The following is a 52,824-nucleotide window of genomic DNA, read 5'->3' as shown; positions in this document are numbered from 1 at the left end:
CCCATCAATTTGATGGGGCTATTGTCGTACGATCCTTTTACCTGTCAACCGATCGATTGCTTATCTGATCGGTGTTATGCAGTTGCAGGCTTTTTAGGTTTGAGTATATCGATGTCACTCAGGATAGAAGGTTACGCAAACGCTTTTTAAGCGCCTTTTTTATCAGCGATATAACGGTCTACCATATCTTCAACAACAAATAGCGGAAGAGGGCCGTTTTTCAGATAAACGTCATGGAATTCACGAATGTCGAATTTTTCACCCAACTCGTTTTTCGCCTTGCCGCGTAGTTCTAATATTTTAAGCATACCGATTTTATAGGCCGTTGCCTGAGAAGGCATGACCGCATGACGCTCAACCATTTTCACCGCGTCAGATTTTGCATTTGGGGTATTGGTTACGTAATACTCGATGCCCTGTTCACGGGTCCATTTATTTACGTGCATACCTGTGTCGACAACCAGACGACAAGCTCGCCATAGTTCCATGGCCAGACGACCGAAGTCGGAATACGGGTCTTCATACAAGCCAATCTCTTTTGGCAGTAACTCGGTATATAGACCCCAGCCTTCAGAATAAGCCGTAAATCCAGAGAATTTACGGAATTTAGGTAAACCTTCCAACTCTTGAGAGATAGCTAATTGCATGTGATGACCTGGAATACCTTCATGATACGCGAGTGCTTCCATCTGATAGATAGGCATGGCTTTCATATCGTAAAGGTTGGCATAGTACATACCCGGACGCGAGCCATCTGGAGCTGGGCTAGAGTAGAATGCTTTACCGGCAGATTTTTCACGGAATGCTTCAACACGCTTAACCACAAGGTCGGCTTTTGGCTTAACAATAAATAGCTCATCCAGACGCGACTTCATGTTGTCGATATAGGCTGTCGCTTCATCTAAATAGCGTTGTTTACCTTCTTCGGTATCCGGATAGTAAAACTGATCATCTTCACGCATAAATTGCATAAAGGCCTGTAAATCGCCTTCAAAACCAACCTTGTCTTTAATGACTCGCATTTCATCGTGAATTCGGGCAACTTCATCCAAGCCTATTTGGTGGATCTCTTCTGCCGTCAGGTTGGTGGTGGTAGTATTTTTCAATGCAACATTGTAATACTCAAGACCGTTCGGGAACTTCCACGCACCAGCGTCAGGCGATGCTTTAGGTTCCAGATTGATAAGATAGTCAATGAGATCCTGATAAGCGGGTTGAACACTCGTAACTAACGCGTTTGACGCATCGTTGATTAGCGCGGTTTTCTCTTCGTCAGAAATTTCCAAAGCATCAACTTTCTTACGAAAATCGGCAAGCAGGGTAGAGTCTTCGCCTTCAGAGAAAGGCGCACCAACCAGAATGTTCTGCGAATCGCGGATTACATGTGGAAATACGAACGATGGCGCAATAATGCCTTTTTCTTCACGGATCTTAAGGCCGGTGATTAGCTGCTCGATCACAGTGTCAACACCATTCAAACGACTCACATAGGCAGTGGCGTCCTCGACGCTTTTTACACCGTGCTGGTTAATCAGGAATGAAGGAATGTTTGAGTGCATGCCAAACATCTGGTTAACCGGGTAGTTATGATAACGCCACTTGTGGTTATCGATGCTCTTTTGCATTTGTTGTTCAGCCAGTTTGTAGCTGATTTTGGTTTGATCGTCTAACGCGTCGTAATCGAATGCCTTTAACGCCGCCAGATTTTTCTTGGTGATTTCCAGCTCTTCGGCTGTTGCTTGCTCGGAATTATCGTCCCACTTACCGTAGTCTTTTTTAATACCCAGATAGGTTTGAAATTGCGGGCTGCGCATTACCGAATCCATAAACACTTGTTCAAAATAGGCATTCAGTTTTTCAGATTCTGTCTGTACGCTGGCCTGAGCCGCGGCTTCTTCGGCTTTTGGCGTGGCAGTCTGGTTTTGGCCAGTTTGGTTACAGCCAGCTAACAAGCTAGCTGAAACGGTTAAGGCGATAAGTGATTTTTTCATATACGCTACAACTCTTTGTCTTAGGGTGAACATAATCCGTCTGAGCTTAGCTCAGTCGGGCAACACCCGGGTTATTATAAAATGTGTTTTCAGGCGCTAAAAAAAGTAGCCCTGACTTCTCGCTGGTAACGGTTGGATCCGTTTCGGCGTTTGTTCTGCTGTTACAATGGGCTGGCTCACATGAGACAACACCTTGATGATGTCGGTCATTTGTGCAAAATCCAGTGTGGAAATTTCATCACTGACCTGATGGTAATCCTGATCATTGGAGATTTGGGTGCTGGATATACTGTGTGCAGGAACCCCTAATCTGGCAAGGGATGCATTATCAGAGCGATAAAAAAGCTGATAATCCGGATAAGGATCCGCCTCGATTCGATAATCACTCTGTTTTAACGGCTCTGACAGGTTGCGGTTCAGTAGCTCGCCGAGGTTGGAGCGTTCCATCCCTGTCATCCACATTTTGCCTGGACCAAACTGAGATGCTTTACCGATCATCTCAATATTAAACATAGCAATCATTTCATCGGCGTTGATGGTTTTACCAAAATATTCAGAACCCAGTAAGCCCATTTCTTCTGCAGTGAAAGTAATAAATAAAATACTGCGTTCACGATTTTCCATTGCCCGATAGAACCGGGCTAAATTTATTACCGCGGAAACGCCAGATGCATCGTCATTAGCGCCATTGTATATGGTATCTGTGCCACTATCAGTTTCCCCCTGGAAACCGATATGATCGTGGTGTGCTGAGAAAACCACATATTCATTAGGACGAGTCTTGCCCTTGAGTACACCGGCAACGTTGTTCAGTGTGACTTGCTGTTGTGTAAAGCCACCTTTTACGCTTAGTTGAGAGATCTCCTGAGTATCGGTTAACACCAATACCAGGGCATTACCATTTCTTTTGGTCAGGGACTTGGTCCCGGATTTCAGATAATTCGCAAATCCGTTAAATAGCTGTTGATGGACGCTGTCGACCAATACCAGGGAATTTTCGCCACGGCTGTTAAGGCCTGTGACAATCGCGCGAAAATCGTCATCTTTTTCAATTCGGGTAATGGTTACGTTGTCTTGATCCCAGTCAACGTTATCGGCACTGCCGACCGCAAAGAACTGCTCAGGGCTAATCGCAGTGTCATTAATGGCAACGCTGAAAGGATCTGCCTGATAATGAAACAAGTTAAAACCTTGCAGGTAACTCTGACCGAAAAAGGGTTGTAAACCCGCGGCTTTAAATTCTTCACTGATGTATTGTTCGGCAATCTTAATGCCGTCGCCGTCGGCGGCTCTGCCAAGCGTATTATCGCTGGCAAGAGCGACAACATCGGCCAAAACCTGTTCAACCGTGATTTCAGCTGCGGATACTGGCGTTAGCGATTGAGCGAAAAATAGCGCCAGAGCGCTTAACGTTGTTTGACCGGATTTTCTCATCGTAATCATAAATCTTTTTATAGTAAGTGCAGAAACATAGCGAATTTATTAGATCAGAACAATAGCTACGGAGAGTTATGAATTATCTTGTAACAAATTTGCCGCACATTGGCCTCCATTAAACGTAAATTGTCGTGTTTTTTAAACCTTTTCGACGATTAATGAGGGTAGTTGATTTACAACATAGAAACCGCGCGCTCATATGATACTAACCGACCAATTCAGTGCTATCGATTGCTATCGACGTTGCTATCAATGATCTGCAATAACGTACATGCTGTTATCCCATCTCATTTTACGGGGATAACAGCATTAAATGCACTAAGTCACATTAACTGCCCGTCTGCAGGGCGACGATATCCACCTCAATGGCGGCATTTTCATCACTCACCCAAATTTGCGAACCATCGATGGTAAACTGCAGTTCCATCGTACGTTGCAATAACGGGGTTAGGGCATTGCTTTGTTCTTCATTTACCTGCCAGACCGTTAGGTTGGAAAACTGAGACGCCTTATGCTGAATTTTCTGCCACCAGATATCGCTGGCACTGCCATAGCAATAAACGGCCACTTGTTGCGCTCGGTTGCTAGCCTTTTTCAATCGTTTTTCATCTAACTGGCCTAATTCAACCCAAAGTTCAATGTCTTCGTGGAGGTTTTTTATCCAGATATCGGGCTCATCGTCGGAAGATATCCCTTTACAAAGCTCCAGTTGTTCATGGTACTGGTGGGCAAATGCCAATAACCTGAGCATAAAACGACGTTCAGTTTCTGACGGGTGACGAGCAATGGTCAGTTGAAAACTTGGATAGAGATCGCGATTTAAATCGGTTACCTGCATCGAGGCTTTATAGATGGTGGATTTTTGTGCCACGGGGATTCCTGAGTGGTTTTCGATATTCGGCACGGATAATAACGTGTTATTGAAAAGAAAGCGACGTTTGAACCGGTGATGCGATGACGAACGCTTGCTGTCAGGCAAACTGCAACATAGCGTTCTTGGCTTGACTCGTCTGGCTAGATGCCTACTTGCCGCTTATTGTCTGAAAACCTGGTTAATCTTCTTTGGCCTGAATCAACTCTATGGCATAGCCATCAGGGTCTTTAACGAAGGCTATTTCTGTGGTGCCGCCTTTAACGGGGCCAGGTTCGCGAGATATGACTCCCCCTAAGGACTTAATCTTTTCACAGGCGAGATACACATTATCCACTTCAATGGCGATATGACCGAATGCACCACCTAAATCATAACTGTTCACCCCCCAGTTATAGGTTAATTCCAGCACCGTCGAATGGGCCATGTCGTCATAACCCATAAAAGCCAAGGTGTATTGATACTGCTCGTTATCAGAGCGGCGCAGCAAGCGCATACCTAAGACGTCCTGATAAAAGCTGATAGAGCGATCCAGGTCACCGACCCGTAACATTGTATGCAGAATTCTCATGTTTAATTCCTTGTTGGTCCTAAAGGGATCCTAATGTACTTATTCGTTGGATCTTAATCGGATGTTTTGTCTATAAATTCACAAACGTTTTCAGTGATACCGCCTGTCCATTGGGGCGTCGTTAATTCGGTGTTTTACCGATAGTGCCCCCCGGGCAGTGAATAACATCATTCTTGAATGCTTTTCGGACAACGTTAATTGTTTTTTGTTCCACTATACGGACAATTTTTCCTATCGCAACTTGGTTTTTCGATGTTGTCAGAGGAGGGCATTGGCAAATGTAGGCAAGAAATTGAGTCGTGTTTTGATTGCATAAAATGTCATCAGCGCCATCTTTGGTTCACTCGCATGCCATGGGACAGCTAGGGTGATGTAAAAATCCTTATGCAATCAATTAAGGCTGGTTTTCTATCCACCATTTTGAATGCATATCAATATGAAACCAATTTTACAACGTAGAACCGAATTTACATTGTCCATTGAATGGTGAATTAAGGTTGCCGTTTATGACTCAATTGTGCCTCAGCATCGACGATCAGTTATTGAGTATTTGTGAATAAAGCCAGGCCGCTACCGCTAGGTAACTGCCTGGCTTTATGTTACTTGCACCTGGCTAATATCTGGCTAACACCTGCCTGGTGCACGAGTTAGCGTCTGCTTATTGTTTGACGACACATTAACATAATCGCTATCAACAAAATTGATAACGGTGACTGAGTACCACCACTGGAACCTTTTTCAGGTTTAGGTGGTTCGATAACTGGAGCTGCGACAATGGTAATGTCAAAATTGGCGGTAACGATATCAGAACCATCGTCTGCGCTTAGCTCGATAGTGTAGGTACCAGGCTTGCTAAATGACCCCGATAACACCCCAAGGTTGATGGCTAAGTTGTCTGCGCCACTTACCGTTAATGTAAGCGGATCCTGGTCTGGGTCGATAAAGACATTACTTACATCAATTTCAATAGATACCTGATTATTACTATCTAGCTGGTAGGATTGATTAGCAGGTGGCTGATTGATTTCAGGTGGGGAATTGACAAACTCAACCGGCGCTTTACCTGTCACTTTCAACAAGGTAGAACCGATATTACGTTTTTGCGATGCGGTCGTCCCTAGCTCTAACAGGCCATAATAATTTTGCCCTTCTTCAAGCGGCATTAACTCGCCATTTTCCATCGCCCCATTAATGGTCAGGGAAATATCAAACTTTTCGTCTTGACCAACCTGTGAAGGCATATCGATATCAAAGCTTTCGCCCGAGGCATACTCGATGATCGCATATTCAAGCGAGATGTCATCTTCCTCTCCCGGTACGCTACCTGCAAAGTTATGTGCGAAAAGCCAGTAATTACCTGATGTTGGGTTTTCAATCACACACCGCTCTTTTGAGTCGACGTTGCCGCTGATGCATTTCAACGAATAGTATATTTCAATGGCATTGGGTAAGCCGTTGCCATCTTCGTCGATACCGACATAGAGATCGAGGTCTGGTGCAAGGGTTTCACCAATTTCAACAATTAGGCGCTTGGTATAAGGCTTAATGACGATAGGATGTGAAAATACCGTGTGTAAGTTCGTACCCGGACTATTTCGCTCAGAGGCTGAATCGGCAGCTTCAGCCGTGCCAGTTACCGTGGTTGTTTTTACCAAACCAAAAGCTTTACGCTGTAACTCTAGTGATCCTGACGTGTACACATCCTCAATAACAATCGTATTATCGACATTATTTAAGGCTGCGCTTATTTCTTTGACCACTTCTCCAGCCTGGAAATGAACCACCGCCTGAAAATGGGTATCGCTTTTGTCGCTCGCGCTATTCGCTAAATTGACATAGCCGTGAACCCACTCGTCCACTAAGTTTTCATTCGCGGTTGCCGTAAACGTTAATGTCTGGCTTTCTCCGGCTTTTAACGAAAAGCTGGCTGGTGATACAACAATGTCAAACCCAGGATTTAGGTATTCATAACTGGCAATCCAACTGCCATCAGCCGTTGCCGTAACGTCACGAGTCCATGAACAGCTAGAAATACAACTTGTCATTACCACTGATGTGGTATTGAGATCGTTGGGATTACCACCTTCGGCTGGATCTGCAGCCAAATAATCCTGTTCGCTGACATCAAGCAACAAACCGGCATTAATGGCTTTATGAACGCGAATGCTACCTGCTCCCTGATCAAAGAAATCAGAGCGTTCTGGGTTACCACTGTAGTTGTCATCTTTATACGTTTGTTGTACTGCTGTGGACATAATAGCGGATTGCAGTTGCGCCGGCGTCCACTCAGGACGAATCGCATGAATTAGCGCCATTGCACCAGCCACATGTGGACTTGCCATTGACGTGCCGGATAATGACGCGTAAGCGATTTGATTACTATTTTCAGTAAACGGTTTATCTTCAGCATAGGCGGCGTAAATATCAACACCAGGAGCAGCTATATCGGGTGCTAATATTTCTGGGAATGGCAAGTTAGGGCCGCGGGATGTAAACACGCCGGCGATATCGCCAAGTTCTGGATCGCGAATTAAAGTTGATTCACCGATAGTGGCCATATGATCACTACCTTGTGCTAACCAGTCCAATAGCGTTTCGCCATCAGCATGAGAAAGTTGAATGGCTGGGATAACATGCAGATCCGCATGTAAGCTATCAATGTCAGTATCAACATTAATCAATATTAAGCCACCAGCGCCGCCGGCGCGGACATTTATTCCTTTTGTCACACGTGGTATATCACCACGCTCACAAACGACAATCTCGCCATTAAAAGTTCCCTGGTCAAAAGGCTCCAGGCAGGCTTTATCTGTTTCAGGGACAATGACTTGACCGGTATAATTGGGCGTCGCTCCTTTGCCTGCCATGTTTGCCGGCACAATAGTGCCGCCGCTAAAGCCAGATAAGGTTTTATCAGAAAAACTCTGATCATGGGTATAAGCGGCAACGGTTGTTACCCAAGGCGCATTGCCCGGTGCGCCGACGGTCTCGGCGGTTGGACCAGCGTTACCGGCAGCGACAGCAACGTGCAAACCCGCTGTTCTGGCATTCAAAAACGCTTCCGTGGCAACAGAATTCCACGGACTATTTGCGCCACCACCAACCGAGTAGTTGATTACACTGACACCATTTTCAATCGCATGTTCTAATGCGCGAATGGTCAGTTCGCTGTAACAGCTACCGTTGTGATCGCACACTTGGTAAGAAACAATGTTGGCATGTGGTGCAACACCGCTGATGCTGTCAAAATTAAATGCACTTTCTTCAGAAATGTTATCGTCACCTTGCTCGATAACCAGACGATAATTGACGTTATTAACGACGTTACCCGCAGCCGTTGCTGCTACGTGTGTTCCATGGCCGTTAAAGTCGTAACCGATTCTGACTTTATCATCGATGTTATCGAGATCGGTGTTTTTGATATCCGGATAGGCATCAATAATTTCAGGGTAACTAACGATACCGATTAATTTATCATTGCAGAATGTTGGAAACTGTTGGCAATCACCAAGGTAATTACCTTTGCCTAACGGATTCTCATGTTCATATCCGTCATCACCCACGGCGGCAAATGCCGGGTGCGTTGCATTGATGCCGGTATCGATAATACCAATAATGACACCTTCGCCTTTAGTACCAACGTATTCACTCGTTTCCTGCCATACGTTTTTAGCACCAATGAATTCAGGCCCTGTTGCCGTTTGAATATAATGTAAATCGGCTTTTTCAATGCGTTCTACACTGTCGGAGCGTTTTAGAAACGCTACTTGCTGTTCGGATAGCTCGACGGTAACGGCATTTAAGATAATCTGGTAATCATGACCAATCTTAACGTTGCTGGCAAAAGCATCGTTCAATGTACTGATAATATGTTGTTGTTTTTGCTTTAATGTCTGGCGATAGGCTCTTGCCTGAGTTGAGTGTAACTCGATTGCGGGTGCTCCGTTAGCCATTGAATCAGAGCTGAAAATGGCGCTATCCTGATGTGTTTTGTAATTGGCAAGTGGTTCGTCTTTTAATACCACGAAATAGGTATTGTCCTGTCGCGTTTTTAATGCCTGAATATTCGCGATTTTTTCTTTATTGGGAATGATTTTATTCAGAGACTGTGCGTTGCCGTCATCAGCCATGGAAAGTTTACTGCTGCATAACAGCAAAATAAGGGGGAGCTTTAACTTCATAATGTATTAGCGCGAAAAGCTATCCTAAGATAGCTTTTCGCTATCCTAGGTTAGTTATATTTTCTGCGTGCCAGAGTTGCGAAGCCGGTTAGCAACAGGAATAGGAACCCGATACCACCACCACTATTGTTACCAATAACTTCAATTGATAACGCATAGTCAGTTTCATAAACGCCGTCTGAAGCGGTAATGTTTATGGTGTGCTGACCACCTGTCTTGGTTTCGCCGATGATCATGCCATCAATATAAGATAGGTTATCAATGGAGTCTGAGAACACCGAATAGGTTAAAGCCTGGCCTTCAATCTCTTCAAACAAGTCGCTGATATCAATGGCAATTGAAGCTGCGCCACCCATCTTTTCGATCACTATGCCCTGTAGCATCGATGCTGCTTGCTGGGAAACGATTGGTGCAACATCATTTACATCGGTTAAATTGATTTTAACCTGAGCTGTGCGACCAATGTTATTTGATTGACGGGAAACAACATCGAGAATAATTTGTGATGTTATTTCAAAGTCTAGCGCGGCTGAATTGGCAACCACTATTTCATGGTTATCGTTGATAGAGAATGGCGTACCAGGGATAGCGCCGACGATATCAATGGAATAGCTCGCATATTCTGTCTCCGGATAGGCAAAGAAGCCTTGTGTATCAAGTTCAAGAGTACCGACGACGGTTCCGTTTTCAGCATTTTCATTCAGACTAAACTGTTGCCCTTGCTTCACATCTGGAATGATGGTGCCATCTTCATCCAAGTGTCCGGTATAGCCGAGCACACTTAAGTCATCATTGGCACTCAATACCAGAAATTTAGGGTTCGTTGAATCGGCTAATGATCTTGCACCAATACCGAACCCACCAGCAGAAGATTTGGCTGCAGCGATGGTGACTTCTTCACCGGGTTGCGCCGTATAGCTGGCTGCCCACGAAGCCGTATTGACATCATCGGTAGCTGAAGCGAATCGAATCACAGTCGACGTGTCGGTTACTTGCTCATTACACCAGCCCCAGTCGTCGCATATGGTTTCGGTTTTTACAAAGCCACCTTTAACCGGATTGAACTGGGTGATCGGCTCACCCTTATTACGGCCAGAATCTCGGTCGGTTTCAACATGAATCCCTAAATTTTGATCAAAGTCTTCGATACCGTCAATGTCGTGATGATATAAATCTTCTAAACAAAACTGCGATACTACATTACGACCATCACTGGTAAATAATGTCGGTAAACTTGATTTAGTATATCGGCCGTTAGGATCCGTATGATCATACGCTTTGTTGTAATCGATAAAGTAGCTTTGTGGCTGACCAGCTTCGTTAATCGCAACATATGGCTGATTGAATATCTGTGCTTCATCCCAAAGGTAACCGTTAGTGAAACTTTCGTTCCAGTTATTTTCTTCTACGACACTTTCATGAAACAGGTCGAAGAAAAATAGTCGTTCACCGATTTTATCAATGTGATTTGCCATCGTGACATTGGCCGGCATCGCTAAATTAACCGCTAAAGCGAATTTTTTACCCGATACACTGCACTGAGCAGCATCGTAAACACCTGCTCCAACGTATTGAATTACATGGCCATTTAGTGTCAACAAGTCCTCTGAAACATAGCCTTTATCCATAATTACCGGGTAGGCATTAAAGGTAGTTGGTGTGGCTGAGTCGTTAACAAATGTTGTTTTGTAAGCGGTATATTGCAGGTTTCCCCATTCATTGTCAGGGTAAGTCTCCCGTGCCCAGTCTAGATGGTTGTAGCGAGACTGGTAGGTATCCGGATCATAGCCTAAGTACTCAGGAAATTCGGTAGTGATGACGTTCTTTGCTACCACCGTTGCAGGACGGGCGCGCAACATCCATCCCAGATTGAGATCCGGCTGATTTTCTGCACTGAAGGTAATGTAACCATTTAGCTCAGTTTTCTTTAAGTTTTCGTCGGTAAAATCAACCGTATTCATCAATGGCCATGCGGGTAATTCGCTGGCGTCAATATCGATAGTGACTGAGAAGGTTACGCTGCGACCGGCAGGGATATTGACCTGCTCAGGTAAGGTCACGTTTATACCTGATAAGCGTTGCGCATCGCCAAAATTATTGTAACTTAAGGTGTAGGTTTGCGCTTTATCCGATAAATTGCGAACAAAAACATCTTTAGTAATGCGTTTGCTCGAATGTACTTCATGAGTACCGAATTGCAAATAAGGCTGGTTGTTTGCGGCATCCCAGGTAAATACTGGCGTAGCGATGGCAGCTTCAATATTCTCCATACCATGGCCGACAGAATACAATTCAGCACTTTGATCACCGCCGGTTTCTTTGATACCCGGATTTGTGGCCGTATTGGCTAACAAGGCTTTGATTTCGGCGGGACCCACTGCACGATTGTTAGCCTTAATAACGGCGGCTGCAGCTGCAATTCGTGCCGCGGCAAACACGCCACCGGTTGCATTGGTAAACCTTGTATCGGTTGATGAGCCACCACCATCAGCAAGTGATTTGGTGATTTCAGCAACAGGTTGATTTTCGCCAAAGCTGACCAATTCTGGTTTTAACGCTTTGCTACCACGTACCGGACCTTTGGGTGAAAAGGACGATACACTATAGCTTTCGTCGTTCTGAACAATCGACCCAACAGATATTGAGCTTGTTGATGCGGCACTAGGTGCTAGCCAATAACGATGTTTTTCCGTTGCATCGTCGTATAATCCATATTCCGCCAGGTCTCCGGAGTCAGCTACGATGGTTAAACCCAAGCCCGAGGCTTTCTCGATAAGATATTGCGACAATGTAAAACTGCTTGTACCGCTTCCAGCATAAAATGCGGCAGCGCCGTCAGCATCTAATAATGCGACATCTAAGTGATCTGAAGTGTCACCATCCTGGTTAGGGTCGAGAGCGTGCTCAATGGCCTGAACGATACGATCTAAACTCGCACCTGTTGCGAATGTTTCGTTGACATTCATTACCTTATACGCATGAATTTTTGCACCAGGCGCTAACTGGTGAACAATACTCGCAAGCTTAGTACCCAAACCTGTTGGGTATTGCCAGCCATTCCAGCTCTCATAGTGGTAGTATTGGTCAATCGGGTTGGCATCATTACCATAATTTTCACTCGCAAAATCCCAGCCACCGGCGATGACTGGCGTTGGAAATCCTGCATACTCGATGGCACCATGTTCAAGTGCTTCTAAATAGCTACCTGCTGCTGGTGGAGTTTCTGGATCATTGTCATCGCCGAGCTCACCGCTACCTCCGAAAAATTTTAAGGTGTAGTCAACGCCGGTTGAAATGATCGCGACACTGGCGCCGGAGCCAGCATTTACATCGTTATTATATGGCGTCAACGCGATAACCGGATCCGACGTTGCGGTATTGGCTATAGCGCTGTGGAGCCTGTCTGCACTTTGGGGCTTAACCAGTGTGCGTTCCGCGGCGTATGTGTGTACCGAAGCAACATTGCTGTGCTCGGCCAGTGCTTCTGCCAGGTTTAATCTGGATTCAAACGTCACAAGGTTGCCAAGTAGTTTGGTCTGGTAATTGACTTTAACTAGTGGGTCAAGCGTTTTCACATAGCTGATCAGTAGTGCTTGCTGTTCGGCTATTTGAGCGGAATTGACCTTATGAGTTGGCTGTTGCTCAAATGAGCTTTTCAGCACAACGGTGTAGTGATTTGGCGTGTTAATTTCTGACTGAACCGTTTCGGTTCGACTATTTGCTTCTTCATTTTGCATTGAAGCAACACTGACTCCGGCACATAAAGAACCGATAATTAGCGCGATTGCTTTTTTTTGAAACGTCATCTTTTCTCCCTTAGGTATTATCAACGTTATGTAATGAGAGCTGTAATTGAGAGCTTTAACTACTCTTTCTTTTGGCTATCACACACGTATTTACGTAACAGAAAAATCCAATGCAACCGTGAATACATCCAATTTTTATCGAATCGAAAAATTGCCAAAGGTTGCCGCATCAATGAATGCTCTAATAGTTATCTAAAACCTTAAATAACAATGGTTTGTGATGGATGGTCGAGAGCTGTAGAGCGAAGGCAAGGTCTGAGGTTATCGAAGAAAACTTATAGAGACTAAGGTTTAGACAAGGGTGTCACGGATGAATAACGCACAGTAGGAGCAGGCGATTCACGGTATCAATGATGCAATGACGCTGCTGAAAAATCGATAATACCAATCCCATTAAATTATTGCTCACTCAGTGAGAATTTAAAGGCTTTTAGACAAGGCTTTGATTGCAGAGATTGGTCGCTCCATTATCTCAAAATCAGTAACGCAGGATAAACACCTTTAAAACTCACCCGTAGGGAGTTAGTGAGCGGCCCATTTACGACCCTATATTTCTTTAATATAGAATGACTATATCAATGAAATCTATGTTGCAACTGAACCTCTGCCCTAACTCTGAGTTGTGCACAAACTAAATGTGATTGGTATAAGTGAACCTCTGCCCTAACTCTGAATGGTGCACAAACTAAATGTGATTGGTATAACCCCACAGACTTCGAAAGTGCAGCGAGTTATGGGGGATAAAATCTGCACAGCAGGCTAAGGTGTTGCCCAATGTTTAGCTCTGGGGTGTAGCACTGTGATTATCAACAAATCGGGTTTATTTGCTGATGTACTGATAAATCTCAGCTTCATTGGCAAGTTTCATCGTGGCGATAAAACTATTGTCACTGGCTTTGGCAATACCGAAAAATTTTCGAACTGAGTTTGGCGGTAAGTTTAACATGACATCCTCCTGCTCAGCCGCCAGTTTAATGATCTGATCATTTTCTTTGGTTCGCTTGAGAAAATAGATGGCACCATGTTGATAAAAGAACGCGCCAAAATCTGACTTAGACAGCGATGTTGTAAGTAATGTAAATGTTCCGGATAATTTATTAAACCGCCATAGACCATTTTGATTTCGGCGAGAAACGATTAATGTATTACCGTCCAATTCAACCATATATGCTTCATCTGATTGACTTAACTGGGTGATCTTAGAACTATCAAGGTGGTATTCGTATAATCCAAAGGCATCATTACTTGCGGCTGTAAAATACAGAAGATCACCAGAATCAGACCAGGAATAGCCATTGGGTTCGAGTTCACCAAGATCCAGTTGTCTTGGTTCGCCATCATTCAAAATGTAAATAAAATTTTGACCATTTGGAGTACGGATTCTGGTCGCGATCTGGCCACTAGGTTGATGGACTCTTGGCACGCTGGCTTCACCCAGGTTAGCGGTAAGATTGACGCTTTTTTGTGGCGTCTTTAACCATACCCCCCAGGATTTATCCCGGTTTGACAGGAATGCTATGCCGTCAAGCGCAGGCACATATTCACCGTATAAATCTCGGGATCCAGAAGATATTTTTTGCAATGTTTTACCCGTTTCAAACTCTAGGTGGCTAATATATTCCAGAGAAATATGCTCGGCGGTGAAAACGCTCTGCAGTGCTTTTGAATAGCTGATGCTACTCATCAATTTGCCAACAGAGAATTCCGTCAATACATTGCCGTCAAAGTCCATTGCCTGTAAACGATGCAAACTATCATCGACATAGTTGACGTAAATCGTATGGCTATCGCCGTCAATATCGAAATCGACAATGCCTAAAACATCATGTATCAAGCGGGTTGCTTCGCCGTTAGCATTGAGCCTGTTCAATTCAACATTCGAAGCTTTTTGAGTTTCGCGAATAAAATACAGTTGGTTGTTCACATACCTTGGTGCATAGTCTACTTCACCGGGATCTGGAAAGGTCAGTTGTGTTTCGCTAGATTGATTGAAATCAATGCTAAACAGGGCTACGCGGTCTTTGAGTTGTTTGGCATAGATTAACGTATTTTTTTGTTCCTTAGGCCAGGTAACAATGCGGCGATAGGGAATGTAGTAACAGTCACTGCCGATTATCCGATCATTGTTGAGAAGCAGATCTTTAATATGCAGACGACAACTGCCGTTATCTTTTATATTGGCATAAGCAATGGCATTATTACCCGGGCCCCAGGTCGGTGATACTTCGCGTCCGCCATTACCAGAGAGTAAATTTAGCGGCGCGTTATCGTCATTTAAATTTTTAATATATATCTGGCTGTGTTCTTTGTCTCGGATCCAGGTAAACGCCATGTATTGGCCGTCATCAGAAATTGCGACATGTTCTTCCACGCCTTCATAATTGGTAACTTTAACCGCATCCACGCCGTCAACAAATAGGGCTTCAGGTTTGTGGAACAACAGGTATAAGCTGGCCAGCGCCAGAAGTAAAATCGCTGTGAATATTGCGATACGTTTTTTCGGGGAAAAGTTTTTCGCGGTCTGAGTTGACTGAACAGGTAAGGTTAGCCGGTAACCGACTTTCGGAATTGATTCAAAAATATCATCACTGACACCAATATCTTTGAACTGTTTGCGCAACATCCAGATAGAATTGGTGACACCTTTTTTACCAACATCCTCATTGTCGAGCCAGACCCGGCTTATGGCGGTTTCAAAATCAACAACGTGATCGGCTGAAACCAAAAATAAAATCAACAACTCAGCAACTTTTACGGTCAATTTAGCTTGTTGACCATTATGCTCAAGCGATAGCTGATTAACTTTGAAGGAGGCATCTCCTATCAAAAATTCGAAATTAGCATATTCGCTTATTAGCTTCATATCGGACCGTATTATTATTAAAGATGAAAAATACCGCTAGAGAGTAACTGAAAACTGCGTAAATAACTAGCGACGCCGGTATTGATATATCACTCATTTCCTGAACCGGGGAGGGCGTACTAAATACGCTGCAACAGATGCATTTCTATCGTTTAAATGGGTAACTGAGTATGCAGTTTAATTGCATGATTATGCTTTTAAAAAGGGCTTTTACAATTATGCAATGTTTTTTGCGGGCAGGGCGGGTGTAATCGAAGGTTGGGTTTAATTCTTCAATTAACGGCTTTGCGTAACGACCTTGAAAAGAGAAAGTGACAAAATTGGCCGTCGATGAATTCACATCAGAGTGCCTCAATATGTATTTGCCATCAACAATATTAACGGCTAATTGACAAACTTAAACCCTCTACTTGATGCGCAACCCGAGTGTTTATTTTTCAATTCTGTAATGAGATTGGATTGAGAAGTAAATGCGAAAAACTCAATCGATACTTCATTAGCTGACTGGATGTCAACGAACTTGTAACTGTCATTCAATTCGCCATAGCTTTGAATAATTTCAATGGGCAAAGCATTCCAAACATTTTCCGATGCCTTCAATAAAAGATCGATATTTTCAGCGTGCATTTCATCTTCGGGTACAATTACGTGAAAACTAAATGATTCTCCATAATTAGTTATAAATAAACGACACTCAGAATAAGGTGTGCCACAAATTAATATTTGCCTATAGTTATGTGAAATGTCCTGTGTAAAACCCAGCTTGAAATTGTCATTCAACTTTTCCTGATTCCAAGCAATTATGTCATCGATTTTTAAATTTTCATCGCAGCCCCAGACAAATACCTTCTCGAAATTCAAACCGTGTACAAACATCGCATCATAAAATTCTTTTACTAACGTTTCGGTCAGGTTTTTCCTTAATATTTCAAATTCAATAGTCGCATATGCTGGCACTTAACAATCTCCTGCGCGCTTAACAAGTTAATAATAAGAAATGCGTATTTTCTACCGCAGTATCTCGTACTTTCATGTTTATAATACTTGTATCAAACTTGGTATGTCATTGCTATGTATAAAAATATTAGTAAGTGGTTTTATGAAGGCTTTGTTGAGTTTATATCCTAAATTAAAATGGGAGGACTACCTACCGTGTGTTGTTTACTATGAATTTTACCCGTAGAATATAATCCGATATTTATGTATTTATCCAGGAAGTTAGATGTACTTTATAACAAGAATATGCCTATGTGTTATAGCACTTTCCTTTAGTGGTGAACTCATCGCGGCAACTTCTAATAGTTGCCCAGAGGAATCTGGGTACTTTTTTACTAATGATCGAAAAACTAACCCCAGACAAGGAGGCTTTGTATCAAATGGCGCCTTTGTCTCTGAAGATGCTTTTATCGCACCAACCGCAGCGGTGTGTGACTCAGCTACCATAGAGCATAACGTAAGGGTAATGGGAAAATCGGTAGTTAAAGATGAAGCCTATGTTTCAGGCTATGTAAGGATTATGGGAAATGCAATTGTTGGTGGCAATGCTGAAATTAGTGGTGAACGCTCAAAGCCTACTATTATAAAAGGTTATGCAAGAATATTAAGTGGCACCATAACTAGTGGTCGTCATGGCTCATCAACCCCTCCAGCTGAAGTTACGATCATACCTAAAATAGATAAACTCAATAAGCTGTTGAGCCGCGGGTTAAGCTATAAGAATTCTGCTAAGTTTTATACTTCGTCACGAGAAGTAACCTTCGAGGTAGATCAAAATTGTAGCCTTGCTTTTAACCTATATTATTTAAAAAATGTTAGAAGTGGACACTATAAGCCGACATTCGTAAATAAAAGCGAAGATTGGAAAAATCAGATAGATTTAAAAAAAGCTAATTGGATTTCGATGGGATTGTCTGAAATTACAGGAGACTTTATGATTGAAACTCCTCAAGGTGATCATAATCAGTCAATTAAAATAAACAAATCCTATGATCAAAACCGTAATTTAATAAATGAAAAGGTAAGAAAGGGGAATATATTTGGGTTGTATTTTTCAACCGGCGGAGAGGATGCTCTAACCGCCTCAGAATTCAGAACAGCCTCTTCATTAATGCAAGATGTTGCAGAATATTGCGGGTTTACCTTACGAATAATTGAATAAGTCATTCATGTTAGACGTAAACCTATTCATATGTCTATTGATGTCGCATTATTGATAGATTGTGCAGGATACTTAAAAAAGGAAATTGAGTCTGATTATCCGCATCACTTAAGATACAGTAGCATCATACTGCAAAGTTGAAAACGGATACGATTTATAAAGTATAATTAACTATCTACATTCGTAAAACGAGGCTGACTGAGTGTTTAGTTGATCAGGATGAACAAATGTTAGCCTCTGCAGAATTCTTCAATTTCGTCAATTGAAAAAACCAATTAACAATAACTCTGTTTAATCTTTAAATTCTCATTAATCTTCGATAATACAAGAACCACACTTAGGCTTCGGGCAACGCAGGTATAAGGACCATATAGGATTAGCCTGCGGTGTACATCGTTTTTAATTTCATTAGGCTCCACTGTTTAAACACCGATATAGGCTTAGACTTAATATTCACAAGCTTTTAATCAAATGATGGTCTTTAAATGGTTTTAATATAGAGCAGAATGGATAGGCTAACTGGAAGCATCTAAACTGATACTGTTATACCAATCCCACTAAGTTTGTGCACAACTCAGAGTTAGGGCCGAGGTTCAGTTACAACACAGATTTTATTGATATAGTCATTCTATATTAATGAAATATAGGGCAGGAAATGGACCTTAAGATAAACTCCCTACGGGGGAGTTTTAAAGGCGTTTGGACTACGTTACTGATTTTGGCTGATTTTGGCTGTTTTTGAGAGCGGAATAACCATTCTCTGCAATCAAAGCCTTGTCTAAAAGCCTTTAAATTCTCACTGAGTGAGCGATAATTTAATGGGATTGGTATTATGGAAGACCAGTACAGACTGAAACAGCTTCATTGTAAAACACAAATGGAACCTATACTCTGGAAAAATTCTTGTTAAGCTTAATTCAATATGCCCCTGTTTAGTAAACAACGAAGAGCTTTTTTACTGACCAATAAAATGGGTAAATACCTAGTATATGCATTGGGTGAAACTATCATTATTGTTGTGGGCATTATGTTCGCAGTGGCAATTAACAATTGGAATGAGGACAGGTTAAATAGCCAGAAAGAGATTGTCTTACTTACGAAACTAAAAAGTGAGTTTGAATCCAATCAACTGAGTTTGAAGGGTTCAGTCAATGACTTGGAACAAGTCCGAAACAAACTAGCGACGTTTTTGGATTTAATGGGGCCAAAACCTGATAAAGTCGAAGATTCTGTAATCCATGATACGGTTGCCAACTATTATTGGAATCCGAGTTACTCTCCAAACAAAGTAATATTTGATATGTCTCAATCAAATGGAGACTTCAATTTAATCACTAACATACAGCTCCAAGAAAAGTTGCGTAAATGGGCTAATGTGATAAGTCATATAAAATTTATGCAACAAGCTATCTCTAAGCATCAAGAAACTGCTGCTGAGGTTTGGCTGGATCTCCATTCTTGGAAAAGTTCAATTGCTTCAACAGGAGAGCTTGAAGGCGTTGGGCCGAGTAACTTTCCTTTCGACCAAGTCAAACTTTTATCAACTCCAGCAATTGAACATGCCGTTTCTATGAAACTTACTTTGACTCATATGCATATTAATCAATTGATCAAAACAATAAAGCTTCAGCAAGAATTAATTGATATTCTAAATTTTGAAATTAAACATGCCAAATAAATACGGTACCATAAGTGGCAAATGAACTAAGGTTTACTATTTATTCAACCTTATCCTTGTACTCACACAAATCTTCGATAATACAAGAACCACACTTAGGCTTGCGGGCAACGCAGGTATAACGACCATGTAGGATTAACCAGTGGTGGACATCGACTTTGAATTCCGCTGGGACGACCTTAAGAAGTTTCTTTTCAACTTCAACCACATTTTTTCCCATGGCAAACTTGGTGCGATTTGATACGCGATCGATGTGTGTATCAACGGCAATGGTCGGCCAGCCAAATGCAGTGTTTAAAACTACGTTTGCGGTTTTTCGGCCAACACCAGGCAAGGCTTCGAGCGCTTCACGATCTTCCGGGACTTCACCACCATGCAAATCAACCAGCATCTGGCAGGTTTTCATGGTGTTTTCGGCTTTGGTATTAAACAGCCCTATGGTTTTTATATAGTTTTTTAGCTTATCAAGACCGAGATCCAGTATTGCCTGCGGGGTGTTTGCCACAGCAAAAAGCGGACCGGTCGCCTTGTTTACGCCAACATCCGTTGCCTGGGCGGAGAGTAAAACCGCGATGAGCAATTCAAACGGATTGGAAAAGTTTAACTCTGTGGTTGGGTTGGGATTGTCATCCCGCAGGCGAGTTAGTATCTGTAATCGTTTTTCTTTATTCATGGCGATGTCTTGTTTGCGTTTTGGTTATTGCTGTTAAAATAGAATTATTAACCTTCAAAGTTCACACGAACCCGTTCGATTTCTTTTGGCTTCTTGTCTTTTGCCAGTTTTTCCGCCTGACGATTATCAATAAAGTTTTTCGCAGCAATCAAAAAACCCATCGCAATAAAAGCACCAGGAGGCAGAATTGCCAGTAAAAACTTCGAGTCAAAATTAAAAACTTCAATCTTTAATACCGTGGCCCAATCGCCGAGTAACAGGTGGGCACCATCAAATAACGTGCCTTGTCCGAGAATTTCACGAATCGTCCCTAACGCCAATAGGACCAGAGCAAAGCCGACGCCCATCATTAAACCGTCAAAACTGGCTTGTCTCACCGGGTTTTTCGATGCGTAGGCTTCGGCTCGGCCGATGATCGCACAGTTGGTAACAATCAGCGGTAGGAATATTCCTAAAGACTGATATATACCGTAAGCATAGGCATTCATCAGTAATTGCACGCAGGTTACAAAGGCGGCAATGATCAGAACAAAAATCGGAATTCGAACTTCCTTAGGTACCCATTGACGAATTGCTGATACGGTGGCGTTAGAACAGATAAGTACCAACAAGGTTGCAAGGCCTAGCCCTAGTGCATTGGTAAAGGTCGTAGTGACGGCCAATAATGGACATAAACCCAATAACTGAACAAGTCCTGGATTATTCTTCCATAGCCCCTGCCAGACCAATTCGCGATATTCGCCCGGATTTCTATCGGTAATATCTGGCGTATCGGCGCTACTGTTGCCAGATTCAACATCCGGGTTAACGTTTGGCGTATCAATTGATTGTTCAGCCATTTTCACCTCGACAGGATGTGGTGTTGCTTAATAGTTCCGTTTGGTTCTTGTCAAAAAATAGCATGGTGTTTTTCACGGCATTAACGATCGCTCTGGGGGTGATTGTCGCCCCAGTAAACTGATCAAACATACCACCATCTTTTTTCACTGCCCAACGACTGTCTTTTTCGCTGGTCATTTTTTTGTTTTCAAATCGATAAATCCATTCAGATTTTCGTGTTTCGATTTTATCGCCAAGGCCCGGGGTTTCCTGATGTTCAAGAACCCGTACGCCACTAAGGCTACCATCTTTATTAATCGCTACCAGTAATTCGATATTACCGTTGTAGCCATCAGGAGCTACGCTGGTGATGGCTACGGCGACCGGCAAATTGTCCTGGCGTGCGGTATATACCGTTTGTGGCTTGTCACTGCCCAGCAAATCTCGATCCTGAACATGTTGACATGCCATATAGATATCATTGTTAAACCGCGCCGGATTTATCACCTGATACAAGGTATTTAACAGCTGCTGCTCAGCCTGTCGCGCCCGGGTGTCTGCGGTCAATAAATCCACCAATGCCACCATTAACGTACAAATCAAGGCGAAGCCACCAAGGATCATGGCATTGGATTTTATCGCTTGCTTCATGACTCACCTCGTTGATTGTGGCCATAGGTTCTCGGACGAGTATATTGGTCAATCAAAGGCACTGCCATATTAGCTAATAGCACTGCAAACGCGATGGCATCCGGGTAGCCACCAAAATTGCGAATGATAACCACTAAAAAAGCGATTAGCAGGGCAAAAATAATTCGCCCTTTTGGCGTGGTTGAGCCACTCACCGGGTCGGTAATAATAAAAAATGCACCAAGCATAGTGCCGCCGCTAAGCCAATGAAACATGGTCGATGCGGAGCTGTCAGGGCTTACGACGTAGCCGATAAAGGTAAATATCAGCATCCCGGCTAAAAAGCTGACTGGTAAACGCCAGTCGATCGCTTTTTTTGCAATCAGGTAGATACCGCCAATAAGAAATCCCAGATTGATCCACTCCCAGCCATGACTGAAAAATTGCCCAAATACGGGGTTGGCATAGCTTTCTTCAACGGTAAGGCCGCGGCTAATATCGGTTTTTAAGGTATCTAATGGTGTTGCCATAGTAACACCATCAATATTCATGCGGATCTGTTCAACCGAAAAACCATCCCAGGTAAAACCGGTAAAGATCAGCCAAAGGGTATTGAGGAAGTCAACGGGCTGGGCAATCAAATCATGCACCGGCGCCCAGGAAGTCATCTGTACCGGGAAAGAAACGAGCAACAACACGTATGCGGCCATCGCCGGATTGAAAATATTGTAACCCAGACCACCGTAGAGTTGTTTTACCACGCCTATCGCAAAGATGCTGCCAATGGCGGTTATCCACCAAGGGGCAAAAGAGGGTATGGAGATGCCGATCAATACACCGGTTAATACTGCTGAGTAATCAGAAATCTGTGCCTTTATATTTTTATCGCGGATCGCCAGGAAGGTAATTTCTGCCAGCACGCTGAATAAAACCGCCAAGCCAATCTGAATGAGATTTCCCCAGCCAAAGAAATACCATTGCGCAAGGACTCCTGGCACGGTTGCCAAAATGACCAATCGCATCAATGCTGGGGTTTTGGCCTGAATATGATTATGGGGTGAACTTGCTATCCAAAATGCCATGTTTAGCTATCTGCCTTTTGTTGTTTCTTTGCATCCGCCTGGGTTCTGGCTTTATCAATAGCCTTGGCGATTTTTGCTTTTTTCTCATCATCACTCACGGCTTTTGTTTTCGCCGCTGATGTTGTACTGGCTTGACGATCAGCACCGTCAGCATCACCGAATAAGTCGGCCTGCTTAGTTTTAGCCACGGTTTTTCGGGTTGTCGTGGCTTTTTTAGTCGTCGCCTTAACCTTTGACTCGTCGGTCTTCGTTGTACGTTTTCGAGTCACGGCTTGTTTCGCACTCTTGTTTTGGCTATCACTGGTTTTGCCGTCACTGCTATCCGCTGTTGCGGTTTTACGAGTCGCAGTAGTGGGTTTCGCTGCCGATTTGGTTTTTGTGGCGGTTGATTTTGTTGTAGTCGTTTTTGCAGCCTTGAGCTCTGTGGTAGCACTGCTTGATTTTGCCGCCGCACTTGCTGTTTTGGCTGTTGCAGATGTCTTTGTGGATTTGCTTGCTGCTTTTTTGGTTACGGCTTTTTCTGCGGTTTTTGTCGCAGCTTTGCGAGTTGCAGGTTTTGCCTTTGCAGTACTGGCTTTTTCGGTGGTTGCACTAGCGGTTTTAGCCGTACTGCTCACTTTAGTCGATTTTGCAGCCGCTTTTGCAGTTGCAGGCTTCTTGGTTGCCACCTCTTTTTTCGTTGTTGCTGCGGTGGTCTTTTTACTTGCAGCTGCCGTTTTCTTTTCTGAAACTTTCTTTGCTGGCGCTTTTTTAACTGCAGCTTTCTTAACTGGCGCTTTCTTTTCCGCAGTTTTTGAGGCTACGGCCTTTTTGGTTGCCGCCGCTTTCGTTTCTGCTTTTTCTGCAGACGCTTCAGCTTTGCCTGTTGTTTTTCTTGTGGCGGGCGTGCGAGTGGTTTTCGGCTTTTCTGACGCTTCAGAGGCCATTGCCTTTTCGCCTTCAGGTTTTGCTTGAGCTACAACTTCTTTAGCTGACGTTGCAATCGCTTCAGGAACAGCTTTTACGGAAAGCCCTGGTTTAACTTCGGCGGTTTCAGGTTTTGCAGTTGCCGCCTTCTTAGCTTTAATTCGCGCAATGGCGGCGGCTTTGGCGTCAATTTTCTTGTCCGCTTCTGAGGATTCTGCCGTTTCGTTCGTCAATAAATGGTCTGGCTTTTCAGCCTTCGCTTCAGCCGCCTTCTTGGCTTTAATTCGCGCAATTGCTGCGGCTTTGGCGTCAATTTTCTTGTCCGCTTCTGAGGATTCTGCCGTTTCGTTCGTCAATAAATGGTCTGGCTTTTCAGCCTTCGCTTCAGCCGCCTTCTTGGCTTTAATTCGCGCAATTGCTGCGGCTTTAGCGTCAACTTTCGTGTCTTCGTTATCAGAGTTTTTTGATGTCTTGGTAATTTTTTCTTGAGCGTTGTCTACCTTGGCTTTAGCTGCCTTCTTGGCTTTAATTCGCGCAATGGCAGCGGCTTTAGCGTCAACTTTCGTGTCTTCGTTATCAGAATTTTTTGACGTCTCGGTTATTTTCTCTTGAGCGTTATCTACGCTCGCTTCAGCCGCTTTCTTAGCTTTAATACGGGCGATGGCCGCGGCTTTTGAGTCGGCTTTTTCACTCACCGCTGGGCTGGCACTGGCCGAATCGTTATCGGTGCCTGCCAAAGTGTTCTCGGGTGACTGTTGCAAAGATTCGCTTGTGCCGTCATTCGGGCGCTGAAAACGAGCATGCTCAGCGTCAATTTCCACTTTTTTCTGTGCCGCAAGGCGTTTGGCTTTTGCTCGGGCAATTGCTGCCGCGGCCGCACTTTTCACTGAACTCGAGTTGATTTCTTGCTCATTATTATCTGGGCTGGTAGTAGCGTCGGATGGTTTTGTATCCTGCTGAGCTTTTTTCGCTTTAACCCTGGCAAGGGCTGCAGCCACAGCACCGGAAGGGCCAGATGCGCCGGTATTTTTCGCTTTGCTTTTTCTGGCTTCTGCAGCCAGGCGTTGTTTCTCTTCGCGAGCGAGTTTTTCTTTTTCCAAACGCTTTTTGCGAGCTTCAAAACGTAGCTTCGCTTTTTCAGATTTTGCTTCCTGGATTTTCTTGGCTTTAATTTCCGCTTTCGCAACTCGATAGTATTGCACCAGAGGTATATGACTCGGACACACGTATGCACAAGCACCGCAATCAATGCAGTCAGACAGGTTCAAAGCTTCAAGTTGATCATAGTCTTTGGCTTTAGCGCTCCACTGTAATTCCTGTGGCAACAGGTTACTTGGACAGACCTCAGCACATTGGCCACAGCGAATGCATTCTATTTCCTGACTCGCCGGCGCAATTTCTTTATTGGTGGGGGCTAAAATACAGTTGGTAATTTTAACCACGGGCACTTGCAGGGAAGGCAGGGTAAAGCCCATCATCGGCCCGCCCATAATGATGCGTTGCTGATCCTGATGCTGGTAACCACATTGATTCAGTAAGTGTTGGATCTCGGTACCCAAAAGAGCCCAGACATTTTGTGGCTTTTTCAATGCTGTCCCGGTGACGGTAACGACACGACGGATCAAGGGGATGTCATGGATAATGGCTTCGGCGATCGCAAATACCGTGGCAACATTTTGCATGATAATCCCAAGATCGATTGGCAGAGAGCCACTGGGAACTTCTTTGCCCACCAGAGCCTTTATCAACTGTTTTTCGCCGCCAGTCGGGTATTTGGTTGGCAATACGCAAACCCGCACTTTATCCAGGTGTTTAGTGACGGTTTTGAGTGCCTGTATCGCTTGTGGTTTATTGTCTTCAATGCCAATTAATATGTACTCAGGTTCGAGCATGTAATCGAGAATTTCAATACCATCAGCAATTGTGGCCGCCTGCTCGCGCATTAATAAATCGTCAGCAGTGATATAAGGCTCACACTCTGCGGCGTTAATAATTAAATATTTTACCCCCGCCTGACTATTAACTTTTATGTTCGTTGGGAAACCCGCGCCCCCCATACCTGCGATACCTGCCTGTGCGATTTTAGCGACTAAATCGGCTTTTGGCAGTTGATGATAATCGGTATTAATGGTTCTTGGTTGCCACTTATCGTCACCGTCAGGCTCTATGATGATGCACAGCTCTGCCATTGCCGATGGATGGGCAATGCTAGCCTTACGGATATCCTGTACCGTACCGGATGTCGGGGCATGAACCGGCACGGTCATCGGTGTTGCAATACCTGTGAGCGGTTGCCCCTTAAGGACTTTATCGCCGGGTTTTACCAGGATATCGGCAACATTACCTATGTGTTGCTGCACCGGCAGCACTAAGCGTTTGGGTAATGCCAACGGGCGAATCGGTTTGTCGTTACTGAGAAATTTTTGCTCCGGTGGGTGTATGCCCCCGTTAAATGAGAAAAACTTATTTTTATCAATACGTTCAATGACAGATTCCATAACTTCCTCTTAATCTATCTGAACGACTTCAATGGCATCTAAATCCCATTGCCAGTTCTGAAGTGTTTGTTTAACCGGTACCATCTCAATACAATCTACCGGACAAGGATCGACACACAGATCACAACCGGTACATTCATCGACCAATACGGTATGCATTTGCTTGGCGGCACCGGTAATCGCATCAACCGGACACGCCTGAATACACTTGGTACAGCCAATACAATCTTCTTCAATGATAAACGCAACTTTCGGGGTATTGTCCTGTTCGTGGCTTTCATCCATAGGGATGGCATCTACCCCCATTAAGTCGGCGATACGCTTGATCGTATCGTCGCCGCCAGGCGCACATTTATTGATTGAATCACCGTTAGCCACCGCTTCGGCGTATGGTTTGCAGCCCGGGTATCCACATTGGCCACACTGGGTTTGCGGGAGCAGGGCATCGATTTGCTCAACTAATGGATCACCTTCAACTTTGAATCGTACCGAGGCAAATCCCAACAGGGCGCCAAAGATGACCGCAATCACCCCAAAAATACCTAATGCGATAAGAATACTCATGCCTACTTCACCAACCCTGAGAAACCCATAAAGGCAAGAGACATGAGTCCTGCGGTGATCATTGCAATGGCAGCACCCTGGAAAGGCTTTGGAACATCAGCATTGGCAAGACGTTCGCGCATGGCAGAAAACAGAATTAACACCAAAGAGAAACCGACCGCAGCACCGAAACCATACACGATTGACTGAAAAAAGTTGTGTTGCTCATACAGATTGAGCAATGCCACACCCAAAACGGCGCAGTTGGTGGTAATTAATGGCAGGAATATGCCCAACAGACGATACAGGCTGGCACTGGTTTTATGGACAACCATTTCTGTAAATTGCACAACCACGGCGATCACCAGAATAAAACCCATAGTCGTCAGGTATTCCAGGCCGAATGGCTTGAGCAGATACGTTGAAAACAAATAACTGAGCAAAGAGGCGAGGGTTAACACAAATGTCGTTGCAAGCGACATGCCGATAGCGGTCTCAGTCTTAGACGATACCCCCATAAAAGGGCACAAGCCGAGAAACTTTACCAGAACAAAATTGTTAACTAAAACTGTGCCAACTAAAAGTAATAGATAATCAGTCATTTATCATAAATACATCGAAAAATTACCTTTATTATCCTTGTTTATCTGCGATTTAACAACTTGTAGTTTGTAGGGATATTTCAGTTGCTGAATTTATAATCAGAATGAACTGAGCCAACATGGCTTCGCTTTATTCAGGAGCAACTTTCTGTGAGCAATTTATCGACTATGATAGCGTGCAAGTTCGATAGAAGGGCGTTTTTTCGTTTAGTTTAACTCTAATTAAACCGGCGTGGCGCCGGCTTAACACTAGCAATCAAAAATAGTCGCAGACGGCGACGCTGATCTCAATGAGTCAAGCGCTTAAGCCATGTGGTAACTATTTTTGAGCGATTTTTACTCGGATCCTATTCTTAGCAAGCCGAGTTTCATGCAGGGCAGCAATAGCCGATTTTGCTTCACTTTCATCAGGCATTTCAACAAACGCAAAGCCTTTTGATTTACCCGTCAATTGGTCCAATACCAGGCTACATTCAGTAACCTTGCCGTGGGCAGAAAATAAAATACGGATTTCTTGTTCAGTGGTTGAACGGGATAAGTTACGAACTAAAAGTTTCATAATGAGCCATGTGAGGGGTTATATAGGTAGATTGTCTCATATATCTCAAATAGACCAAGTTATTTCGTCTTTATTAATGGAAAAAGCTTATACCAATCACATTAAATTGAGGGAGCATTGCTAACGCATACTTTGATTGGAGTTTGGTAACGATTAACGTGCCGCTAACGCGACATGCCTGACTAATGGGTCAAGCAAGACTGGAATCTGCTATTGTGGGTTTGCAAGTCAAGATTGGATTTTATTTGTGCATAGGGTGACAACCGTTGCCACCCCGGGGCTTTATGGCGTTGTCGTTTTGGCTAGATCCCTTCCGGCTTACCTATGTAGTAACCTTGACAACCATCCACCAGAATTTCATCAAAGGTGTGTTTTTCTTCCTGGGTTTCAACACCTTCGGCCAGTACTTTGATACTCATACGATGAGCAAGATCTATCATCAGACGCAGGAAGTATTGATTATTCTTATCATTTTCGATGTCTCGGGAATAGCTACCATCCATTTTGATGAAGTCTGGCGATAATTCCCGGAAGAATTTAAAGGAGGTAATTCCCACACCAAAATGTTCTACACAGACTTTTGCGCCAATCCGATGAACCATATTGATAAAATAAATGCTGTCTTTAACATTTTGTTGCAGTCCATATTCACTGACTTCAAAAATTAACCGCGCAGCGATGTCTTTATCTTTTAGTAAACGGCGCTCCAACCAAATAATAAAATGTTCGTCGTGTATGGAACGAGAACTTAAATTGATACCAAAAGATTGTTCAGTCAGGTTCTTATTGCGAATTTCTGACAATACCTTTTCGATAACTAAGCGATCGATCAGAATAATCTTGTCTAGTTTTTCTGCCATCGCAATAAATGAAGCCGTCGGCATTTGTTCACCCGAGGTATTGGTAAAGCGCGCCAATACTTCATGATAAATTTTATTGTTGCGGGCGTTGGGCTGAATTAACTGGGTTAATAAAGACACGTTCTGATGTTCAATCACATAATCGATTTCTTTGCCCCAGCTCTGGCCACCATAACCAATGGCACCGTTGTCTTCCATATCTTCATAAGATTGAACATACCAGGAGTTTTTGTGTTTGGTCTCGGCAATACTAATGGCCGTATCAGCCAGGGCCAGCAATTCACCTAAAGGCCGGTTAATTTCAAAATTAACGATACCGGTATACGCAACGGAGTCAATATCTGCCAATACCTGGTATTCGTTAAACAAACCGGTAAGTTCATCGGCATAACTTTGTGACGCCTTGATGGTGACGTTCGGAATAAAGGTGGCAAAGTCAGACCCGTTCAGGCGAAACAGTGATGCACCTTCAACGTTCTTTATCTGTCTTTGTAAAATATTCGCAACCTGACACAGGTACCGATCACCTTCCTGATAGCCATGAACTTTGTTGATGATTTGTAATTCGGTACAGCGGGTAATAAACAGCACACCAAAACTACTGCCGCGGGTATGTTTTGCGTAGGCGGTAAAAAATTCCGCAAAACTATTACGATTCGACAGACCCGTTAACGGGTCTACATAGGCGGTTTGTTTTAACTCTTCGGTTTTCGATAGCTTGGTAGTGATAAACTCTTTGAGTTGCTGGATCATCGTGTTGACTTGATCAAACGCCCCAGGTAACTGAAATTGCTCAATGTCTTCTTTATTATCAATAGCTTGTTTGATTTCGTCGGCAATGGCCTTGGAAATTTTTTCCGACGCCTTGCGATTTGCGCGAGCGGTTAGCTGACTGGTTAACAAGGTGCCCACTACCACCATAAAGATGGTAAATACTAGGATAAAAATGCTCAGCGTATTAAACCAGCCAATCAATTTGTCCTGGCTAAGTTGATAGGTGACTTTTGCCGCTATCGGCTTAGCGGTGACTCGATGCGGTTTGTCTGCCTGAACCCAGGATGCAAGGGTCGGGTGGGAAATTTCCCGTTTACTGTACGAACCCACATCCTGATTTTGCTGATCGACAACGGCTAGGATGTCATAGTCGTATGTGCTGTGCAGTAGCTTTGAAAATAACTCAAGTTTCTGTCCTTGAAATGACAGTGCATGAGATTGTATTTGCACCCTATGTTGCTGGTGCTGGTGATCCACAAAGCTTTTTAATCCGGATAAGCTAAGGGTGAAAAAACCTAAGAGAAAGATGATGGCAAAAACGATGTTTTTTGCCAAAATTTTTGCAACCGTCGACATGCGAGAATTTCCCCAGTTATTATTAGTTCTCAGCCTTTTACGAATAGTCAGCACTGACTTTTCGAATAATGTTTATACGATATGATTAATGACTGAACAATGCAATATGATTTTCGTTATGGTTATTGTCTAACGCCCTAAATATTATGGACTTAAAACCATTGTTTGCTGCTACTTTGCGACAAATAGGCCGCAATTTTAACGGTAACAGCATGGTTAACGTCAACAAAATTTTCGGTTTTGCTTATCAATATATCGAATCTCTTATGCGGTTATATGATGATACAAATTTCAAAAAGGCTAGCCTATCAAGGTTACACGAAAGTTTGCAGGCTTCGCTAGTGATGGTTTTGATAGGATTTATTACGCTTTTACCTTTCGGGTGTTTATCTAAACTATTATTTTATCTACAATTAACTATTCATAGTGACTTGTCAGGTAATCCAAAGGATGACGATACCCAACGAGCCGGGTGGCAAACCAAACGGAAAGGGCATGACCCGTATTTACCGCGCGTTTTTTTGTTCGATGCAAGGTTTTCGTGATGTCTTTAAATACGAAGCGGCTTTTCGACAGGAACTCGTGCTGACTATCGTACTGCTGCCATTTAGCTTTGTTCTGGCAACATCGATAGAGAATTGGTTAGCACTAATTTTTAGTCTGGTGTTTATCTTATTTGCAGAATTAATCAATTCCGCACTTGAAGCTCTGGCTGACAAAGTGTGCATTGAACATGATCCGTTAATTGGTCGCTGTAAAGATATCGGATCGGCATTAGTGTTCGTTGCTTTTAGCTGGCTGGTGCTATTATGGGGAGTGAACCTGTATCAATTTTTCGTGTCTTAATTTTATCTCAATCGTTTTGAGGAACATATCGTGATGAATACCGGTCTGGATATTATCGTCGCTATGGGAATTAAAATTAACGGCGTAAATTTTGGAGAAAATTCCTTGTACTTTAACGGATTAACGGCTGCTTTATAATGACCTTATTAATTGTCTATCTGTGTATCGCTATTGGCGTTTCATTTCTTTGTTCCATTCTTGAAGCGGTACTGTTATCGATTACCCCAAGTTATGTTGCCGAAATTGAACAAAACAAGTCTCGCGGTTATCAGCAACTGACTCAGGCAAAACAAAACCTGGATCAGTCCATTTCCAGTATATTAATTTTAAACACCTTTGCTCATACCATGGGGGCTGCAGGCGTCGGTTCACAGGCGTTGCAGGTGTTTGGTGAAAAGTGGGAAACCTTAGTTGCATTCTTGCTGACGCTGGCAATTTTATATTTCTCTGAAATCATTCCCAAAACCATTGGCGCTCACTACTGGCGAACCTTGGCGATACCTTCTGCATTTATGATTAACTTTTTGGTTAAGCTGGTCTATCCGCTGGTTTGGATATCGGGGTTTTTAACCCGTATTTTCAGTGGCGCAGAGCAACCGTCGATATCTCGTGAAGAACTTTTGGCAATAACCACGTTAGGCCAAAAAGGTGGGGCGATTGCCAACCAGGAAAGTCTTTTGGTGCAAAATATCTTAAAACTTCGTGAAGCCAAAACCGAAGATATTTTGACCCCGCGCAGCGTGGTTCACGCCCTAAGTGAGGAAAGCACGGTAGCAGAGGCATTGGCCGCAGAGCAAACCGTGTACTTTACCCGAATACCGATATACGACGGCAGCGTCGATAATATCACCGGTTTGATCATTAAAAACCACCTGTATGAGTCGGAACGCCAGGGTAAAGCTGATGTGCCACTCAAAGATCTTGCTTTACCCATTCATCGGATTTCGGAAAGCTTTCCTGTGCTTAACTTGCTAGATGTTTTTATTAAACGCAAAGAGCATTTATTTTTGGTCGAAGATCACTTCGGGCAAACCGCCGGTATTGTCACCTTGGAAGACACCATTGAAACTATTCTCGGCCGTGAAATTGTAGATGAGAGTGATTCGGTAGAAGATCTTCAACTGTATGCCAAAGCTAACTATCGGACGCGACTAAAAGCTAAATTTAACAAGGTTAATGAGTCAGGCACTGACAAAAAAGATTGACGGTAACGGGGCTCGGCACATTAGCGCACTAACCCTTTATCGCATTAGCCCCTTTACTTAAATGACGCAGGTGCATTAGAGTTGAATATTAGCGAACAGGATCAGCCAAGAGAATCCACCTTGCCAGCCAGCGTCCCGAATAAAAATCTCCAGCATTTTTATATTGCCGAAGAGCAGTCGATATATTTACTCAGCCATAAAGATGCTGAGAAGCTCAAGCAATGGATTGAGCTGTGTAAAACCCAGCTAAGGCAATTGGGTTATCATGATATCCAATTGCTTGGCAAAGGCGCATACGGCTTTGTGTTTAGTGGTGAGAATGGCGGCGGCGACTCGCAAGTATTTAAATTTTCCCGTATCACCTTGCCGCAACACGTCCAGGACCGACTTGCCGATGAAGCCCTGATGCAATCAACTATCACGCATCCGAATATCCCCAAGCTGGTTGAATACCGAAAAATTAAACGCCAGTCGATTTTGCAAATGAGCCGGGCACCGGGCGTGGATATGGAAATATATTCGCATCAGCATGGGCCATTAGCACCAGAGCTTGTGGTTAAACTGACCATTCAATTGATAAAAATCCTTAACTACCTGAAAAACCCAGCTTTGCACCAACAGCGCAAACCTATTGTCCATGGCGACATAAAACCGTCCAATTTGGTGTTCGATGAAATCAGCGGTGACATTCAGCTTATTGATTGGGGATCATCGGTTTGGGCGCAGATTGACAATAATGATCAGTCTACCGCATCCAACGTGATGGATTTAATGAGTGGCGATCTACAACATACCAATGCCCGTATGGGTGATGTCTATTTTATTGGTGAAGAACAACTAAATGGCGGCTTGTCTTCTCCAAGGTTTGACGAGCAGGGTATGGCAGCAACGCTTTACGCATTGGCTTCCGGACAATCCTGTCGTTATGGCTATAAAGTCATAACTGCCACTTCGCTTGGCTTACCTAAAGTGTTAGGTAAGTCTCTTGATGCCATGCTCGGCGATGATCCTAAATTAAGGCGACAGGCCGGCGATTATCTGTTTTCGCAACTGCCGTTGCTGGAAAAGCTGGTATTAAATCCCAAGCCTAAAATGAATCTGATCAAATCCGTTATCCCGGTTTGGATCAAACCTAAACTTGCGCAGATGGATACCGTGGTTTACGGCTCGCGTAAATCGTTTTTGCGGGAATCCTCAGAAAGGGACAAGCTGGTTGATATTGATGATGTGCAACTGGAAAAATACTATAAAAACTTTTTGGTTGGCATGGGGGCTACAGAGAAAGCCTTTATCGCGGCAGTAAGCCGCCTTGCGCGTTACCCGGTGGTCGGCGGTCTTGCGATTCGCTGGGAAAAAGACGGGGTTTATGTCGATTCAAATTTGACCTTGTTTGATCAGAGTTTGGAAACTGCCTTTAAATCTGCGGTCAATAATATGGTGACCCTGGCGCAGGGCATTTTCAGGATTGGTATCTTTAAATCGTGCCTGTTCGATGCTCGTAACACCTTGCATATTGAGCGCAGCGACAGTTCCGTTCCGTTTACCGCGGCGACAGGGCAAGTTATTCCATTTGAGGTCAGTAACCTTGATGAAGTGGATAAACCTTCAAGGCTCCATTCCTATTTTGAAGACGGCAAAGACCCGGATGAATATCTGCGCTTACCCGGCAAAATCATGGCCGTTTTGGCGCGCTTGAATAAAATTCATCATACTGGCTGTATCATTTTTGAAGTGTTAGAAAATCATTTGAAAATTCACAGCTACCTGATGTTGTTAAATCATGCCAAACGCGATGAGTTTGAACAGTGTCTGGCTGAAATTATTGAATTACTGCCGACCATTAACGGCGTAGGAATTTCCGGATTTATGAAACTGCCTTATAAAGATACGCGCTTTTTCGAACACATTAATCAGTTACCGGATAAGTTTTATCCCAAAAACCCCAAACAACAAAATCTAAACAACAAACCTTAAACAAGAAAAGCTAAACAACAAAGCATCGACGTGAATCAGTCACAGACATAGAGGACACATCATGAACAACAATATTACAGAAATGGCCTGGTTGGATTTAACGGTTGAAAATGCCGGGGAAGTAAAAGATTTTTATCAGGACGTTGTCGGCTGGGAAGTCGAAGCCTGCTCCATGGGAGACTATGATGATTATGCCATGAACAATCCGGCCAATGACTCTCCTCAGGCGGGGATTTGCCATGCACGGGGGGTTAATGAAAACTTACCTCCGGTATGGATGCCTTATTTTCTGGTTGCCGATATCGATGCGTCTATTGCCGCCGTTACCTCAAAAGGCGGAGCATTGCTAACGGAAGTTAAATCCATGGGCGCAGATGACAAATACGTAGTTATCAAGGATCCCGCTGGCGCGGTTTGCGCGCTTTATTTTAAAAAAGCGTAGCGGGTACTTAGACACTGTTTGGGGCTGGTAGACTAGAAAGGAGAGGGCAGGTTTTAGTTTCCGCTTCATATCTTGGGTTTAAGGTTTAGAAAAAGCAATAAACCGGGTGTTATGTGATGTTTCGACTCCAAGCCCCTGCCAAACAGGCGTGCCGTCAACGAGGCAGGCAGTGGTAAGTTGGTGCTTTTAGACTGCTAGGTGCAATTACTTATTGCAGGCACAAGCCTTTTGTCCATTTTTTTGAAGCCATTCTTGATAATTTCCATCTGAACAGCTGCGTTTAATATTCGGGCAACTTGCAGCATTGTGACTTATATCCGTATTGGTCGCTCCTTCAAAAACTGAACTCAGAATGGCATTCGCGATTTGATGGCTAATCGGTTGAGATGAACAGCCTGATATCAGGATAATAGTGAGTAACGACAAATACTTCATGCGATCTCCATTTGCGTATTATGCCCGCAATAGGGGTTAAAAATCAGTTGGTTATACTTTAGCGGAGTGCGAGGGTAAAACCAACTGTTTTAGTACATTTGAGAGGCTTATCGATTGGGAAATTCTTTTTATCGGAACTGACCCTATGCATTTTTTATATCTCCAACGTTAATGTAACATTAACGAATCTATAACGCCTTAAAAAGGGCCTACCGGTCAGGCAGTTCCTATGCCAAAGTTTTTATGCATAGCGCCGTCTAACGTAAGTTTGGTCTACCAAGCTAAGGGCTTTACCCGGTCTATATCCTGTTTCTCGATAAAATCATCCAGACTTTCTGCTAACTGCTCGGTAGCCGCAAGAACCGTTTGCCAGTATTTAATCCGCTCGGTTGGCGGCAAATCAGTGAAATCTTTTCTATCCGGGATTTTTTGATAAGGCAGGCTCGCCACGAATTTTTCGGACGGTACCAGCAGTACCACATTGTCATAATGTTTCTTATCGACAAAGCGATTTAAGGATTTATCAAACCAACCGGCCTTTGGTACGGAGGTAAAATGCGGGTATAAATTCAACCCAGACTGATTCTCAATTTCTAAATCGAAATGGTAGTCAATAATCCCGCCATCGCGATACATTCCTTTGGGCGAGTCAGCAACATCTTTAATGCCACGCATGACCATAGGAATCGAACCACTCGCCAATAAGGCGTCAAGGGTATTGTCCCGGGTTAATGGTAAATAGGAGGTATCAAACTGATAGGGGTCGTTTATTGTTAGCTTACTGTCAGGATGATGATAGATAACTCGTTGATATTGATGCTTGAGCAGACGCCTGTCGATGCGATTAAGACCATAACTTGTCACTAAGCCGAGCATCTGTAGCGCTTTATTTTCAAAGTGGGTTAAACCATGACAGCGACAGACCACAAAATGCGCTTTAATGGTGGGGTTGGTGATTATCTGTTCAATGCCATGTTCACCAAATACGGCGCTCATTAACTCATAAGCTTTTCCGGTAATTTCCGTCGCACCGGCGTTTTCGGAGTATACGGTTTGCGAATAATTTTCCGCTAAACGGGTAATTGCGGCGACGGGATCCTTTTGAGCCAGTGCGGCAAAGCGAAAAGCCCCGGCGGAAGAACCGATTAAATTTAATTCAGATGTCCGGTCTTTAAATAATTCGCCAAAGATATATTTATCTAAACCATAAAGAGAAAACCACTTAGGACCACCACTGGCACCAATCATGGTGGTAAATAAGGATTGAGAAAAACCTTGTTGTTTGAGCGTCGAAAGGGCGTTGTTGCCGGCGTATATATCTAACACGGAATTTTAGCTTCCTGGCGAAATTTTATAGCATATTTTACGGGGAACAATGATGCGTGCCAAGAGGAATGCATAATGAGCACCGCAATATCATAACGTTATTGTCTAACAATTCACTGCGTTAAACAGACTCGCTTAATGCTGCAAGCGCGCGAATTGCCTTTGTTGCTTTATCTTCCGGTACAAAAATATGATCATGGAAGTACGCGGCAACGACATTGGCGCTGATCCCTTCCTTTGCAAGGGCAGCGGAGATTGCCGCCGTTAAGCCGACGGCTTCCAGGCTGGAATGGACAGTTAGCGTAATTTGCTTAAATACACCCTGGTATTCGATGCTAGCACTATCCGCCTGATGCTTATCCAGTATTAATGTTAACCCTTCAGTTTCGACAAAACTTGCCAATGGGTTTAGCGCCAGGTAATCACCAACTTCACCTACAACGGTAGTAAAGATAAACTCTTTTTCGTTGAGTTCAGGTTTTATACTGGTAATGAGTTGATTTAAGTCGGTAATGGCGCTCAAGGTAACTCCCTAATTTCAGGTAAATGAAAGCTTACTTCCACCTCCAACTTCCACCTTAAAAGGAATAGGAGAGAGGTTAAATATAATCGTTAAACACAATGCTTTTCATTGACACCACTGGCATTGGCGATAAACAAGTTGTTGTAGACTCTAGTCGCGAACTCATCGGTCATGCCACTTAAGTAATCGGCAATTACGCGATTTGGATTTAGCCCGTCATCGACCGCTTTTTGCCAACGTCGGCGGGTTGAATCTGGCAATAATCGCTGCGGATCACTGGCAAACGCCTCAAACAATTCCATGACGATTTGCTGACCTTTATATTCTAAGCGTTGAATATCCGTTTGTTTGATCACAAAGCGATATACGAAATCTTTTAACAAGCCAAGCACCTTTGCCGGCGCAGGTGAAAGTCGGGCGTTATAGCGCAGCAAATCTTCGTCAAATTCTATTCCCTCGTGCGCGTTTAAATCCACTAACGCAATTGAGGTGATCAGATAATTGACCAATGAACCTATGGCATCTTTTTGTAAGTGATGTTGCTGACTAAACAGATTTTCAGTAATACTTGCATAATTTTCCTGCACCCAGACATCATCAATTTCCGCCATGGGTTTTGCCACATATTCGACAAATAAATGCTCAGAAACCACGCCGGTGACAATCGCATCTTCCAGGTCATGAACACCATAAGCAATATCATCAGCTAATTCCATGATGGAGCAATCTAAGGACTTAAATCTGGTTTTGCGGTGATTATTGTCTCGTGCCAGACTACGTTGGAAAAGTTCCTTGTCATGAGATGACAATGGTTCCAATACCCAATGCAACATATCCAGGTCGTCGTCATAAACCCCTTTAGGCGGATGCCAGTCGCTGGCTTTTAACTGTCGATAATTACTGGGTAACTTACCCGGATAGGAAGTTTGCAAATGCGCGATGGTTTGTGGGTATTTTAAAAAGCCCAGTAAGGTGCGACGGGTAAGATCCATCCCATATTGCTCGGTATAGGGCTCAAGTTTACTGACAATACGAAATGTCTGGCCATTGCCTTCAAATCCGCCATGTTTGTGCATCATAAAATTAAGCGCGACTTCGCCACCGTGGCCAAACGGTGGATGGCCAATATCGTGTGCCAGACAAATGGCTTCAATTAACGCGTCGTCATCGGGGAAAAGCTTGTCCGCCAGTTCACTGTGTTTATTTCTCAGCTGGGCACTAATACCTGAACCAATTTGCGCGGCTTCTAATGAATGGGTTAAACGGGTTCGGTAAAAATCACTGACACCAACGCCCATGACCTGCGTTTTTGCCTGCAGACGACGAAAGGCCGCAGAATGCAAAATACGAGCTCGGTCCCGCTGAAACGGAGAACGGTGATCCTGGATCCGAGTTGAATTCGGGGAAAATTTACGTTGTAACCAATTTTCATTCATAAACTGCTAGCTTAACTAAGATGCCTGATTGTTTATCATTACCATAATTGACACGCCAAGCAAAGCTATCAGTCATCATGGGAACCGTAATATCCATCCTGGTTTAGTTGAAGTAAATCGTTGAAAGACTTATCGATACCTATCCATTGGTCATCTAGCCAATTCAACATAATCAGAGAATAGTTTGCCGCTAATAAAACCGATTCAATTTCAGAATCCAGATCCCGTTGCAGCCATACTCTTGAATCATCTTTGAGGGACAGCGCGGTAATTTGTGTGTTGTCGTTGTAAAAGCCAATGCCCGAGCGACTTCCTAGCCAACTTGGTAAGACAACGGGTTGACCGTTTTTATAGGCGACAGCCTTGTCAATACTCATCCCTTTAATTTGGGTGACGTCGTTAAACAGGCTTATGTCCCATTCACCTTTCTTGGGAGCGCTTAGTTTAAGCGTCCAAATGCCTTGCTGACTTTTTATTTGACACAACAGAAAGGTATTGATGCGCGCGTGTTCGTAATTTCTGGGTGAAGAGGGGATAGTTTCTTCTTTAACAATCTTCACTTCAGCATGAGTTTCTGCATAAACCTCGCACTCACTGCGGGTGTTGTGGCTGGGTGCTTGTTGCTGCTTATTCAGATCGAATGAGAATCTTTGCCATTGTTTTTTATTGAAATGTTCTACTTCAAATATTAAATCATCTTCAATAAGCCATTCGAGAATGTCGACTTTGGTGCCATATCCTGTGCGCATTGCGTTGCCATACTTCCCAGAAATATCGGAATTGGAAATTTTAAAACTTCCGAGTGATTGATCATAAGCCTGATCTTTTATCGCAAAGCTTGGCCGTGTGGGGAAAAGTTCAATGGCATTGTATTTTAATTGGGTTGATATCTGCGGCTCAATATCTGAAACCGATGGACTACTTGAACAGGCACTGAGGGTAAAAAATAATGCGCCAAAGACAAATAACTTCCCGTTTTTTTCTTGCATAAATAACTCCTTTAGTTGTCGCTTGTATTTATTCTCATTACGACACGCTTCGTTAAATGTCACACTTTTATGCAGAATAATCAAGATGTTGTAATATTGAAGAGATGAACTGAAAACTTAAATGGGGGCTGTTGTTGCTAAAAAGATTATTAATCCCCGTTACCATTGTTTTTGCCTGGATGCCAGCACTGGTAATGCTTGGGGTCATGGTATTCAGTTTATTTCACGGGCTGATAAATGGCTTTAGTCCACAGCAGAAAGAAATGGCTGTTACATCGGGATTACACACGTTTTTGCTTGGGCTTTGGGCGTTAGCTGTACTATTAAGCTTTTGGTCCATGTGTTCGATTAGTTTTGGATTAAAGATGGGGTTTTTGTGGCGATTATTCGCGTTAATCATCGGTTCTTTAGCCTACCTGATGCCATTGGCATTTTTCTTTCCGCTAGTTGCAAGTTATTCATTGCGGGAACTGTTAATTATTATACTAGGGATACTCACTATTGCTGCGGTAATCCATCTGGTGCATATCGCTTTGCATCTGCGCCTGATTCTTCAATCGACTAAGTAGTAGATAACTTTAAGATGGGGTAAGGCTATTCCCCACCTTAAAATACAGTAACGATCAGCAACCGCTACACGTTGGCGATAAAAATTGCGCGCAGCGGGGCAGGGTAGCCTTCAATGGTTTTACTGTCATCTTCAGGGTCGAGGAAATCCTGCAGCGATTCAGTGTCCATCCAGTCGGTTTTTCGTTGTTCTTCAAACGCTGTCTGGTCGGTATTGACCATACGCACGTTTTTAAATCCGAGGCGGCGCATCCAAAACATTAGCGCTTCGGTGCTTGGAATAAACCAGACGTTGCGCATTTTTGCATAGCGCTCGCCCGGAACCAGCACGGTCTGCTCGTCACCTTCTACCACCAAAGTTTCCAGCACAAGTTCACCTCCTGGGTTTAACTGTGCTTTTAATTGCTGTAAAAAATCGATAGGCGATTTACGATGATAAAGTACGCCCATCGAAAACACCGTATCAAAAGATTTAAGTGCCGGTAGGTCATCGACACCTAATGGTAATAAATTGACGTTCGGATCTTTGATAAAATGCTGAATCGCCTGAAACTGCATTAAGAACAGTTGGGTTGGGTCAATCCCCACCACAAAATCCGCGCCCTCGCCGCGCATCCGCCACAAGTGATAGCCGCTGCCACAACCGATATCCAGAACTGTGCGGCCTTTCAATGGGCTGATATGGGGTAATAATCGATCCCATTTAAAATCGGAGCGCCACTCGGTATCAATGTGCAGGCCGTGGATATGAAACGGGCCCTTGCGCCAGGGCTTGAAGTTTTTAAGCAAGGCTTCAATGCGTTTACGTTGCCCATCAGGTATGTCATCGGCATTACCAATGGTTACGCTGTTTTTTAAATCCAAGCTCGAGTATTGGGTGTCAGGCAACGCTTCCAGCGTTTTTAACCATTTCCCATACTCACCATGCAAGTGGCTTTTTTGCCATTGTTCTAGTTGAGCTGGCAGAGTCGTTAACCAGTGACTTAGCTGATTGCTGGCGATTTTTTGATAAAAAGTATTAAACATAATGAGTAATTGGTGCCTGTTTGACAGCCCTTAATGGTTATTGGCTATTTGATGGCCACAAGTGAAAAGAAGTTGAAGCATTGGAACCATGGCGTAGCATGGGAAAATCCAGCCTGTTTTAATCGGGTCAAATGACTGTCTAATACATCAGGTTTCATCACATTTTCAATGGCTGAACGCTTTTGTGCGATTTCTAATTCACTGTAGCCATTGGCACGTTTAAAATCGTGGTGCAATTCATTGAGCAAATCCTTGCAGGCGGGGTCTTGGTCGTAAATTTTTTCGGAAAGAATAAATAAACCACCAGGAACCAGCGCGTTAGCGATGTTCTCAATCAATTGCGCCCGTTTATCAGGGGCAATAAATTGCAAAGTGAAGTTCAACACTATGACCGAAGCATTCTCCATGGGTTCTTGTAAAATATCACCATGCTTTACCTCACAAGGCGTATCGCTCTTAAAGGCATTAAGGTGAATTTTGCAACGCTCCACCATCTCCTGTGAATTATCAATGGCGATGATGTTGCAGTTTTTCGCCTCAATTGTACGGCGCATGGCCAGACTTGCCGCTCCTAGTGAACAGCCTAAGTCATAAACGTTAGTATCATCCTTAGCATAACGACCAGCGAGATTGCCGATGGTATCGATGATCGTATTGTAACCAGGGACCGAACGTTTGATCATATCAGGGAAGACTTCGACCACCTGCGCGTCGAAGCGAAAATCCGCGACTTTCACCTGAGGTTTTGAATAGATTAGGTCTGTGTCGGGTTGAGTATCTTTCGGGGACATGGGTAAAGTCCAGTTACATGTTATGGGCCTTATTTTATCTTAAATATCTGAGATAATGAAAGTTCGTTGTAAAAATTGCCAATAATCCCTGAGATTTTCAAAAATCGAGGTTTTTTCTATTGCTCTACTGCCAATTCAGGTGACAACCCGCGGGTTTTCCTTATAATGTCGGCTTTATTAAATTTCAGGCATCGATGGCTATCAATGGTTATTGATAAATGTGGATGCCGAGATGATCCCGCTATAATGAACACGGGTTCGAGCTTTTTACATATCAGGAACAGTCAATAATGCGTAGCGTATATTGTGGTGAGGTAAACGAATCTCACATCGGTCAGGAAGTCACTCTTTGTGGTTGGGTAAACCGTCGTCGTGATCTCGGCGCTGTAATCTTTTTAGATTTGCGAGATCGTGAAGGAATTGTACAGGTGGTTTACGATCCGGATTTTCCTGAAGTTTTGGAAAAAGCCAACACCTTGCGTAACGAGTTCTGTGTTCAGGTTAAAGGTAAAGTCCGTGCCCGTCCGGAAGGCCAGGTGAACAAAGATATGGCCACCGGTGCGATTGAAGTACTGGGTTTGGAATTAACCATTTTAAACAAATCGGCGCCATTGCCTTTAACCTTAGATGATCATCAGAACAATTCTGAAGAGCAACGTTTAAAGTATCGTTACTTAGATCTTCGTCGTCCGGAAATGACTGAGCGTTTGCGTTTTCGTGCGAAAGTGACGTCTGCGGTACGTGAGTCGTTAGAGTCACAAGGTTTCATGGATATTGAAACGCCAATCCTGACTGCGGCAACGCCGGAAGGGGCTCGTGATTACTTAGTGCCGAGTCGTACTCACAAAGGTAGCTTCTTTGCATTGCCACAATCGCCGCAACTATTTAAACAGTTGCTAATGATGTCAGGCATGGAGCGGTATTATCAAATCGTAAAATGTTTCCGTGATGAAGATTTGCGTGCAGATCGTCAGCCTGAATTTACCCAAATTGATATTGAAACGTCATTTATGACGGCCGATCAGGTGATGGAAGTGACCGAAACCATGATCCGTGACTTGTTTACCAAGTTGCTTAATGTCGACTTAGGTGATTTCCCGCGTATGTCTTATGCCGAAGCCATGACTCGCTACGGCTCCGACAAGCCAGATTTACGTAACCCACTTGAGCTTGTTGATGTTGCCGATTTATTAAAAGACGTTGAGTTTAAAGTATTCTCTGGTCCTGCAAACGACGACAAAGGTCGTGTCGCGGTGATCTGTGTACCTGGTGGCGCTGAGAAGTTCTCGCGTAAGAACATTGATGAATACGGTAAGTTTGTCGGTATCTACGGTGCCAAAGGTTTAGCCTGGATGAAAGTCAATGACCGCGCTGCCGGTATGGAAGGCATCCAATCACCAATCCTTAAGTTCTTGCCGGAAGATGCAGTAAACGGTTTGCTTGAGCGTACTAACGCGCAAAGCGGCGATATTATTTTCTTCGGCGCCGATAACTATACGGTGGTTACCGAAGCCATGGGTGCTTTGCGTCTTAAATTGGGCGAAGACTTAGGCATCGTCAGTGACGAGTGGAAACCACTTTGGGTTGTCGACTTCCCAATGTTTGAAGAATTCGATGGCAATATGCATGCGTTGCATCACCCATTTACCGCACCTTCGGAATTAACCGCAGAAGAATTGGAAGCGAATCCTGTCGGCGCGCTATCCAATGCTTATGATATGGTTCTTAACGGTTGTGAGTTAGGTGGTGGTTCAGTTCGTATTCACGATCAAGCGATGCAAGCCGCGGTTTTCCGTATTCTTGGAATTAGCGATGAAGAAGCGGAAGAAAAGTTTGGTTTCTTACTAGAAGCATTGCGCTACGGCACACCGCCGCATGCGGGCCTGGCGTTTGGTTTAGACCGTTTGGTGATGCTAATGACAGGTGCAACCTCAATTCGTGACGTGATGGCATTCCCGAAAACCACAACGGCTGCTTGTCCTTTAACCAACGCACCGGGTAATGCTAACCCAGCACAATTAGCGGAACTTGGTGTGCAGATCGTTAAGGAAGAGAAAAAGTCTGAAGACTAATTCCCTTACAACTTAGAAGCCAAAACCTAAAATCCAAAAGCCGGCGACAAGCACCTTGTCTCCGGCTTTTTCGTATGGGGTCAGAGTCAATTGTAAAATTTAAATTTCCATATTAATCATGGCGTTAAGTACGACTCTGTCCCTTTATTTCCCAGCTTGCACCGCATAGCTTTGCATCTAATCAACTTGCCAAAACCGCCGATTGTTCCGATAGTTAATTGATATCTCAAACCTATGAGGGGGTGATATTGACTTCAATCAAACCGCTACAATTAGTGCTAGCACTTGTTATTGTCCTCATTGTTGGCTTTGCCGGGTATCGCTATTACCAGCACACAGTTAGCTATCCATCCACCGATGACGCTTACCTTAAAGCGAATGTTATTCAAATTTCACCACTGGTAAGTGGTCGGGTAGCAAAAGTCAGCGTTAAATCTCACCAATCGGTAAAGCGCAATCAGGTTCTGCTTGCGTTAGATCCCTTGCCATTTCGATATGAGCTGGCAAGGGCGAAAGCTGCATTTGATTTGGCCAGTAAAAACGTTGGTGTTCAGGCAACGGCGGTCACCTCTGCGCAATCTAATCTAATCCGCGTCAAAGCCGCACGGGATGATGCTAAAAGCCATTCAAACCGGATTCAGCAATTGTTTGAACAAAAGGTTGTCACCGAAGAACAGGCGCAACATGCCAAAGCACAATTCGAGCAGGCACAAGCCGGCGTTAATCAAGCCGAGGCTGAACTGGACAAAGCGGTAAAAGCATTGGGCAAAGACAACGAAGAAAACGCCGATATTCGTCAGGCGGCGGCGGTACTAGAGCAAGCGAAATATAATCTCGCCAATACAGTGATAAAGGCACCCTATGAAGGTTTCCTTGGCGACGTAAACGTCAGAGTCGGTAATGTAATCCACACCAATCAAATGCTATTTCCATTGGTTGAGGCCCATGAATATTGGGTAGATGCGAATTTTAAAGAAACCGATTTAACCCGAATAAAGGTTGGCCAACCTGCCGTGATAGAACTGGATATGTATCCGGATGTAAGCCTCAAAGGACACGTTGCCAGCCTATCTCCTGCCAGCGGCGCCAGCTTTTCGCTATTGCCGCCTGAAAATGCCACCGGTAATTGGGTCAAGGTAACCCAAAGGTTTCAGGTACGAATCGCCATTGAGAAAACCGATGATCTTCCTGAGCTTCGAATTGGTGCTAGTGCCAACGTGGTGGTCGATAGCACTGATAGTCATTAACCCATAAATTCGCCGTTAACGAGCTCGATACCGTGTCTGCAAAAACCAGCAACTGGCAACTGATATTAATTAGCATAACCTTGGTGATGTCGGCGTTTATGGTGGTCGTTGATATGACCATTGCCAATGTTGCCTTGCCACATATGATGGGATCTTTAGGGGCAACTTCAGAACAAATTACCTGGGTATTGACCTCCTACACCATAGCCGAAGCAATATTCATTCCCTTAACCGGTTATTTCTCGCGATTTTTAGGTGAGCGATCGTTGCTGCTTTTAGCCGTTACCGGTTTTATTGTCTTTTCAGCGCTGTGTGGACAGGCAGACTCATTAACATCGATGATCGTTTATCGCATCTGTCAGGGAGCTATGGGCGCATCAATCATTCCCTTAACCCAATCGCTCATGGTTCGCTACTTTCCGGATGACAAAAAAGATTTGGCTATGGCGCTGTGGGGGATTGGCATAATGATGGGGCCTGTTTTTGGCCCAACCATTGGTGGATTGATCACCACCCATACTGACTGGCGTTGGATCTTTTACGTCAATATTCCGGTGGGCCTTATCGCATTATTATTGATTTACTCTTTGATTGGTCAGACACAGCGCAGCAAGCCTAACATTGATTGGCTAATGGTGGCCTTTATGGCTATTGGTATTGGCTCATTGCAAGCCTTTCTGGATCAAGGCAATAGCAAAAACTGGTTGGACTCAGGGCTGATTCGTTTGCTATTACTTAGTGCGATTATTGGCTTTTCGGTGTTTATTTATCGAGCCTGGAACGATCCCGACAGCATCGTACCGTTGCGATTATTCAAAGACAGAAATCTAATGATGTCATCGTTATTGATGGCCGTCATGTCGATTGCGATCTTTGGCTCAATTGTGATCCAGCCATTATTAATGGAAGGAATACTTGGGTATCCGCCTGATACTGCCGGTTTTATCATGATGCCAAGGGGAATTGCGAATGCCACCGGGATGCTGCTGGCGGTCGCCCTAGCTCATGTTATTAACCCTAGAGCGATCATCGTTGCAGGTATTACTCTGAGTGCTTTGGGGTGCATGTTATTTTTCAACCTGACACTGATGGTCGACCCTATCAATTTGATTGTCCCTGGTATCATTCAAGGGTTAGGCTTTGGCTTGATATTTGTGCCGCTCTCCAGCCTGGCTTATGCAACGCTGGCCAACGATCAGGCTACCAATGCAGCAGCCCTTTTTAACTTATCCAGAACCATTGGTAGTTCCATGGGGATCTCATTGGTATCAACGGTATTAACACGCAGTACTCAAACCCAATGGCAGGAATTAGGGTCGAATATCAATCCTTATAATCCTCAGGTCAATGAATGGTTAGGTCACTTGAATATGACCATTGACTCTGATCAGGCCGCATCAATGCTAGCGCAACTACTTGCGCAGCAATCTACCATGCTAGGGTTTATCAATGCTTACTTTTTCGTGTTTTGCAGCATTGTTTGTGTTTTGCCACTGTTGCTATTTATTCGTCATAACTCGCAATAGGCAGTTTTATAATGAAATAAATTGTTAGCTCATTTACACTAGCCAAAAATCACATTGGCAATAACAAAACTAACGTTGAGCATAATCCTAGGTATCGATCCCGGTTCGAGAATCACCGGCTATGGCATTATCGAGAAGAAAGGTCGAACCTTTAATTATCTTGGTAGTGGCTGTATTAAGACGCTGGCAGCAGGGGACGATCAGTCGTTACGTCTGCAAATCATTTTTGCCGGCGTGTCCGAATTAATCATTCAATACAAGCCCGATTTATTTGCGATAGAGCAAGTCTTTATGGGACAAAATCCCTCTGGTGCGTTAAAGCTTGGCCAGGCTCGTGGTGCGGCAATGGTGGCGGCGACCAATAATCAAGTGCCAGTGGCAGAGTATTCTGCCCGACAAATCAAACAATCCGTGGTTGGTACGGGTGCAGCGGATAAAACTCAAGTGCAGCACATGGTAGCCTCGATTTTAAAGCTACCCGGTACGCCGCAGGCCGATGCCGCCGATGCATTAGCCGTGGCTATATGTCACGCACACAGCCACGACTCATTAGCGAAAATGGCCGGTAGGGCAACAAAGACCGTGCGCGGGCGACTTCGTTAACGACAAATACAGGCAATGTTATCTTTAAGTACATGGGTATGACGGCTGACCATTTGCAAATCCCACTTATGTCGTCCTCAACGAATATACTAATTCCAAACAAGCCAAAACCAGACAAAGCATTTGCACTTTACTGTATATATATATAGTATCTGTTTTATCGAATTTAAATAATAAAATCGTCGCAGTTTTTGGTCTTTTTTGCAGGTATTGCCAGGTGTTTGGATGCGCTAACCGCTAACACGCGAATCCCTGGGAAATTCACCAACAAAACTCGACTGCTGGCGATGTCCGTGATGAGGATTATAAAGTGATTGGACGATTACGTGGCTTATTGGTTGATAAACAACCACCGGAAATTGTGATTGAATGTGGCGGTGTCGGGTATGAAGTGACGTTACCCATGACGAGCTTTTATCATCTGCCTAAACTGGAGCAGGAGGCGGTTATTTTTACCCACTTTGTGGTCCGTGAAGATGCTCAGCAGTTATATGGTTTTGCCAATGTCACCGAGCGTAAATTGTTTCGGTTATTAATCAAAGTAAATGGCGTCGGCCCGAAATTGGCGCTAGCTATCTTATCGAATATGTCCTCATCTCAGTTTGTCCATTGCGTACAGATAGACGATGTTTCTACCATCGTTAAAATTCCTGGAGTTGGTAAGAAAACAGCGGAGCGCTTATTGATTGAAATGCGCGACCGCTTAAAGGATTGGGGTCAGGATATCGCCACACCAAACGCAGACGAGTTTGCCCTGCAGGGTGAAGAAACGGGTTTAACCTTTGTTGCTGTCACCAATGAAAAAGACGATGCGATCACTGCTTTGGTTTCGTTGGGCTATAAGCCAAATCAGGCAGAGAAAGCGGTGTCGGGCGTCCATCAAAATGGCATGAGCTCGGAAGAGTTAATTCGTGATGCCCTTAAATCTATGTTATAACCAACATCAGTAAGCACCAATGACCAAGACATTAGCCACAGTCGTCATTTTTAAGCGTTGTGCACTTGTCTATCGTCAAAGGTATATCATCAAACCCGTGTAACAATACTTGGTCAAACAACAAACATGATAGAAGCGGATCGTTTAATACAACCTACTACCAGCACCCGTGAAGAAGAAACCATCGACAGGGCCATTCGCCCGAAAATGCTCGCCGATTATACCGGCCAGGAGCATGTTAAAGAGCAGATGGAGATTTTTATCGAGGCGGCAAAAAAACGTAGCGAGCCGTTGGATCATTTATTGATTTTTGGTCCTCCGGGTTTAGGTAAAACTACCTTAGCGAATATTGTCGCCAATGAAATGGGTGTCAATATTCGAACCACATCGGGCCCTGTGTTAGAGAAAGCCGGCGATTTGGCCGCACTACTGACCAATCTTGAAGAAAACGATGTGTTGTTTATTGATGAAATTCATCGCTTAAGCCCCGTTGTGGAAGAAGTTCTGTATCCGGCAATGGAAGATTATCAGCTCGACATTATGATTGGTGAGGGACCCGCGGCACGCTCGATTAAACTGGATTTACCTCCGTTCACCTTGATTGGTGCTACGACACGAGCCGGTGCACTAACGTCTCCTTTGCGCGACCGTTTTGGCATTGTTCAGCGCCTGGAATTTTATAAAGTTGAAGATCTAACCGATATCGTCGCCCGCAGTGCGCATTTTCTCAATGTCGAACTGGATAATGAAGGGGCCATTGAAATTGCCCGTCGTTCCCGGGGAACGCCACGAATTTCAAACCGATTATTGCGCCGGGTGCGTGATTTTGCCGAAGTAAAAAATGACGGTACCGCAGATCAAAACATCGCTTCGAAAGCTCTGAACATGTTGGAAGTTGACAGTGAAGGCTTTGATTTGATGGATCGTAAATTACTGTTAGCGATTATTGATAAATTCATGGGGGGCCCGGTTGGCCTTGATAATGTCGCTGCCGCCATTGGTGAGGAGCGCGACACTATTGAAGACGTGATTGAGCCATTTTTGATTCAACAGGGCTTTTTACAACGAACGCCTCGTGGCCGTATGGTTACGGAAAGAGCGTATCTGCATTTTGGCTTGGATAAGCCGGAAAGATAAATAAACTAAAGGCAACAGGTTATGACGTCTCCTGTTGCCCGCGAAAGTCTAGCTAACTCAATGAGCTAAAACTAGAAACCTGAACCCTTCCTTCGTTTGTCGTTAAACAAACATGGTTGCGATATTCATTATCGCTAATATCAGGATTGCGATAAATGTTCCTAGTACCCCGACAAAACGTTGCCAGCTTTTTCCTGATGATTTAGTTATCCCAAAAGCGTGTAAAAAACGGCAGGTCACCAAAGCGCCGCCCACAGCATGTAAGATAAAGGAAGAGCCGCCATTTATTTCTGAAATAGCCAGCAGCAGCAAGGCTAAAGGAATGTATTCAACAAAATTGCCATGAATGCGTATGGCCTTGTTTAAGGCTTTATCACCGCCATCGCCCAAACCAATCTTTAACCGACGCCTAAGACCGATGACCTTAAAGCTGAGCGCAATATGCAAAAGTGCAAGAATACCTGCGTAAAAACCGGTAATCGCTAATGAGTGTTCCATTGTTTATTCCTGTATATTTTTGTTAAGTTAGTGTACTGCAAACAAAAGTTGACGAAAAGACAATTAAATCTGACCGTACAAAACTTGCGTAAAAATTGCATTACAAACAACTATAATTAATGCGAGCCAGGCAGTATGAGGTAACAAGCTTGCACATTAATTTCCCTGTAAAAGGAGGAAAGGTGAAATTCTTCGTTGCTATCATTGCCGGCGGTTGCATCTCTTTGGGTATTATTGCCGTCATGGCTGCCCTTGTTGCGTCCGATGAAGTTTATATTGAGCCTGTCGATGACTATACCGTTGTTGAATTGGCTGAGCCTCGCAAAGACAGCAAAGCCATCTTGAAAAAGCGAATATTAGATCCTCCTCCCGAGCCACCGCAAAAACCTGGCGGCATATCGTCGGTGCGGGCTGTTCCTGCTAAAACATCTGCAGATGTTAAACAGATAAAAATGCCCGATGTAAAGATCGACAGCACCTTGCAGTCGCAGGAGTTTGCAGTTGAAGAGACCCCACAAAATAGTGGAGCTACTCCCATTTACCGTTCATTACCCAGATACCCCATCGGGGCTGCCCGACAAAAAATTCGTGGTTGGGTTAAATTACGATTCTCCATCAACCCGCAAGGTATTCCTGAAGATATTGTCGTCATTGAATCGCAGCCGGAGGACATTTTCGATCAGGCCGCGATAGATGCGTTATCTCGCTGGAAGTACCGGCCGCAATTACAAGATGGCCAAGCCATTAAGCAGGAAAATCTGAGCGTCCGTATCGATTTTGGTAAGAAAAAATAATCGACAACTGTAATCCCTCGATCATGACCCGCTCCAATATTTCACGTCTTTAACCCCTTTCTTAATTCTCATTCGTTTTATTAATAAGACGACATGGGACGTCGTTCGTGATCACGACCTGTTTAAGCAATCAACATTCATTTCAATTGTGGGAAAGGTTTATGACTCGATTAATTAATATTACATTTTTAGCGTTCATTGTATGTTTTGGACTATTCGCGTTTATGGCTGCACTGGTAAAAGATAAAGGAGGCTTTGTAGCAGAAGCTTCTTCCTATGTGCCATTAGAGTTTATGGAGCAACCGAAAGACAGTAAGGTACAGGAAAAGAAAAAGATAGAACCGCCGCCTGAGCCAAAACCCATGCCGGAGCCTCCATCATCAATAACTCCGGTGGATCAAAACGAATCCATTGCAAAAATTAACGTCCCGGGGCCGGATTTAACCATAGATGATCCAGGACCGTCGATTCTAGGGCCGAATATGGGCGGAGATGCCAGACCAATTGTACGAGTTAGTCCTAAATATCCGGTAGTTGCTGCTCGAGATGGCATAACGGGTTGGGTGCAGTTAGCGTTTTCGATCACCGAAACCGGCGGTGTCACAGATATTGAAATTATCGACTCGGCGCCAAAACGTACGTTTGATAAAGCCGCAATTAAGGCGTTGAAACGTTGGAAATACAAAGCCAAAATGGTGTACGGAAAGCCGGTGAAACAAACTCAGTTGACCGTGCAATTAGATTTTAACATGGACGACGCGAACGGTTCGTGAGTAATATAACCGTTCGCGCCTTAGCCAATAGCAAACATAAAGGAAGTACATTTGGCGAAGATCCCATCATTCTTTAGAGGCTGGTTAACCCCAGCCTTGAGCCCGGAACAACAAATTCTGGCCTATTGCCAGCAACCGGATGCGGCCTTATTGAAACCTTTGATTGAGCGATACAGTGACGATTTATATCACTTTTTGCTCGCTCAGTCGCAACCGGCGACGGCTGAAGATATCCTACAGAACACCTGGTTAAAGGTAATCGAAAAGCATCAGAATTTTAAACAAGGCATGAGTGTGAAAAGCTGGTTATTTACCATCGCCCGCAATACCCTAATTGATGAATTAAGGCGCAGTCGACGCTGGGATTTTAGTGATATCGATGACACACTTTCGGGTAAGGATATAACAAATAGTCCTGTGAGTTCGTTGTTAAGCCATGGTTCTGCAGAGCACATGATCAGCCAATATGAACAGCAGGGCATAATTGACCAATCTTTTCAAAACCTGTTACAGGCTCTGCCGATGACACAACGTGAAGCGATAATTTTACAACTTGAAGGATTTTCAATTGAGGATATCGCCCAGATCACATCAGAAAAACCAGAAACGATTAAGTCGCGGTTACGTTATGCAAAACAGGCATTGAAAAAACATGCAAATTCCAAGAACGAGGTTTCAGGCAAAGACAATGATTACGTATCGGCTAAGGAGTATCAGGCATGAGCACTGATAAGTCTGATTTAGATAAAACATTAGGTTCTGCGTATCAGGATTTTAAAGCAAAAAATCGATTAAGTGCCACGGATAAAGAAGCCCTGTTTGCTAAGGTTGAACAAGCTTCTCAACACCATCAGGCTAGCGTTGCACATGGGTTTTTAAGTGACTACCGACGATTTAGTTATGTAAAGCCGGCGATTTTTTGTGGCATTGCATTAATGCTGACGGTACCAATTTTTCGTTTTGTTAAAGAGCAAACGCAAATCATCAATCCTGAACCAGCCACCATGGCGGAGGTAAATTTTGAGCAATCTCTGCTGCCTAACGATGACCAAGTGCCTGCGCGATTGGCTATTACGCTGCCACAATTACCGATGAGTGCCCGGCCGCAAATAGCCTTATCCGACATCGCCGCCAGTACGCCAGAGCAGAAGCTTTTGAATTTCAATCAACTGATTGAAAATCTAAAACAGCAAGCCGAAACTGCGACCCTAATAGCAGGTCTTGAGTTTGCCGATGAACTGCGACAGGGGAGGTTGGTACAAGCAAATGGCGATTGGTTTATAGAGTTTTGTGATGAACGACGCGAGTTACTGCGAAATGAAGTGTTTGAACACTCTTTGTTGGCCGCCAATCAAAAGCAACAGTCGGATATGACTTTTGATGTCTACTCCAATCAAAATGGTGTTATTGCACTGCTACAAAACTCGCAACCGCTTATGTGTGATTAAGCAAATGTTAAATAACCCAGGTTTAACTTGCATTTGCGGTAACCTAGATTTGTGTTAACAAGGTTGATAGGGCAGCTTATACCAATCCCATTAAGTTTGTGCACAACTCAGAGTTAGGGCAGAGGTTCAGTTACAACATAGATTTCGTTGA

At 43.9% G+C, this 52,824-nt stretch carries 41 protein-coding genes; 17 read left to right on the top strand and 24 right to left on the bottom strand.

The window, feature by feature from the left end; all coding sequences use genetic code 11:
• Nucleotides 1-146: 146 nt before the first annotated feature.
• The 8 genes from ACHUFQ_RS10485 to ACHUFQ_RS10450 all read right to left on the bottom strand — a co-directional run bounded on the left by ACHUFQ_RS10485 (nucleotide 147) and on the right by ACHUFQ_RS10450 (nucleotide 16,677).
• Complete coding sequence (locus tag ACHUFQ_RS10485; protein WP_394175363.1) at nucleotides 147-1,991, bottom strand: DUF885 domain-containing protein; 1,845 nt, start codon at nucleotides 1,989-1,991, stop codon at nucleotides 147-149.
• A 96-nt stretch (nucleotides 1,992-2,087) separates the two neighbouring features.
• Nucleotides 2,088-3,434, bottom strand: coding sequence for a M28 family peptidase (locus tag ACHUFQ_RS10480; RefSeq protein WP_394175361.1), 1,347 nt, complete (start codon nucleotides 3,432-3,434; stop codon nucleotides 2,088-2,090).
• A 322-nt stretch (nucleotides 3,435-3,756) separates the two neighbouring features.
• Nucleotides 3,757-4,299, bottom strand: a complete 543-nt coding sequence (locus ACHUFQ_RS10475; protein ID WP_394175359.1) for a YaeQ family protein — start codon at nucleotides 4,297-4,299, stop codon at nucleotides 3,757-3,759.
• A gap of 181 nt (nucleotides 4,300-4,480) precedes the next feature.
• Complete coding sequence (gene gloA / locus ACHUFQ_RS10470; protein WP_394175357.1) at nucleotides 4,481-4,870, bottom strand: lactoylglutathione lyase; 390 nt, start codon at nucleotides 4,868-4,870, stop codon at nucleotides 4,481-4,483.
• Between the two features lie 647 nt (nucleotides 4,871-5,517).
• Nucleotides 5,518-9,000: a S8 family serine peptidase gene (locus ACHUFQ_RS10465; RefSeq protein ID WP_394175355.1), complete on the bottom strand. Its 3,483-nt coding sequence runs from the start codon at nucleotides 8,998-9,000 to the stop codon at nucleotides 5,518-5,520.
• Nucleotides 9,001-9,101: 101 nt separating this feature from the next.
• Complete coding sequence (locus ACHUFQ_RS10460) at nucleotides 9,102-12,857, bottom strand: S8 family serine peptidase (protein ID WP_394175353.1); 3,756 nt, start codon at nucleotides 12,855-12,857, stop codon at nucleotides 9,102-9,104.
• An 820-nt stretch (nucleotides 12,858-13,677) separates the two neighbouring features.
• Complete coding sequence (locus ACHUFQ_RS10455) at nucleotides 13,678-15,720, bottom strand: winged helix-turn-helix domain-containing protein (RefSeq protein WP_394175351.1); 2,043 nt, start codon at nucleotides 15,718-15,720, stop codon at nucleotides 13,678-13,680.
• 384 nt (nucleotides 15,721-16,104) lie between these two features.
• Nucleotides 16,105-16,677: a hypothetical protein gene (locus tag ACHUFQ_RS10450; RefSeq protein WP_394175350.1), complete on the bottom strand. Its 573-nt coding sequence runs from the start codon at nucleotides 16,675-16,677 to the stop codon at nucleotides 16,105-16,107.
• Nucleotides 16,678-16,942: 265 nt separating this feature from the next.
• Between ACHUFQ_RS10450 and ACHUFQ_RS10445 the strand changes: the two genes are divergently transcribed.
• Entirely contained in the window at nucleotides 16,943-17,878 is a 936-nt protein-coding gene (locus tag ACHUFQ_RS10445; RefSeq protein ID WP_394175348.1) for a hypothetical protein, read from the top strand.
• A gap of 922 nt (nucleotides 17,879-18,800) precedes the next feature.
• The gene (locus ACHUFQ_RS10440; RefSeq protein WP_394175347.1) at nucleotides 18,801-19,556 is read left to right on the top strand and encodes a DUF6090 family protein; all 756 of its coding nucleotides are present in this window, start codon (nucleotides 18,801-18,803) and stop codon (nucleotides 19,554-19,556) included.
• A 40-nt stretch (nucleotides 19,557-19,596) separates the two neighbouring features.
• Here ACHUFQ_RS10440 and nth read toward each other — a convergent pair whose 3' ends face one another.
• The 9 genes from nth to ACHUFQ_RS10395 all read right to left on the bottom strand — a co-directional run bounded on the left by nth (nucleotide 19,597) and on the right by ACHUFQ_RS10395 (nucleotide 30,078).
• Nucleotides 19,597-20,229 carry an endonuclease III gene (nth, locus tag ACHUFQ_RS10435; protein ID WP_394175345.1) on the bottom strand — a complete coding sequence of 211 codons (633 nt, stop codon included), beginning with the start codon at nucleotides 20,227-20,229 and terminating at the stop codon, nucleotides 19,597-19,599.
• A 47-nt stretch (nucleotides 20,230-20,276) separates the two neighbouring features.
• On the bottom strand, nucleotides 20,277-21,068 hold the full coding sequence (locus ACHUFQ_RS10430) for an electron transport complex subunit E (protein WP_394175343.1): 792 nt from the start codon (nucleotides 21,066-21,068) through the stop codon (nucleotides 20,277-20,279).
• Entirely contained in the window at nucleotides 21,061-21,699 is a 639-nt protein-coding gene (gene rsxG / locus ACHUFQ_RS10425) for an electron transport complex subunit RsxG (protein ID WP_394175341.1), read from the bottom strand. The genes ACHUFQ_RS10430 and rsxG overlap by 8 nt, the downstream gene beginning before the upstream one ends.
• Nucleotides 21,696-22,760, bottom strand: coding sequence for an electron transport complex subunit RsxD (gene rsxD, locus ACHUFQ_RS10420; protein WP_394175339.1), 1,065 nt, complete (start codon nucleotides 22,758-22,760; stop codon nucleotides 21,696-21,698). The genes rsxG and rsxD overlap by 4 nt, the downstream gene beginning before the upstream one ends.
• A gap of 2 nt (nucleotides 22,761-22,762) precedes the next feature.
• Entirely contained in the window at nucleotides 22,763-26,164 is a 3,402-nt protein-coding gene (gene rsxC, locus ACHUFQ_RS10415) for an electron transport complex subunit RsxC (RefSeq protein ID WP_394175337.1), read from the bottom strand.
• A 9-nt stretch (nucleotides 26,165-26,173) separates the two neighbouring features.
• Nucleotides 26,174-26,728: an electron transport complex subunit RsxB gene (gene rsxB / locus ACHUFQ_RS10410; RefSeq protein ID WP_394175335.1), complete on the bottom strand. Its 555-nt coding sequence runs from the start codon at nucleotides 26,726-26,728 to the stop codon at nucleotides 26,174-26,176.
• 2 nt (nucleotides 26,729-26,730) lie between these two features.
• Nucleotides 26,731-27,309, bottom strand: coding sequence for an electron transport complex subunit RsxA (gene rsxA, locus ACHUFQ_RS10405; RefSeq protein ID WP_394175333.1), 579 nt, complete (start codon nucleotides 27,307-27,309; stop codon nucleotides 26,731-26,733).
• A gap of 319 nt (nucleotides 27,310-27,628) precedes the next feature.
• Complete coding sequence (locus ACHUFQ_RS10400; RefSeq protein ID WP_394175331.1) at nucleotides 27,629-27,868, bottom strand: RNA recognition motif domain-containing protein; 240 nt, start codon at nucleotides 27,866-27,868, stop codon at nucleotides 27,629-27,631.
• A 302-nt stretch (nucleotides 27,869-28,170) separates the two neighbouring features.
• Nucleotides 28,171-30,078: an EAL domain-containing protein gene (locus ACHUFQ_RS10395; protein ID WP_394175330.1), complete on the bottom strand. Its 1,908-nt coding sequence runs from the start codon at nucleotides 30,076-30,078 to the stop codon at nucleotides 28,171-28,173.
• Nucleotides 30,079-30,528: 450 nt separating this feature from the next.
• On the opposite strand from ACHUFQ_RS10395, the gene ACHUFQ_RS10390 reads away from it, so the two are divergent.
• From ACHUFQ_RS10390 to ACHUFQ_RS10375, 4 genes are all read left to right on the top strand, one after another.
• Nucleotides 30,529-30,924, top strand: coding sequence for a diacylglycerol kinase (locus ACHUFQ_RS10390; RefSeq protein ID WP_394175328.1), 396 nt, complete (start codon nucleotides 30,529-30,531; stop codon nucleotides 30,922-30,924).
• 137 nt (nucleotides 30,925-31,061) lie between these two features.
• A complete protein-coding gene (locus ACHUFQ_RS10385; RefSeq protein WP_394175326.1) occupies nucleotides 31,062-32,129 on the top strand; it encodes a CNNM domain-containing protein in 1,068 nt (355 codons plus the stop codon).
• An 87-nt stretch (nucleotides 32,130-32,216) separates the two neighbouring features.
• Entirely contained in the window at nucleotides 32,217-34,103 is a 1,887-nt protein-coding gene (locus ACHUFQ_RS10380) for a protein kinase domain-containing protein (RefSeq protein ID WP_394175365.1), read from the top strand.
• A gap of 61 nt (nucleotides 34,104-34,164) precedes the next feature.
• Nucleotides 34,165-34,545 (top strand): VOC family protein, encoded by a 381-nt coding sequence (locus tag ACHUFQ_RS10375; RefSeq protein ID WP_394175324.1) that lies wholly within the window; start codon nucleotides 34,165-34,167, stop codon nucleotides 34,543-34,545.
• A 708-nt stretch (nucleotides 34,546-35,253) separates the two neighbouring features.
• Here the strand turns inward: ACHUFQ_RS10375 and ACHUFQ_RS10370 are convergent.
• The 4 genes from ACHUFQ_RS10370 to ACHUFQ_RS10355 all read right to left on the bottom strand — a co-directional run bounded on the left by ACHUFQ_RS10370 (nucleotide 35,254) and on the right by ACHUFQ_RS10355 (nucleotide 39,254).
• On the bottom strand, nucleotides 35,254-36,306 hold the full coding sequence (locus ACHUFQ_RS10370; RefSeq protein ID WP_394175322.1) for a patatin-like phospholipase family protein: 1,053 nt from the start codon (nucleotides 36,304-36,306) through the stop codon (nucleotides 35,254-35,256).
• 121 nt (nucleotides 36,307-36,427) lie between these two features.
• A complete protein-coding gene (locus ACHUFQ_RS10365; RefSeq protein ID WP_394175320.1) occupies nucleotides 36,428-36,829 on the bottom strand; it encodes an ACT domain-containing protein in 402 nt (133 codons plus the stop codon).
• An 89-nt stretch (nucleotides 36,830-36,918) separates the two neighbouring features.
• Complete coding sequence (locus tag ACHUFQ_RS10360; RefSeq protein ID WP_394175318.1) at nucleotides 36,919-38,265, bottom strand: anti-phage deoxyguanosine triphosphatase; 1,347 nt, start codon at nucleotides 38,263-38,265, stop codon at nucleotides 36,919-36,921.
• A 68-nt stretch (nucleotides 38,266-38,333) separates the two neighbouring features.
• Nucleotides 38,334-39,254: a hypothetical protein gene (locus ACHUFQ_RS10355; RefSeq protein WP_394175316.1), complete on the bottom strand. Its 921-nt coding sequence runs from the start codon at nucleotides 39,252-39,254 to the stop codon at nucleotides 38,334-38,336.
• Between the two features lie 134 nt (nucleotides 39,255-39,388).
• Between ACHUFQ_RS10355 and ACHUFQ_RS10350 the strand changes: the two genes are divergently transcribed.
• Nucleotides 39,389-39,823: a hypothetical protein gene (locus tag ACHUFQ_RS10350; RefSeq protein WP_394175314.1), complete on the top strand. Its 435-nt coding sequence runs from the start codon at nucleotides 39,389-39,391 to the stop codon at nucleotides 39,821-39,823.
• A 64-nt stretch (nucleotides 39,824-39,887) separates the two neighbouring features.
• On the opposite strand, the gene cmoB is transcribed toward ACHUFQ_RS10350, so the two are convergent.
• Nucleotides 39,888-40,847 (bottom strand): tRNA 5-methoxyuridine(34)/uridine 5-oxyacetic acid(34) synthase CmoB, encoded by a 960-nt coding sequence (cmoB, locus tag ACHUFQ_RS10345; RefSeq protein ID WP_394175312.1) that lies wholly within the window; start codon nucleotides 40,845-40,847, stop codon nucleotides 39,888-39,890.
• Nucleotides 40,848-40,891: 44 nt separating this feature from the next.
• Nucleotides 40,892-41,638 (bottom strand): carboxy-S-adenosyl-L-methionine synthase CmoA, encoded by a 747-nt coding sequence (gene cmoA, locus ACHUFQ_RS10340; RefSeq protein WP_394175310.1) that lies wholly within the window; start codon nucleotides 41,636-41,638, stop codon nucleotides 40,892-40,894.
• A 290-nt stretch (nucleotides 41,639-41,928) separates the two neighbouring features.
• Between cmoA and aspS the strand changes: the two genes are divergently transcribed.
• The 6 genes from aspS to ruvB all read left to right on the top strand — a co-directional run bounded on the left by aspS (nucleotide 41,929) and on the right by ruvB (nucleotide 49,160).
• Complete coding sequence (aspS, locus tag ACHUFQ_RS10335) at nucleotides 41,929-43,710, top strand: aspartate--tRNA ligase (RefSeq protein WP_394175308.1); 1,782 nt, start codon at nucleotides 41,929-41,931, stop codon at nucleotides 43,708-43,710.
• A gap of 248 nt (nucleotides 43,711-43,958) precedes the next feature.
• On the top strand, nucleotides 43,959-44,957 hold the full coding sequence (locus ACHUFQ_RS10330) for an HlyD family secretion protein (RefSeq protein ID WP_394175306.1): 999 nt from the start codon (nucleotides 43,959-43,961) through the stop codon (nucleotides 44,955-44,957).
• 32 nt (nucleotides 44,958-44,989) lie between these two features.
• Nucleotides 44,990-46,483, top strand: coding sequence for a DHA2 family efflux MFS transporter permease subunit (locus ACHUFQ_RS10325; protein WP_394175304.1), 1,494 nt, complete (start codon nucleotides 44,990-44,992; stop codon nucleotides 46,481-46,483).
• A 75-nt stretch (nucleotides 46,484-46,558) separates the two neighbouring features.
• Complete coding sequence (gene ruvC / locus ACHUFQ_RS10320) at nucleotides 46,559-47,086, top strand: crossover junction endodeoxyribonuclease RuvC (RefSeq protein ID WP_394175302.1); 528 nt, start codon at nucleotides 46,559-46,561, stop codon at nucleotides 47,084-47,086.
• 310 nt (nucleotides 47,087-47,396) lie between these two features.
• Nucleotides 47,397-48,023 (top strand): Holliday junction branch migration protein RuvA, encoded by a 627-nt coding sequence (gene ruvA / locus ACHUFQ_RS10315; protein ID WP_394175300.1) that lies wholly within the window; start codon nucleotides 47,397-47,399, stop codon nucleotides 48,021-48,023.
• 126 nt (nucleotides 48,024-48,149) lie between these two features.
• Nucleotides 48,150-49,160: a Holliday junction branch migration DNA helicase RuvB gene (gene ruvB, locus ACHUFQ_RS10310; RefSeq protein ID WP_394175298.1), complete on the top strand. Its 1,011-nt coding sequence runs from the start codon at nucleotides 48,150-48,152 to the stop codon at nucleotides 49,158-49,160.
• Between the two features lie 102 nt (nucleotides 49,161-49,262).
• Here the strand turns inward: ruvB and ACHUFQ_RS10305 are convergent, their stop codons facing one another.
• Nucleotides 49,263-49,658, bottom strand: coding sequence for an MAPEG family protein (locus ACHUFQ_RS10305; protein WP_394175296.1), 396 nt, complete (start codon nucleotides 49,656-49,658; stop codon nucleotides 49,263-49,265).
• 182 nt (nucleotides 49,659-49,840) lie between these two features.
• On the opposite strand from ACHUFQ_RS10305, the gene ACHUFQ_RS10300 reads away from it, so the two are divergent.
• The 4 genes from ACHUFQ_RS10300 (at nucleotide 49,841) to ACHUFQ_RS10285 (ending at nucleotide 52,673) form a co-directional block, all read left to right on the top strand.
• Nucleotides 49,841-50,452, top strand: coding sequence for an energy transducer TonB (locus tag ACHUFQ_RS10300; protein ID WP_394175294.1), 612 nt, complete (start codon nucleotides 49,841-49,843; stop codon nucleotides 50,450-50,452).
• Between the two features lie 161 nt (nucleotides 50,453-50,613).
• Nucleotides 50,614-51,225 carry an energy transducer TonB gene (locus ACHUFQ_RS10295; protein WP_394175292.1) on the top strand — a complete coding sequence of 204 codons (612 nt, stop codon included), beginning with the start codon at nucleotides 50,614-50,616 and terminating at the stop codon, nucleotides 51,223-51,225.
• 51 nt (nucleotides 51,226-51,276) lie between these two features.
• Entirely contained in the window at nucleotides 51,277-51,948 is a 672-nt protein-coding gene (locus ACHUFQ_RS10290; RefSeq protein ID WP_394175290.1) for an RNA polymerase sigma factor, read from the top strand.
• Nucleotides 51,945-52,673 (top strand): hypothetical protein, encoded by a 729-nt coding sequence (locus ACHUFQ_RS10285; protein WP_394175288.1) that lies wholly within the window; start codon nucleotides 51,945-51,947, stop codon nucleotides 52,671-52,673. Before ACHUFQ_RS10290 ends, ACHUFQ_RS10285 begins: the two co-directional genes overlap by 4 nt.
• The last annotated feature ends 151 nt before the right edge of the window (nucleotides 52,674-52,824 follow it).

Origin of the sequence: Thalassotalea litorea (assembly GCF_043642205.1) — a bacterium.
GTDB classification, from domain to species: domain Bacteria; phylum Pseudomonadota; class Gammaproteobacteria; order Enterobacterales; family Alteromonadaceae; genus Thalassotalea_A; species Thalassotalea_A litorea.
This window is presented reverse-complemented; position numbering and strand designations above follow the sequence as displayed.

What these genes read in the sequence shown, in the direction of transcription:
- ruvB (WP_394175298.1), top strand. Translation starts at nt 48,150, where the DNA reads ATGATAGAAGCGGATCGTTTAATACAACCTACTACCAGCACCCGTGAA.
- ACHUFQ_RS10355 (WP_394175316.1), bottom strand. Translation starts at nt 39,254, where the DNA reads ATGCAAGAAAAAAACGGGAAGTTATTTGTCTTTGGCGCATTATTTTTT.
- cmoB (WP_394175312.1), bottom strand. Translation starts at nt 40,847, where the DNA reads ATGTTTAATACTTTTTATCAAAAAATCGCCAGCAATCAGCTAAGTCAC.
- ACHUFQ_RS10375 (WP_394175324.1), top strand. Translation starts at nt 34,165, where the DNA reads ATGAACAACAATATTACAGAAATGGCCTGGTTGGATTTAACGGTTGAA.
- ACHUFQ_RS10360 (WP_394175318.1), bottom strand. Translation starts at nt 38,265, where the DNA reads ATGAATGAAAATTGGTTACAACGTAAATTTTCCCCGAATTCAACTCGG.
- nth (WP_394175345.1), bottom strand. Translation starts at nt 20,229, where the DNA reads ATGAATAAAGAAAAACGATTACAGATACTAACTCGCCTGCGGGATGAC.
- ACHUFQ_RS10305 (WP_394175296.1), bottom strand. Translation starts at nt 49,658, where the DNA reads ATGGAACACTCATTAGCGATTACCGGTTTTTACGCAGGTATTCTTGCA.
- ACHUFQ_RS10430 (WP_394175343.1), bottom strand. Translation starts at nt 21,068, where the DNA reads ATGGCTGAACAATCAATTGATACGCCAAACGTTAACCCGGATGTTGAA.
- rsxA (WP_394175333.1), bottom strand. Translation starts at nt 27,309, where the DNA reads ATGACTGATTATCTATTACTTTTAGTTGGCACAGTTTTAGTTAACAAT.
- rsxG (WP_394175341.1), bottom strand. Translation starts at nt 21,699, where the DNA reads ATGAAGCAAGCGATAAAATCCAATGCCATGATCCTTGGTGGCTTCGCC.
- ACHUFQ_RS10485 (WP_394175363.1), bottom strand. Translation starts at nt 1,991, where the DNA reads ATGAAAAAATCACTTATCGCCTTAACCGTTTCAGCTAGCTTGTTAGCT.
- ACHUFQ_RS10285 (WP_394175288.1), top strand. Translation starts at nt 51,945, where the DNA reads ATGAGCACTGATAAGTCTGATTTAGATAAAACATTAGGTTCTGCGTAT.
- cmoA (WP_394175310.1), bottom strand. Translation starts at nt 41,638, where the DNA reads ATGTCCCCGAAAGATACTCAACCCGACACAGACCTAATCTATTCAAAA.
- rsxC (WP_394175337.1), bottom strand. Translation starts at nt 26,164, where the DNA reads ATGGAATCTGTCATTGAACGTATTGATAAAAATAAGTTTTTCTCATTT.
- ACHUFQ_RS10465 (WP_394175355.1), bottom strand. Translation starts at nt 9,000, where the DNA reads ATGGCTGATGACGGCAACGCACAGTCTCTGAATAAAATCATTCCCAAT.
- ACHUFQ_RS10480 (WP_394175361.1), bottom strand. Translation starts at nt 3,434, where the DNA reads ATGATTACGATGAGAAAATCCGGTCAAACAACGTTAAGCGCTCTGGCG.
- ACHUFQ_RS10455 (WP_394175351.1), bottom strand. Translation starts at nt 15,720, where the DNA reads ATGAAGCTAATAAGCGAATATGCTAATTTCGAATTTTTGATAGGAGAT.
- ACHUFQ_RS10395 (WP_394175330.1), bottom strand. Translation starts at nt 30,078, where the DNA reads ATGTCGACGGTTGCAAAAATTTTGGCAAAAAACATCGTTTTTGCCATC.
- ACHUFQ_RS10445 (WP_394175348.1), top strand. Translation starts at nt 16,943, where the DNA reads ATGTACTTTATAACAAGAATATGCCTATGTGTTATAGCACTTTCCTTT.
- aspS (WP_394175308.1), top strand. Translation starts at nt 41,929, where the DNA reads ATGCGTAGCGTATATTGTGGTGAGGTAAACGAATCTCACATCGGTCAG.
- rsxB (WP_394175335.1), bottom strand. Translation starts at nt 26,728, where the DNA reads ATGAGTATTCTTATCGCATTAGGTATTTTTGGGGTGATTGCGGTCATC.
- ACHUFQ_RS10390 (WP_394175328.1), top strand. Translation starts at nt 30,529, where the DNA reads ATGACGATACCCAACGAGCCGGGTGGCAAACCAAACGGAAAGGGCATG.
- gloA (WP_394175357.1), bottom strand. Translation starts at nt 4,870, where the DNA reads ATGAGAATTCTGCATACAATGTTACGGGTCGGTGACCTGGATCGCTCT.
- rsxD (WP_394175339.1), bottom strand. Translation starts at nt 22,760, where the DNA reads ATGGCATTTTGGATAGCAAGTTCACCCCATAATCATATTCAGGCCAAA.
- ACHUFQ_RS10295 (WP_394175292.1), top strand. Translation starts at nt 50,614, where the DNA reads ATGACTCGATTAATTAATATTACATTTTTAGCGTTCATTGTATGTTTT.
- ACHUFQ_RS10400 (WP_394175331.1), bottom strand. Translation starts at nt 27,868, where the DNA reads ATGAAACTTTTAGTTCGTAACTTATCCCGTTCAACCACTGAACAAGAA.
- ACHUFQ_RS10440 (WP_394175347.1), top strand. Translation starts at nt 18,801, where the DNA reads ATGCCCCTGTTTAGTAAACAACGAAGAGCTTTTTTACTGACCAATAAA.
- ACHUFQ_RS10460 (WP_394175353.1), bottom strand. Translation starts at nt 12,857, where the DNA reads ATGACGTTTCAAAAAAAAGCAATCGCGCTAATTATCGGTTCTTTATGT.
- ACHUFQ_RS10385 (WP_394175326.1), top strand. Translation starts at nt 31,062, where the DNA reads ATGACCTTATTAATTGTCTATCTGTGTATCGCTATTGGCGTTTCATTT.